Here is a 55,014-nt window from a genome sequence, read left to right on the forward strand (position 1 = left end):
TTTCCCGAAGTCGGCACCCCTGAAGAACGTGCCGGGTTCGAACGTGTCTCCGGAAAGGTCCGGCTGACGCGCTATGGCATGGACTGCTACGCCTATGCACTGCTGGCGGCGGGGCAGATCGATCTGGTGATCGAGGCAGGCCTCAACGCCTATGATGTGCAGGCCCCGATCGCAGTGATCCAGGCTGCAGGCGGTGTCGTAACTGATTGGGAGGGCGGCCCGGCCCATGAAGGCGGCCGGGTGCTTGCCGCCGCCAATGCCGAATTGCACGCGGCGGCGCTGGCCCTATTGAAAAACAGCTGATCAGGTCCCGTCCGGGGCTTGAGCGCGGCCATGGCAGTGCTGTATAGCACCGCCACGGCCCGAGTCCTTTACCCGTATTCTGTCGGGCCAGTTCACACTTCCAAAACCGAAACGGGTGACAAAGGAGTGTGAACCGATGCAGGAAATCCTGATTCAAAATGCGACCACCGTCATCACCATGGATGATGCGGGCCGCGTATTGCACGATGCAGATGTTCTGATCCGGGGCGGTCAGATTGCCGAGGTGGGACAGGGGCTGCGCACGACAGGGCAGATCGTATCTGGCCGGGGCTGCGTGGTGACGCCGGGCCTCGTCAATACGCACCACCATCTTTATCAGAACCTCACGCGCGCAGTGCCCGGGGCGCAGGACGCGCTGCTGTTTGGCTGGCTGCAACGGCTCTATCCGATCTGGGCGCGCTTTGGTCCGGAGGAGATGTTCGTCTCTGCCCAGCTGGGGCTGGTGGAACTGGCTCTCTCCGGCTGTACGCTCAGCTCTGATCATCTGTACCTTTATCCCAACGGCGCGCGGCTGGAGGATACCATCCATGCCGCCCGCGAGGTCGGTTTGCGGTTTCACCCCACACGCGGCGCCATGAGCATCGGGGAAAGCGACGGGGGATTGCCGCCGGATAGCCTGGTCGAGCAAGAGACGGCCATTCTTGAAGATATGATCCGCGTGGTTGATGGCTTTCACGACGCTTCTGAGGGCTCCATGTGCCGGGTGGGGCTTGCGCCCTGTTCGCCGTTTTCCGTCAGCCGCGACCTGATGCGGGATGCGGCGTTGCTGGCGCGTGACAAGGGCGTGATGCTGCATACCCATCTGGCCGAAAACGATGAGGATATCGCCTATTCCGAAGCGCAGTTCGGCTGCCGCCCCGGCCAATATGCCGAGGAGCTGGGCTGGACCGGCGATGACGTTTGGCATGCGCATTGCGTCAAGCTGGACGCGCAGGAAATCGATCTGTTTGCGCGCACCCGGACCGGCGTGGCGCATTGCCCCTGTTCCAATTGCCGCCTTGGCAGCGGTATCGCACCGGTACGGGCGATGCGCGATGCCGGGGTGCCGGTGGGGCTGGGCGTTGATGGCTCGGCCAGCAACGATATCGCCAACTTGATCGGCGAGGCGAGGCAGGCCATGCTGCTACAGCGGGTTGCGCAGGGCGCTGACGCCATGAGCGCCTATGAGGCGCTGGAAATCGCCACCCGTGGCGGCGCTGATATTCTGGGTCGTCCCGATTGCGGTCGGCTCAGCCCCGGCAAACGCGCCGACGTGGCAGTCTGGGATGTGACCGGTGTTGCCTCCAGCGGCAGCTGGGACCCGGCGGCCTTGCTGCTGGCCGGGCCGAAACAGGTCAAGCATCTGTTCGTGGAAGGGCGTCAGATCATCTCTGCAGGTGAGGTCACCAGCCTTGATCTGCCGCGGCTGATCGAACGCCATGGTCAGCTGGCCCGCGCCTTGGCCGAAAAGGCGTAACGGAGGGCTTCAGGCGGGGCGGGTCGTCAGACCTGCCGCCCGCCGATCCACACTTCGGACACGGCCCGGTCATCACCCATCATGATGGTGGCAAAGGCGGCCTCCCAGATGTCATCGGCGCGGGCGGCGCGCTGGGCGATGGCGGGGGTGGAGGCGAGATCGAGCACCACAAGATCGGCCTCCATGCCCGGGGCGACATTGCCAATCTTGTCTTCGAGCCGCAGCGCCGTGGCCGAGCCTTGCGTTGCCAGCCACAACAGCTGGGCTGCGTGCAGGGGCGTGCCGCGCAGCTGGCCGATCTCATAGGCTGCCGCCATGGTGCGCAGCATGGAAAAGCTGGATCCGCCGCCGGTGTCGGTGGCAAGGCCGATCCGCTGCCCTTCGGCCATCAGCCCGGCCATATCGAACAGCCCGGACCCAATGAAGGTGTTCGAGGTGGGGCAATGCACAAGCGCGGCGCCATGTTCGCGCAGCCGGTCACGTTCGCGCGGTTCCAGATGGATGGCATGCCCATAAAGGCCACGCGCGCCCAACAGGCCAAAGGCCTCGTAGGTGTCCAGATAATCGCGGGCATCCGGGAACAGATCCTTGACCCAGGCGATCTCATCCGTCTGTTCACTCAGATGGGTTTGCATCAGGCAGCTGGGGTTGGCGGCCCAGAGGGCGCCGATGGCCTCTAGTTGTTCAGGGGTAGAGGTGGGGGAGAACCGCGGCGTGATCGCATAATCCAGCCGGTCGACCCCGTGCCAGCGCGCGATCAGCGCGGCACTGTCGTCATAGGCAGACTGAACCGTATCCTGCAGCCCTTCTGGGGCGTTGCGGTCCATACAGGTTTTACCCGCCACAACCCGTTGCCCGCGCGCCTGCGCCGCCGTGAAGAAGGCATCGACGCTTTCGGGGTGAATGGTGCAATAGCTGCAGACCGTGGTGGTGCCATGGGCAGCGGTCAGGTCCAGATAGCGGGCTGAGATCTCATCGGCATAGGCACGATCACCAAAGCGCATCTCCTCGGGGAAGGTATAGCTGTTCAGCCAGTCGATCAGCCGCTTGCCCCAGCTGGCAATGATGGCGGTCTGTGGATAGTGCACATGCGCATCGACGAAGCCGGCAAGAGTCAGTTTCTCCCCGTGATCGTGCAACGCGGCTGCGGGAAACCTTTGGCGCAGATCGTCAAAGCTGCCGACGGCGGCAATCTTCCCATCCTGCACTGCCACTGCCTCGCTCAGCCTTGCCGCTTCCTGCGGTGCCTCGGTGGCAAAGGGGGAGCCTTGAAAGGACAGGACCTGTCCCCGCAGGATGTGGGCGTTGCTCATGATGTGCTGTCCTTTCGTGCGAATTCATCGCATGCAGGATACGCGCGGCGCGCGCGGCGGTAAATTGTGTCATTGTCATTGTTTTCCGGTAGCAGCTTCTTCTATTCATGGGACAAGCATCGGAAGGGGCAGCGTATGAGCACAGGCGACGAGACCATCGGGACCGACAAGGGCCAGGACGACGCCTATATGCTGGATCGCCGCCGCGTGGCGCAGATCCTTTATGCTGTGGATACCAACGACAAGGCCGAGCTGGCGAACCTGATGGAGCCGCTGCACGCGGCCGACATCGCCGACCTTCTGGAGCAGGTGAACGCCTATGATCGGGCCCGGCTGATCCGGCTTTATGACCGCGAATTCGACGGCGAAATCCTGTCAGAACTGGACGAGGCGATCCGCGAGGAAGTGATCGCGATCCTCAACCCGCAGGTTTTGGCTGAAGCGGTCCGGGATCTGGACAGCGACGATGTGGTCGACCTGCTGGAGGACCTTGAGGAGCCGCAGCAGGAAGCCATTCTCGACGCGCTGGAGGACTCCGACCGGGTCGCCATCGAACAATCGCTGAGCTACCCGGAAAACTCCGCCGGCCGCCTGATGCAGCGCGAAGTGGTGATGGCGCCGGAACACTGGACGGTGGGGCAGGCGATTGATTTCATGCGCGAAAGGTCGGACCTTCCAGCGCAGTTCTATCACGTGGTCATGGTCAGTCCGCGCCTGCATCCGGTGGGCAATGTCACCCTTGGCCGGATCATGTCGGCCCGACGCGAGGTGCCGCTCACCGATCTCAGGGAAGAAACCTTCCAGGTCATTCCCGCCGATCAGGACGAGGAAGACGTGGCCTATGCCTTTAACCAGTATCACCTGATTTCGGCCCCGGTGGTCGATGACGAGGGGCGTCTTGTGGGTGTCATCACCATCGATGATGCCATGGCGGTTCTGGATGAAGAGCACGAAGAAGATATCCTTCGCCTGGCCGGTGTCGGCGAAGGCAGCCTGTCGGACCGGGTGATTGACACTACCAAGCGGCGGTTCCCCTGGCTGGCGGTCAACCTGGTAACGGCCGTGCTGGCGTCGATGGTGATTTCAATGTTCGAAGATACCATCGCCCGGTTCGTGGCCCTGGCCGTGCTTATGCCCATCGTGGCCTCGATGGGCGGCAATGCCGGCACCCAATCGCTGACGGTGGCGGTGCGTGCGCTGGCCACACGCGACCTGACAGGATCAAACGTCTGGCGGGTGATCCGGCGTGAGGTTCTGGTGGGGCTGGTCAACGGGCTGATCTTTGCCGTTGTGATGGGCTGTGTCGGGCTGTTGTGGTTCGGCTCGCCGCAGCTTGGCGCGGTCATTGGCGTCGCGATGGTCATCAATCTGGTCGTGGCAGGCCTCGCCGGGACCGTGGTGCCGGTTATGCTGGAAAAAATGAATGTGGACCCGGCACTTGCCTCGGGGGCTTTTGTGACGACGGTGACCGATATCGTTGGATTCTTTGCCTTCCTCGGTCTGGCCGGGCTGGTTCTTCTCTAGGCATTCAATCCCGGCAAAGGAGGGAGCAATGGCGGATCTGGAAGCGATCAAGGCACAAGCGCGCAAGGCGGCCTTTGCCCGGCGCAAAGAGGCCTTCGACATGGGAAAACCCGGTGCCGCCGGGCATCTGTCCGAGGTGCTGGCCGGGTATCGCGGTGTTCCACTGTCCGGATACATGCCGATCCGAACCGAGATTGATCCGCTGCCTGCCATGGCCGAAGCGGAAGCCCATGGAGTCGTCGGCGTACCGGTGATCGAAGGTGCAGGTCTGCCCTTGCGGTTCAGCCGCTGGCAGCCCGATGCGCCGCTGCGCGAGGGACCGTTCGGGGCGATGGTGCCTGCGGTGGATGACTTCTTTGAACCCGAGATCCTGATTGTGCCGCTGGTGGCCTTTGATCTGTCCGGCGGGCGGCTTGGCTATGGTGGCGGCTTTTACGACCGAACCCTGGAGCTCTTGCGCAGCAAGCGGGCGACGCTGGCCATCGGCTTTGCCTTTGACGCGCAGGAGGCGGCTGATCTGCCGCTGGAGCCGACCGATCAGCCGCTTGACATGATCGTGACCGAAAGCCGTATCATCCAGTTTTCCCGATAGGGAAGGGGCTTAGGTCGCATGTGGCTCGCGGTATTTGAGGCGAAAAACGCCACATAGGGCGCGTCGGGGGCTTGTTCCCCGTCGCAGCGCCGCCTAGGACTGAGCCATGAGAATTCTGTTTCTAGGCGATGTGATGGGCCGCGCGGGGCGCCGTGCCATCACCGAAAACCTGCCGCGACTGCGCAAGGAGTGGCGGCTGGATTTTGTTGTGGTCAACGGCGAGAACGCGTCGAATGGCATGGGGCTCAGCGGCGATCACGCCAAGCTTCTGCTTGACGCCGGGGCTGATTGTCTGACCCTTGGTGATCATGCCTTTGATCAAAAGGACATGATGCAGTTCATCGAAAAGGAACCGCGCATCATCCGGCCGCTGAATTTTGCAAAAGGCGCACCGGGGCGGGGATATCGCCTGTTCGACGCGCCCGGCGGGCGCAAGGTGCTGGTAACGCAGGCGCTGGGTCAGGTGTTCATGAAACGGGCCTATGACGATCCCTTTGGCGCCGTCGAAGGCGTGCTGAAGTCGCATCCGCGCGGCGGGCTGGCGCAGGCGGTGATCGTCGACATGCATTGCGAGGCGACCTCGGAAAAGATGGCGATGGGTCATTTCTGCAATGGCCGGGCCTCGCTCGTAGTAGGCACCCACACTCATGTACCCACCGCTGATGCGCAACTCCTGTCCGAAGGCACCGGTTATCTGACCGATGCGGGCATGTGCGGCGACTACAATTCCGTCATCGGCATGGACAAGGCCGAACCGATGCGCCGGTTCCTGACTGGCATGCCCAAAAGCCGCTTCACCCCGGCGGAAGGGGAGGCGACCCTGTCGGGTGTCTTTATCGTAACAGACGACCGCACCGGCGCGGCCAAGGAAATCCACATGGTCCGGGACGGTGGTCTGCTGCAAGGCGCGGCGCCGGTCTGATCCACTGACCTGTCGCTCCGGCCACCAAATGTGCATTGAAATCATCGTGAGATGCCAAATGCTTGTGGCCGGGGTGCAGAAGTGCTTGCCCCGCAATTTAGGATCGGGGACACTCTGTGCCGGTCTGGCATAATGGGCGGGACCGCAGCATCGCAAACCAGGTGGGATATTTACCGCACATGCATGTCTTTCAAGTCGCTCAGAACGGCAGCGCTCTGATCACCCTGCTGATCGTCGCGCTGATGTTTCTGGCCTTTCTGAAGGAAACCTACCCGACCGAGGTGGTTGCCCTCGCGGGGGTGTCCCTGATGCTGATCACCGGCGTTCTGCCCTATGATGCGGCGCTGCCGGTGCTGTCCAACCCGGCGCCGTGGACGATTGCGGCGATGTTTATCATCATGGGGGCCTTGGTGCGCACCGGAGCGCTGGATGCCTTTACCGCGATTGCCCGCAAACAGGCCGAGGTCAGCCCCAGGCTGGCCGTCGCCATGTTGATGGCCTTCGTCGTGGGCGCCTCTGCTATCGTCTCCAACACGCCGGTTGTGGTGGTTATGATCCCGGTGTTCATCCAGATCTCCCGCACGCTGGATGTCTCGGCCTCCAAGATGCTGATCCCGCTCAGTTATGCGGCGATCCTGGGTGGCACGCTGACGCTGATCGGCACCTCGACCAACCTCTTGGTGGATGGTGTGGCCCGGGCACAGGGTTTGGCGGCTTTCAGCATTTTCGAAGTCACGCCGCTAGGGGTCATTCTTGTGATCTGGGGCATGGTCTACCTGCGCTTCATCGCGCCGCGACTGCTGCCGGACCGGGATAACCTGGCCAATCTTCTGAGCGACCGCTCGAAGATGAAATTCTTCACCGAGGCAGTCATTCCCCCCGAAAGCAACCTGATCGGCCGTGAGGTTTCCGGCGTTCAGCTGTTCAAACGCCCGGGCGTGCGCCTGATCGACGTCATCCGCGGCGATGTCTCGCTGCGGCGGAACCTCAAAGGCGTCGAACTTCAGGTCGGGGACCGGGTGGTGCTGCGCACCCAGATGACCGAACTTCTGAGCCTGCAAAGCAATAAAGAACTGAAGCGCGTCGATCAGGTGTCGGCGGTGGAGACCAAGACTGTCGAGGTTCTGATCACCCCTGGTTGCCGTCTGGTCGGGCGCTCGCTGGGTGCCATGCGCCTGCGTCGCCGCTATGGTGTCTATGTGCTGGCGGTGCACCGGCGCAATCAGAACATCGGTGTGCAGCTCGACGATCTGGTGGTACGGGTCGGCGATACCCTGCTGCTGGAAGGCGCCCCTGCGGATATTCAGCGTTTGGCGGCGGATACGGATATGGCCGATGTCTCTCAGCCGACGCAGCGGGCCTATCGCCGTAGCCACGCACCCCTTGCGATTGCGGCGCTTCTAGGAATCGTGCTGCTGGCCGCGCTGGGCGTTGCGCCGATCCTGATGCTGTCGGTTGTCGCGGTGGCGCTGGTGCTGGTCAGCCGCTGCATCGACGCGGATGAGGCGTTTTCCTTTGTCGACGGGCGGCTACTGGCGCTGATTTTCTCGATGCTGGCGATTGGCGCTGCGCTGGAAAGCTCGGGCGCGGTTGCGCTGATCGTCAATGCCATCGCACCGGGCCTGTCCGGCCTGCCACCCTTCCTTCTGGTCTGGGCGGTCTATCTGCTGACGTCGGTGCTGACCGAGCTGGTGTCGAACAACGCGGTGGCGGTGGTGGTGACCCCCATCGCCATCGGGCTTGCCCAGGCGATGGGGCTGGATCCGCGTCCGCTGGTGGTTGCGGTGATGGTGGCGGCCTCGGCATCCTTTGCGACGCCCATCGGCTATCAGACCAATATGCTGGTCTATGGTCCGGGTGGCTACAAGTTCACCGACTTCCTGCGTGTGGGCATTCCGCTGAACCTCAGCATCGGGCTTCTGGCCTCGGCGATCATCCCGCTGATCTGGCCGCTCTGACCCGCCTTACATCGGCCAGAAGAACAGGATGGCCGGGATCGAAACCGCGATCACCAGGATTTCCAGCGGCAGTCCCATGCGCCAGTAATCGCCGAACTGATAGCCACCGGGACCAAGCACCAGCGTGTTGTTCTTGTGGCCGATGGGAGTCAGAAACGCCGCAGAGGCCGCCACGGCGACCGCCATCAGGAACGGGTCCGGGGAGACGTTCAGCGCCGTTGCCATCTGGATACCCACCGGGGCCGCAACAATGGCCGTGGCCGTGTTGTTCAGCACATCTGACAGCGTCATTGTGACCACCATCAGTACGGTCAGGATCGCCCAGGCAGGCAGGCCCTCGGTCAGGCCGATCAGGCCGTTGGCGATCAGCTGGGTACCGCCGGAACTGTCCAGCGCGGCGCCGAGTGGGATCATCGAGCCCAGAAGAACGACCACAGGCCATTCGATGTGATCATAGATTTCCGCCACCGGCAGGATCTTTGTCAGCACATAGGCAATTGCCACCAACCCGAGCGCCACTGGCAGGTAGACAAGGCCCACCGAGGCCGCCGCTACAGCTGCAGCAAACAGGCTGATGGCCATCCATGTTTTATCATTGGCGGTGACGGATAGGCCCCGTTGGGCCAGTGGCAGGCAGCCAAGCCATTCGGTCACATCGGCGCTGCGGTCGCGCGGGCAGAGCAGCAACAGGATATCGCCCGGTTCGATGGTGGTCTGGCGGATATGGCTGGTCAGACGCCGCCCTTGCCGGGAAATGCCCAACAGGACCGTGCTTTGCCGCCAGGCAAGGCCGACGGCCTGGGCGCTGCGCCCGTTGACGCGCGCGGTTTCCGGCACCACCACCTCGACCAGCTCCAGCCCTTCGCCCGCGGCGGTCAGCTTTTCCTGCCGCGCGGCATCGGCAAAATCGAGCGACAGCGCTGTGCGGAACTCGTCCAGCGCTTCGGGCGTGGCCTCGATCACAAGCGTGTCGGCGGCCCGCAGGCTGTATGCGGCGGCACGACCATAAAGTCGTTTGCCGTCCCGGATCAGGCCTAGAATCGCCACGTCCGCCTTTTCCGCCTCGCTGTCCAGCTCTCCCAGGCGCATATCGATCAGGGGGGACTCTTCGGGCACTGTCAATTCGGCGATGTAATCGGCAATCTGCGCCTCTGACGCGCCGGCGGCGTTCTCGCGCTGCGGAATAAGGCGCCAGCCGATCAGGGCCACGAAGGCGAGACCGGCAACCGAGGCAACAAAGCCGACCGGGGCGAAATCGAACATGTGGAAGGGCTCACCAAGGGTGTCTTGGCGGATCGAGGCGATGATGATGTTGGGCGGGGTGCCGATCAGCGTGACCATACCGCCAAGGATCGTCGCAAAACTCAGCGGCATCAGGCTCAGCCCCGGCGCGCGGCCCGCCTTGCGCGCGGTCTGGATATCCACCGGCATCAACAGGGCGAGCGCAGCTACATTGTTCATGAAGGCCGACAGGACCGCGCCGATCCCGCCCATCAAGCTGATATGCAGGCCCAGGTCGCGGCTGCTGTCGACCAGCGTGCGGGTGATCAGGAACACCGCGCCAGACCGCACCAACCCGGCCGAGACGATCAGCACCAGTGCCACCACCAGCGTCGCAGGATGGCCGAAACCGGCAAAGGCATCCTTGGCCGGGACGACGCCGATCACCACCGCTACCATCAGCGCTGAAAAGGCCACCAGATCATAGCGGTAGCGCCCCCAGAGAAGCATCCCGAAGACTGCTGCGAAGATGGTGAAAAGAATGCCTTGGTCAAATGTCATTGCTGCCTGTCCCTGGTTAAATCCGGCATGAAGCCCTGCAAACGTCGGGACAGTCATTCCGGTAATGGGGGCAGTGTCGCGCAAAGCTGCAGCCGATGCCAGCACTGGCCTGAAACCCGGACGGATTTGTGTGCCTCAAGCTTTGAGGCGTGCTGCTGAGGTGGCTTTGGCACCAATCTCTTGCGGCCCGCGATGCAGGGCTGTATCAAACGCCCCGACAAGATCAATCGGTAGAAATGGAGGCTGGCGCATGGCAGGCCACTCAAAATGGGCGAATATTCAGCACCGCAAGGGTCGTCAGGACGCCGCGCGTTCAAAGCTTTTTTCCAAACTGGCCAAGGAAATCACCGTGGCCGCGAAGATGGGCGACCCGGATCCTGAAAAGAACCCGCGCCTGCGTCTTGCGGTGAAGGAAGCCAAGAGCCAATCGGTCCCCAAGGACGTGATCGAACGCGCGATCAAAAAGGCGATCGGCGGCGATGCGGAAAACTATGACGAGATCCGCTATGAAGGCTACGGGCCGAACGGCGTTGCGGTGATCGTCGAGGCGATGACCGACAACAAGAACCGCACCGCTTCGACGGTGCGCTCGACCTTTACCAAGAACGGCGGCAACCTTGGCGAGACCGGCTCGGTCGGCTTCATGTTCGACCGCAAAGGTGAGGTGACCTATCCGGCTTCGGTTGGCGATGCGGACACCGTGATGATGGCCGCCATCGAAGCGGGCGCCGAGGATGTCGAAAGCTCGGAAGATGGTCATATCATCTACTGCGCTGACACGGACCTCAACGATGTCTCTAACGCGCTCGAAGCGGAGCTGGGCGAGTCTGAATCGACCAAGCTGATCTGGAAGCCGACCACCACCACCGAGCTGGATTTGGAAGGCATGCAGAAGCTGATGAAGCTGGTCGATGCGCTTGAAGATGACGACGATGTGCAGCGCGTCACCACCAACTTCGAAGCCTCGGACGAGGTCATGGCGCAGCTCTAACGCGGCTACAGAACCTTCGCAGTACAAAACAAAGGCCCGCCAATCTGGCGGGCTTTTTGCGGTTGGGTTCCCGGGTGCCGAAAGGTCAGTCCAGCTTGCGGTAGCTGAGGAAGTTACCGCCGGGCAGATACATCAGGGTCATTTCGAAATCGGACATGCTGTCGATGGCATAGCAGTAGCTCTCGCCGGTCTCTTCCTCGCGCGCATAAAGGTAAGGGCCTGCGCCCTGAAAACTGTCACACCAGTCTGACACGGAAATATAGTCGCGTCCGGTGATTGCACCGTCATATGTGTTGTCGCGCTCAGACCCCAGAATGTTGAACTGGGAATTGGGATCATCGACCGAGTACCAACTGCCTTGCATCCGGTTCAGGATCGAATCCGCATTGGTCCAGGGACGAATGGTGATATCGCGCAGGACAACATCCGCGCTGCGGTCGTAAATGGCTTCCAGATCGCCCTGAACCTCGATGGGCGTCCCGGGGTCCAGTTTCTCCATGATGGCAAAGACGAACTGTGGCGTGCGCCCGTCATCGGAGACGTAGAACTTGGTGCCGTCGGCGTGAAAGCTGCAGGTGCGGGCGCCCTCATAGGTGCAGTCCTGCAGGTTGGCCATGTTGGAATAGGGTTCGCCATAGGTGCCGACCGGGGCGGGGCCTGTGGCTGGAGCAGGTGGCGGAGGGGCGGGCTTCGGTGTGGTCTCGCTCTTGCTGGTGGAATTGTCCACCAGCGTCAGGGTGAACTGTTTCGCGGTCTTGCCGGTGTCCAGTTTGCGGAAGCCGGTGCTCTCATATCCCCGTGCAGCGCACTCGGAATCTCCCGATATTGTGAAGGCCTGTGAGGTGGTGCAGAAGGTGAAATCACCGCTGGCAAAGGCCGAACCCGAAGAATTGGCACGGTAGTAGTAGTAGCGATTCTTCAGATCCCCGCCGAGCGGCGTCTTGCAATCGCCCGCATCGATGTTCCACCAGCCCTTGGATACCCAGGTGTCGCCATCGGCGTATCCGATCGCCACGCTTAGGCTGCGCCCGGCATCGTTGCAGATTTCAAGGCCTGCAAAGGCAGGAGCGGCAGAGAAGGTGAGGCATAAACCGGCAGTAACAAAGCGCATAACATATCCTGAATTTGAACGATTTCAGGCTAGGCACGGGGAATGCGTCGCGCAAGAAAAACCGGCCTGTAACGTGTCAGCACCGTAAAAGGCACCGCAATTGTGGCGTTTTGAGCTTTTCAGTCGGCCCCGGCGGTGATCACGCCCGCCGCGCGCAGTTCCGCGTGCTCCGGTATCCAAAGGTCGGAGTTGGCCACCTCAAAGACCCTCTGCACAAACCCTTCGCTGATGCCCTGCTGCAGGAAAAAGGACAGGTCCTTCTGCTGCTCTTTCTTCAGGTCCAGTTGCGGCAGCCCGCCTTCGAACATCAGTGCATAGCCGTGAAATCCGAGCTGTCCCTTGGGGGCGAGGAGGCGCTCCTGCCCAGCGGCAAAGATCACTGTGCAGGCAGAGGCACAGAGGTCGGCAGCCTGGGTATCAAGGCCACGGGTCCGGATGAGCTTGGCCACGCCGCGCGCCTCGTAGATCAGCCCGCCGGGGCCGGTCAGATGCAGGGAGCGGACCTCTGGCGCCGCGTCCAGCGTTGCTGCTATGCGCCGGGTCAGCCCGTGGGTGATCTCGCCTGTAAAGATCAGCGTGCGGCCATCATCGGACAGGGTCAGACTATAGAGCTGCTGGCGGGCTTGTTCCTGCTGCTTGGCATAGGGCAGGGTCTCCACCTGTCCGGCGGTCAGCAAGGCGCCCCACCACTGCGTCAGTGTCGCAAATCCTGCAAACAATAGAACCAGATAGCTGCCCCAGACCGGGGCCATCGACCCGGTGCTGCGGATGTGTCCATCGGTGCTGCGCAGCAAATCGCGGCTTTGCCACGCCAGCAACACCCCATCCGCCGCGATCAACCCCCAGGCCAGTGACACGGGCAGCCAGAAGAAATGATTGAGGGCCAGCCAGACCAGCAGAACCCCGGCCCGTGGCAGAACCACGTGCAGGCCAAGGCTGCGCCGCAGAGAGGCTGGCCCGGGTGTCACACCGGGCTTTCTGTCATTCGAAGACCTGGCAAATCTCCTCCAGAGGTTTTTTGAACTTGGCGACTGAGGGAACCATAGCATTTTCTGCCGGATGGCCTACAGCGATGATCATCGTAGGCTTTTCCGAGGCCGGGCGACCCAGGGCGCCATTGAGGAACTTCATCGGGTTCGGCGTGTGGGTCAGGCTGACCAGACCAGCGGTATGCAGCGCCGTCAGCAAAACGCCGGTGGCAATGTTCACGCTTTCGGGTACGTAGTAGTTCTTGTAACGGGTGCCGTCCGCAAACTCGCCCCAGCGCTGGGCGAAGACCACGATCAGCCAGGGCGCGATGGTCAGATGCGGTTTGTCTTCATTCGTGCCGATCGGCTCAAGCGCCTTGATCCATTCATCGCCAGCGCCGCCTGCATAGAACTTGCGTTCTTCTTCCTCAGCCTCGGCGCGGATCCGGGCCTTCAATTCCGGGTTCGAAACGGCCGCAAAGAACCAGGGCTGGTGGTTGGCGCCCGATGGCGCGGTGCCCGCAGCCCGGATGCAGTCCTCGATCACCTGTCGGGGCACCGGCTGATCTGTGAAATCGCGCACCGTGTGGCGCCGCTGCATATGGGCGAGAAACTCAGTCGCCTTTTCCTGCATCTGCGCATCCGTGTACGCGGCCCGGTCGGGCAATGGCAGCGGATCATAGCTGAGAGAGTCTTGTGAAAACATGAGGGGTCTTTCCGATTGATCTTAACGGTCTTGGGTCAAATGCCGTCGCGCTGATGTCTGCACAGACCGTGTGACCTCTGCAAGGGCAGGCGCCATCACCCGCGCCACCTGCCACGTGAGCGGAACCGGCAGGATTGTGTCGGGGATGAGTGGCACCAGACGGCCGCTCTGCAGCTCTTCCCTGATGATGGAAAGCGGGTTCATGCCCCAGCCGAGACCGGCAGCTGCGGCCTCGATGAAAGCCTGGGTAGAGGGCAGGTAATGCGCGGGCGGCGACAGACGGGGCGCCACGTTCCGCGCCAGCCACTGCTGTTGCAGCCTGTCCTTTGCGTTAAAGATCATGCAGGGCGCCTTGGCAGCGGCCTCTGGCGTGACGCCGTCTGGAAACCAGCGCGCCATGAAGTCCGGGCTGGCGGTTGCCGCATAGTCCAGCGTGCCGAGCGGGTAGGCATCGAACCCAGGCACGGGCCGGGTGCTGGCGGTGACCGCGGCTGAGACCTCGCCGCGCTTCAGCCAGTCGGCGCTGTGATCCTGATCGTCCACCAGGAGATCGAACAGCACGCCGTCAGTTCCGGCCATCGCGTCGATGAACCAGCTGGCAAGGCTGTCGGCATTGACCGCGATGCGCAGCCGCACCGGGGCCGGGCCGTTTTCCAGCGCCAGCTCCCGCGCCAGCTGCGCCTCAAGAAGGCCGATATCCTCGGCATGTTTGGCAATCCTCAGCCCCGCCGCCGTGCCGGTGCAGGGCGCGCCGCGCAGGACCAGTGCGATGCCGGTACGGTCCTCCAGCACCTTGATCCGCTGTGAAATGGCCGAGGGCGTCACCCCAAGGGCATGGGCCGCAGCCTCGAACGAGCCATGGTGTAAAACGGCCCGGAGCGCGGAAAGGTGATTGGGGTCGAGCTGCATTAGCCATACTTAATCTGGGTTATCATATTTAATTAGATTATCCGGACTGGGGCGCATAGTCAAAGCGCGAAGAGTTCCAGCAGAAAGACGTCCCACATGTCAGCCAGCCTTGTTTCCGGATTTGCCCTTGGCTTTAGCCTGATCCTTGCGATCGGGGCACAGAATGCATTTGTGCTGCGGCAAGGGCTGCGGCGGCAGCATGTATTCTGGATCTGCCTGACCTGTGCAGGCTCGGATGCGGTACTGATCTATGCCGGGGTTCTGGGGTTCGGATCGCTGACACAGGCGCTGCCGGGGATCGAGGCCATCATGCGCTTTGGCGGGGCCGCTTTCCTGATCTGGTATGGCGCGCGCAGTCTGCTGGCGGCCTGGCGCGGCGGCGCCGTGCTGGAGGCGGCGGGGCAGGGCAATCAGAGCGCGCCGCTGCTGCCGGTTCTGGCGACGGTGCTGGCGCTGACCTGGCTCAACCCGCATGTCTATCTCGATACGGTGGTTCTCTTGGGCACGATCTCGGCGCAGGATCCGGCGCCGCTGATCTTTGGCCTTGGGGCCGTTTTGGCAAGTTTCACGTTTTTCTTTTCCCTTGGATATGGCGCGGGTCTGCTGGCGCCTGTGTTTGCCAAGCCCCGGTCCTGGCAGGTGCTTGAGGCAGTTGTCGGGCTGACAATGTGGGCCATTGCAGCGAACCTCCTGTTGATCTGAGGGAGGGCAAGTGCTGGGCGATGCAGAGCGCTTCGCGGGCAAGGGTGGATGCCGAAAATAATTGCCATGTTCAGGGTTGTACCCTTTGCCGTTTGGGTGTTCTGTCTGGCGTCATGAGTGATGCGCAGCAGACAAAAGACCGGGACACCAATCCCGTGATGGGCATTTTCTGGATGCTGGTGACCGGGCTGAACTTTGTCGCGGTTACCGCATTGGTCAAATACCTGGGCGGTCGGATCCCCCCTGCCGAATCCGCTTTCCTCAGATACCTTTTGGGGCTGGTGTTCCTGATCCCGATGATTGGCGCGCTGCGTCAGGCCAAGCTGACGCCCAAGCTGTGGGGACTGTTTGCTGGACGCGGCGTTCTGCATACGCTTGGGGTGATGCTGTGGTTTTTTTCCATGACTCAGATCCCGCTGGCCGAGGTCACGGCGATGAATTACCTGGCGCCGGTCTATGTCACCATCGGGGCGGCTGTGTTTCTGGGGGAAAAACTGGCCCTGCGCCGGATCGCGGCGATCATCGCGGCTTTGATTGGTGCGCTGATCATCCTGCGGCCGGGGTTTCGGGAAATCTCCCCCGGGCATATCGCGATGCTGGCAGCGGCGGTGGTGTTCGGTGGTTCTTACCTCTTGGCCAAATTCACCGTGGACGGCACCAATCCGGTTGTGGTGGTAGCCATGCTGTCGCTTTGGGTGACGGCGGGGCTGGCGCCCTTTGCGGCGGCGGTCTGGGTGACCCCGACACTGGCCGAGCTTGGCATTCTCTTTGCGGTGGCCTGTTTCGCCACGGCGGGGCACTACACGATGACGCTTGCCTTCTCGGCGGCGCCGGTTGCGGTGACGCAGCCGGTGACCTTCCTGCAGCTGATCTGGGCGACGCTTCTGGGCGCGCTGGTGTTTGACGAGGCGATCGATATCTGGGTGGTCTCGGGCGGCGCGCTGATCCTTGGAGCAATCAGTTTCATCACCTGGCGCGAGGCGGTGCTGAAGCGTCGCGCCATCACACCGCCGGTGCCTGCGACCAAGGTCTGAAGGTCCTGCCTGTATGCAGTTGGGCCGGTCTTATGACAGGGCCAGATCCACGACACGGTGCGCCGCGCGCCGTGCGGCTTCGGGATCGACCGGGCCTTCGGACTGCGCGGTCTGCAGCCAGACACCGTCCATATAGCACTGCAGGGCCTGCCGCGCGGTCTCAATCTCTGCCTCGGGCAGAAGATGCCTCAGCTCGGCCAGGAAATGGCTGCGCACCCGGGTCCTGTTGATGCGGTGCAGCCGCGACAGACGCGGCGAGTAGGGCGCATTGGCCCAGAACTGCATCCACAGGCTGCATTGCGTCACGGTGAACAGATTGTCGGAAAAGTTCGCATCCATCACCGCGTATAGTCGTTCTTTCGGCGTGCGCGCGGTGGCGTAGCCTTCGACCATGGCGGTCCGCAGCTTGCGCAACAGATGCCGCATCGTGGCTTCCATCAGCCCTTCCTTGGAGCCGAAGTAATAGTTGATCGACGCCGCCGAGGCTCCGGCTTCAGCGGCGATTTCGGCCATGGTCACAACACCGTAACCGCGCTTGTGCACGGCAACGATGGTGGCTTCGATCAGCTCTTCGTTGCGGATATCTCGGATGCGTTTTCGTCCCATACCGCAGTTTTGCGTTACATGCGCGCCGGATACAAGCGATGTTATGTGGCTTCAATAACTTGTATGGCGGTACAAAAAACTGTTTGGCTTACCGGCAAGTCGTGGTAGGGCAGAACAGAACCGGGGTGCCGTGCAGATCGCGCGTGGCAGGACCCGCAGCAACAGCTGCCGTTTTCCGGATTGGCCGGAGCTCAGCACAAAATGAAACAGGAGAGGCGCATGACTGCACCCAATATTCTGATCCTGATGGTGGACCAGTTGAACGGGACGTTGTTTCCGGATGGTCCGGTGGACTGGCTGCATGCGCCCAACCTGAAGAAACTGGCGGCGCGCTCGACGCGTTTTGCCAATGCCTATACCGCTTCGCCGCTTTGTGCACCGGGGCGGGCCAGCTTTATGTCCGGGCAATTGCCCTCGCGCACTGGCGTTTATGACAACGCCGCCGAATTCCGCAGCGATATCCCGACCTACGCGCACCACCTGCGCCGTGCCGGCTATTATACCTGCCTTTCCGGTAAGATGCATTTTGTCGGCCCTGACCAGCTGCACGGGTTCGAGGAGCGCCTGACCACGGATATCTACCCGGCCGATTTCGGCTGGACTCCGGATTACCGCAAGCCGGGCGAGCGGATCGACTGGTGGTATCACAATATGGGCTCGGTGACTGGGGCAGGCGTCGCGGAAATCTCCAACCAGATGGAATACGACGACGAAGTCGCCTATCACGCCAAGGCCAAGCTTTACGATCTGGCGCGGGGCAAGGATGACCGGCCCTGGGCGATGACCGTGTCCTTTACCCATCCGCACGACCCCTATGTCGCGCGCAAGAAATACTGGGATCTTTACGAGGATTGCGAGCATCTGCTGCCCGAGGTCCCGGCGATGAAGTATGAGGACCACGACGCCCATTCCAAGCGCATCTTTGACGCCAACGACTGGCGCAGCTTCGACATCACCGAAGAAGACATCCGCCGCTCGCGCCGTGCCTATTTCGCCAATATCTCATATCTGGATGACAAGATCGGTGAGATCCTTGAGGTGCTGGAAACCACCCGTCAGGAGGCGATCATCCTGTTCGTTTCCGATCACGGCGACATGCTGGGAGAGCGTGGCCTGTGGTTCAAGATGAGCTTCTTTGAAGGCTCTTCGCGCGTGCCGCTGATGATCTCGGCCCCGGATCTGCCCTCTGGGCGTATTGATGCGCCGGTATCGACGCTGGATGTCACCCCGACGCTGGGTGTTCTGGCCGGGGTATCGATGGAGGAGATCGCTCCCTGGACCGACGGCGAGAACCTTGTGCCGCTGGCCAAGGGCGAAGAACGCAGCGCACCGGTGACCATCGAATACGCAGCCGAGGCGTCCTATGCGCCGCTGGTGTCGCTGCGCTATGGCAAGTGGAAGTACAACCGCTGCGCGCTCGACCCTGATCAGCTGTTTGATCTGGAGGCCGACCCGAAGGAACTGACCAATCTGGCGGATCACCCCGACCATGCGGGCACCCTGCAAACCCTGCGGGCAAAATCCGAAGCGCGCTGGAACCTGGAACAGTTCGACGCCGAGGTGCGCGCCAGCCAGGCGCGCCGCTGGATCGTCTACGAAGCGCTGCGCCAGGGCGGCTATTACCCCTGGGACTACCAGCCGCTGCAAAAGGCTTCGGAACGTTACATGCGCAACCACATGGATCTCAATGTGGTTGAGGAAAACGCCCGCTTCCCGCGCGGCGAATAACCCAATTTCAAGACTGGACAGGCCTATATCATGACCCATCCCGCAGCCCCGAAGGCCAGCCATTTCATCAATGGCGCCTACGTCGAAAACACCGCTGGGACCGCCATTCCGGTGATCTATGCGGCCACCGGCGAAGAGATCGCCACCGTGCATGCCGCGACGTCCGAGATCATCGAAGAGGCGCTCGCCTCGGCTCAGGCGGCGCAAAAGGCCTGGGCGAAGATGACGGGTACCGAGCGCGGCCGTATCCTGCGCCGCGCCGCCGACATCATGCGCGAACGCAATCACGAGCTTTCGGTGCTGGAAACCTATGACACCGGTAAGCCCTTGCAGGAAACGCTGGTGGCGGATGCGACCTCTGGCGCCGATGCGCTGGAGTATTTCGGCGGTCTAGCCGCCAGCCTCACTGGCGAGCATATCCCGCTGGGCGAGGACTGGGTCTATACCGTGCGCGAACCCCTGGGGCTGTGCGTCGGGATCGGCGCCTGGAATTATCCCACTCAGATCGCCTGCTGGAAGGCGGCGCCGGCGCTGGCCTGTGGCAATGCCATGGTGTTCAAACCCTCCGAGACGACGACGCTCTGCGCCCTGAAGGTTGCCGAGATCCTGCACGAGGCGGGCCTGCCTGCAGGTGTGTTCAACGTGGTTCAGGGCATGGGCGAAGTTGGCGGCGCCTTGGTTGCCGACCCGCGCGTCGACAAGGTGTCGCTGACCGGATCGGTACCGACTGGCAAAAAGGTCTACGCTGCCGCCGCAGCCGACATGAAGCACGTCACCATGGAGCTGGGCGGCAAGTCGCCTCTGGTCATTTTTGACGATGCCGATATTGAAAACGCGGTTGGCGGTGCGATCAACGGCAACTTCTATTCTTCCGGGCAGGTTTGCTCGAACGGCACCCGGGTCTTTGTGCAAAAGGGTATCAAGGAGAAGTTCCTCGCGCGGTTGGCCGAGCGGACCAAAGGCGCGGTTCTGGGAGATCCGCAGGACGAGGCGGTCAACTTTGGCCCCATGGTGTCAGAACGGCAGATGGAGATCGTTCTGGGTTATATCGAAAAGGGTAAGGCCGAGGGCGCGCGCCTGATCTGCGGCGGCGAACGTGTGGACCGACCCGGCTATTTCATTGCGCCGACCGTCTTTGCTGACGTGACGGACGATATGGTGATCGCGCGCGAGGAGATCTTTGGTCCGGTGATGTCGGTTCTGGATTTCGAAACCGAGGAAGAGGTGATCGAACGCGCCAATGCCACGGAATTCGGCCTCTCCGCAGGTGTCTTTACTCGTGACTTCACTCGGGCTCACCGGGTGATCGGGGCGCTGGAGGCGGGCAGCTGCTTTATCAACTCCTACAACGACGCGCCGGTCGAGGCGCCCTTTGGCGGGGTCAAGGCCAGCGGTGTGGGGCGCGAGAACTCCAAGGAAGCCATCAAACACTTCAGCCAGGTCAAATCCGTCTATGTGCGCATGGGCGATGTCGAAGCGGCCTTCTGATTGCCCTTCCGGTCAACGCCCACCCACCCGCCCCGTCGCCCGGAAGGGCAACCGGGGCAGGGGGCAGGCCAGGTTTGGACGGGTCGTTGACCGGTGACGGAGAAATGCGATGAACGCTGATTATGTGATTGTGGGCGCCGGATCTGCTGGTTGTGCGCTGGCCTACCGGCTGAGCGAGGCCGGGCACCGGGTACTGGTGATCGAGCACGGGGGCACCGATATGGGGCCCTTTATCCAGATGCCCGCGGCGCTGTCCTATCCGATGAACATGTCGCTTTATGACTGGGGTTATAAATCCGAACCGGAGCAGCATCTGGGCGGGCGCGAATTGGTCTGCCCGCGTGGCAAGGTGATCGGAGGCTCTTCCTCGATCAACGGGATGGTCTATGTGCGCGGCCATGCCGGCGACTACAACCACTGGGCCGAAAGCGGCGCCCGGGGTTGGTCCTATGCGGATGTGCTGCCCTATTTCAAACGGATGGAAACCTGGCACGATGGGGGCCACGGCGGCGATCCTGACTGGCGCGGCACCGATGGTCCGCTGCACATCAGCCGCGGCCCGCGCGACAATCCGCTGCACGATGCCTTTGTCGAGGCCGGGCGGCAGGCCGGTTATCCGGTGACAGGCGACTATAACGGCCAGCAGCAGGAAGGCTTTGGCCCGATGGAGATGACTGTCTGGAAGGGACGGCGGTGGTCAGCGGCCAATGCCTATCTGCGTCCGGCCCTGAAGCGCGACACCTGCGATGTCATCCGCGCCCTGGCGCGCCGTATCGTGATCGAAGAGGGGCGTGCCACCGGGGTCGAGGTGGAGCGTGGCGGCAAGGTCGAGGTGATCCGGGCAAACCGGGAAGTGATCGTCTCGGCGTCCTCGCTGAACTCGCCGAAACTGCTGATGCTGTCCGGCATCGGACCGGCGGCCCATCTGGCCGAACACGGGATTGACGTGGTGGCGGATCGTCCGGGCGTGGGGCAGAACCTTCAGGACCACCTTGAGGTCTACATGCAGATGGCCTGCAGCCAGCCGATTACCCTTTACAAATACTGGAACCTTCTGGGCAAAGGGCTGGTCGGGGCGCAGTGGCTGTTCACCAAAACGGGTCTGGGCGCCTCCAACCAATTCGAAAGCGCGGCCTTCATCCGCTCGGACAAGGGGGTGGAGTATCCGGATATCCAGTACCATTTCCTGCCGATGGCGGTGCGCTATGATGGACAGGCGGCCGCCGAAGGACACGGGTTCCAGGCCCATGTCGGCCCCATGCGCTCACCCTCGCGCGGGAATGTCAGCCTGCGGTCCTCCGATCCCAAGGCTGCGCCGAAGATCCTGTTCAACTACATGAGCACCGAGCAGGATTGGGAGGATTTTCGCAAATGCATCCGCCTGACGCGGGAGATCTTTTCGCAGGATGCCTTCAAACCTTTCGTCAAGCATGAGATCCAGCCCGGCAATGAACTGCAGAGTGACGATGAGATCGACAGTTTCATCCGCGAGCATGCCGAAAGCGCCTATCACCCCTGTGGCACTTGCAAGATGGGAGCAGAGGATGATCCGATGGCGGTTGTGGATCCCGAATGCCGCGTCATCGGCGTCGATGGCCTGCGGGTGGCGGACAGCTCGATCTTCCCGCGCATTACCAATGGCAACCTCAATGGCCCGTCGATCATGACCGGCGAAAAGGCCGCAGATCACATTCTGGGACGTCGCCTGCCGTCTTCAAATGCCGAACCCTGGTTCCATCCGGGCTGGCAAGCCGCACAGAGGTAAGCCCCTCAATTACTGTTTGATAAGGCCGCCCCCTGCACCATGCAGCGGGGCGGTTTTCTGTTGGATCTGATGCGCCCCTGTTTCAAGCGCAGCAGAAATGTTGCTTGCGGGCCTTTGATTTGATCCCGGTCAAAGTGAGGCTTCAAACCAGCATCTAATGTCCTGTCAAACAATACAGATAAAGGAGCGAACAGATGTCCAACACGCCGCATGAACTGGCCCAGGAATTCCCCGACAAGGCGGAGTTGATCAGCCAGTTGAAACAATCCGATGCTCATTTCGCCAAGCTTGCGGATGAGTATCACGAGGTGAACCGCGCCGTACACCGTGCCGAAACCAATGTGGAGCCGGTCGAGGAGCTGGCCGAGGTTGAGATGCGCAAGAAACGTGCCGCACTCAAGGACGAAATCTGGAGCCTTCTGTCCGAAAAGGCCTGAAGCGCAGAGCGTTGGTAAAAAGTTCCGGGGTCCGCAATGCGGGCCCCATTTTGTGTCAGCTGACCTCGTAGGGCAGTACGCCACGCGCATCGGCATTGATGCTAAGACGGCGCTCCAGCGGTGGAACAGACCGTTGATGGCAGTCCTTGCGTTCGCAGATGCGGCAGGAAATGCCGATCGGCTCATAGGCCGAGGCGTTGTTCACATCCAGCGTATCGGCATAGATCAGCGCATCGGCATGGCGCACCTCGCAGCCCAGGGAGATGGCATAGCGCCGTACCGGAGAGCCGAAGGAGCCCCCCGGTTTGGATACGTCATGGGCCAGCGACAGGTAGCGCACCCCATCCGGGGTTTCGGCCAGTTGGCGCAGGAACCGGCCCGGCGTTTCAAAAGCCCGGTGCACGTTCCACAGCGGGCAGGCACCGCCAAAGCGGGCAAATTGCAGCCTTGTCGCAGAATGGCGTTTGGTGATGGTGCCGGCCTGATCCACTCGGACAAAGAAAAAGGGAATCCCCTTTGCGCCTGGCCGTTGCAGGGTCGATAGCCGGTGCGCGACCTGTTCGATCGAGGCGCCAAAATGGGTGGCCAGCCGCTCCAGATCGTGGCGGGTCTCCTGCGCAGCGGCGAGGAACCGGCCATAGGGCATCAGGGCAGCGCCCGCGAAATAATTGGCGAGGCCGATCTTGGCGATGGCGCGGGCTTCGCTGGTCTGGAAGCGGGCAAAATCCAGCGTCGCCTCCAGCAGGCTGTCCTGGCTGAGCAGCGCCACCTGCAGCAGCAGCTGAAATACCTGAGTAGAGGGGGCGCTGCGGTTTGAGAGCCTTAAGGTGCGGCTCTCGGCGTCGTAGCTGCGCAGCCCGGTCATATCCGTCATCTGAACCGTGATCCCGGCGTTTTCCAGCGCAGACAGAGCCGCAGCGCGCACGTCTGCCGCGCCGGCAAAGCGTTCTGCGGCCCGGTCCACCGCGTCGATGTAGTTGTCGCAATAATGGAAGAAATCGCGCACTTCCTCCCAGGGGCTGGCCTGTATACGGGCATCCTCGCGCCCCAGCGCTTCATCAAGAGAGGCAAGCCGTTCGTGGGTCTGCCGGTAGGCCCGGTGCAGCGTCAGGAAGGCACGCGCCAGCGCCGGTGCGTTCGATGCGGTCAGGCGCAGATCGGCCAAAGGCGGCGGGTCATCGGCAAAGACCGGGTCCGCCATCGCCTCGCGCATGTCGCTGACCAGGCGCTCGCTGTCACCGGTGCTCAGCTCGGTGACATCCATGCCGAATTCCTGCGCCAGAGCCAGCACCACGGTGGTCGACACCGGACGGTTGTTGTTCTCCATCTGGTTGAGATAGGGCAGGGAGACACCCAGCTTGGCGGCAAAATCCTTTTGCGTCAGCTCAAGCCGGGTCCGCATTTCGCGCAGCTTGGCTCCGGCATAAAGCTTTTGGGTGGCCATCGGGTCTACCTTTGCAAATCATATCCACGTTCAGTGTATAATTGCAAACCCAATGGGGCAAGGCGCTAGAGCTGCAGAGATTTTTCCCGCTGGATCACAAGGATGATGGCAAGAAGTCCCAGCACGGCTGTGACAAACATGATGGCCAGAAGCGGCACGGCTGTGGCGCCGGGTACCAGAACCCAGCCCGCCATCGCGCTCAGGCCTGCACCGCCGCCAATCATGATGGCGCCGCTAAGGCCCGAGGCAGACCCGGCCAGGTGCGGGCGCACGGAAATCGCGCCCGCAGTGGCATTCGGGATCGCCATACCATTGCCGAGGCCGACGCAAGTCATGAAGCCGAAGAAGGTATAAAGACTGTCCAGCCCGGCCAGAGCGATCCCCAGAGAGATAGCAACGCCGACCCCGTTGATGACACAGCCCCAAAGCACCATACGGTTGACGCCGAAGGCCATGGAAAAGCGCCCGGAAACAAAGTTCCCTAGGAAGTACCCGACTGCGGGCGCGGCAAAACAGATGCCGAGCGTCGCCGGGTCAAGGCCATAGACCTGTGTGCCGACAAAGGGCGCGCCGCCGAGGTAGGCAAAGAAGGCGCCGGAGGCCAGTCCAGAGGCCAGCGAATAACCCCAGAAGCGGGGCGAGCGGAACAGTTCGGGGTATTCCTTGAACTGCGCAAGCAGGGTTTTGCCGCTTTTCTGCGCGGTTTCCCCGAAATCGAAATAGGTCAGCGCGTAGGTGCCCAGTGCCAGCACCACCAGCAGCCAGAAGTTGGCCTGCCAGCCAAATATCTGGTCCAGAATCCCGCCGATCGCGGGGCTGATCATCGGGACCACAGCCATGCCCATAGTGACATAGCCGATCATGCTGGCAGCCTTGTCGGTGTCGTAGATGTCGCGCACCGCGGCACGGCTCAGCACCATGGTGGCGGCAATCGCAGCCTGTGCCATTCGGAAGAACAGAAAAATTTCCGCATTCGGGGCAAAGATGCAGCCGAGTGTGGCCAGCAGGAACAGGATAATACTGGCAAGAATCACAGGCCTGCGGCCCATCTTGTCCGAAATCGGGCCAACCAGAATCTGCACGACCGCGTTCACCGCCAGATAAAGCGCGACGGAGAGCTGCATCAGCCGGTAGTCGACCTCAAAATATACTGCCATGCCCGGCAGGGAAGGCAGAAAGACATTCATTGCGAGGGCAGAGATGCCGGCCAGAAGGATGAGCGTACCGATATGGGGCGCCGTTCGGGGCGCCCGGGGAGAGGTGTTCATGCGCGGATTAGTTGTCATGCTAAGGGGTTAGTGCAGCAGCGACAAATTGTCTATTGGTGATATTACACACCCCCTGTGCGCGGGCGGGGCCATCAATGTGCTCCCGCGCCGAATGGCGATGCCGTCAGATCAGAATGTCGTCGCTAATATCGGCCAGCGTAATGCCCTTGACCAACAGGGTGTCGGCGCCAAAGTCGAACAAAACGCCTTTTTCCGTGTCACTTGCCGCGGCAAGGAGGGTGGCCTGATCGCCGTGGCCAGTGATCTCAAGGCTATCCAAATCATCGGCAAAATCTCTGATCGTGTCGTTGCCGAAGCTGTTGTTGAACACGAACTTGTCATCCCCGCGACCGCCGAGCAGCCTGTCATTGCCGGACTGACCGTTCAGGATGTCGTTGCCGCCGTTGCCTTTCAGCGTATCATTGCCATTGCCGCCGAACAGCCGGTCCCGGTGTCCGCCTCCGCTCAGGAAATCCATGCTGTTGCCGCCGCGAAGAACGTCCCGTCCGGCGTTGCCTTCCAGATCATCGCGCCCACCCTGGCCAAACAGGCGATCCCGGCTGGCGCCGCCTTCGAGCTGGTCGTTGCCTCTTTGGCCAAAGATCGTGTCCTTGCCGCCGCCGCCCAGAAGGGTGTTGTTGCCGCCATTGCCAGTAATGCGGTCATCGCCAAGCCCGCCGGTGGCGTTCTCGATCTCGCTGCCAAAGGTGATCACCACGTCGCTTTCGGCATCAAAGCTGGAGAAGCTGCCCGCGCGCAAGTCAAAGACAACGCCATCCGCCCGGCCATTCGCATCAAGGGTGTCCTCTCCGCCGCTGTCCCAGATCGCATCAACGGTATTGGTGCGCGATCCGGTGTAGCGGGTGTCGCCGGTGTTGTAGTCGGCTGAGCCCCAGATGTCCTGCAGCGCCAGGACGTCGAACAGCATCATCGCATCGCTGTCCTGGCCGTTGATCGGGTTGGTAGTGTAGGACATGATGGAATAAAGGTTGCTGTCGTATTCCTCCGGCAGGTTGGTGTCCGGGTCGAATGTGTGCCGCAGGCCCATCGCGTGGCCCAGTTCGTGTAGCAGCAGATTCATTGCATCGGCCGAGGACAGATCGCGGCTCTCGTCAAAGACTACGAAGCCGTCCCATTCGGTAATGGTGGTGTCATAATAGCTGACACCGTAACCGCCATAGCCCGAGGTGTTGCCGGACAGGGTGACTGCGCCGACGTTGATATCCGGATCGTCCTCACCGCTGACCTCGGTAAATTCGACGTTCAGAAAACTCTCGATATGCGCCAGCGCGGTCTCGAAATTGGCCTTCTCGGCGGTCGTGAAATCCCGCCAGCCGCTGTAGGTGGTGTCTGTGGGGAGGTCACCCGGCTGCTGCGTACCGGCATATTGATAGGTGATCTCGAGCCGCGGAGCGCCAGTCGAGTTCAATGGATCGCTGTCGTAAAAGCGGGCGAATTGCAGGGCCTTGATGATTTCCGCTTGGCTCAGCATCTGATCATTCTCCTCACTGGTTACCGGGATCGACGGTTTACCGGGATCGACGGTTACTGATCAGAAGCTTACTGCCGGGTCGGGGTTGAGGAAAGAGGCGCTAGCGCGCGGTGCGCCAAGACCGGCGGTTTGCAGCCGGAAAATGCCGAGGATTTTGCTAAATATGCAAATTTGCTTATGGCGTATGCAAACGATTTGCAAATTTGCGACAAAGGGCTTTGGCCCAGACTGCCCCCGGGCTATGGTCGCCCGGAAATCTATAGGGGACCTGTGCCATGAAAGATATCCTTTCCGAGCTGGAAGAGCGCCGCGACACCGCGCGGCTGGGCGGTGGGCAAAAGCGGATCGATGCGCAGCATGGACGCGGCAAGCTGACAGCGCGCGAACGGATTGATCTGTTGCTGGACGAAGGCAGCTTTGAAGAATTCGACATGTTCGTCGCGCATCGCTGCACCGATTTTGGTATGGAAAAACAAAAGCCTGCTGGCGACGGTGTCGTCACCGGCTGGGGCACCATCAACGGCCGCATGGTTTATGTGTTCAGCCAGGACTTTACCGTCTTTGGCGGCTCGCTCAGCGAAACCCACGCGCAGAAAATCTGCAAGATCATGGACATGGCCGTGCAAAACGGCGCGCCGGTGATCGGCATCAACGACTCGGGCGGGGCCCGCATTCAGGAAGGCGTTGCCTCGCTCGCCGGTTATGCCGAGGTATTCCAGCGCAATATCATGGCTTCGGGCGTGGTGCCGCAGATCTCGGTTATCATGGGCCCCTGCGCGGGCGGCGCGGTCTATTCGCCTGCCATGACCGACTTCATCTTCATGGTCAAAGACAGCTCCTACATGTTCGTGACCGGCCCCGACGTGGTGAAAACCGTTACCAATGAGGTCGTCACCGCCGAGGAGCTGGGCGGTGCCTCGACCCACACCAAGAAATCCTCGGTTGCCGATGGCGCCTTTGAAAACGATGTCGAAGCACTGGCCGAAGTGCGCCGCCTGGTCGATTTCCTGCCGCTCAACAACCGCGAAAAGCCGCCGGTGCGCCCCTTCTTTGATGAGCCGGGTCGCATCGAGGAGAGTCTCGATACCCTGATCCCGGAAAACCCGAACACGCCTTACGACATGAAGGAGCTCATCACCAAGGTCGCGGACGAAGGTGATTTCTACGAGATCCAGGAAGATTTCGCCAAGAACATCATCACAGGGTTTATTCGCCTCGAAGGGCAGACCGTGGGTGTTGTCGCCAACCAGCCTATGGTTCTGGCCGGTTGCCTCGACATCGACTCCAGCCGCAAGGCAGCGCGTTTTGTGCGCTTCTGCGATTGTTTCGAAATCCCGATCCTGACGCTGGTCGACGTGCCGGGCTTCCTGCCGGGCACCACGCAGGAATATGGCGGTGTCATCAAACACGGTGCCAAGCTGCTGTTTGCCTATGGCGAAGCCACGGTTCCAAAAGTGACCGTCATCACCCGCAAGGCCTATGGCGGTGCCTATGACGTGATGGCCTCCAAGCACCTGCGCGGCGATTTCAACTACGCATGGCCGACAGCTGAAATTGCGGTGATGGGCGCCAAGGGCGCGACCGAAATCATTCACCGCGCCGATCTGGGCGATGCCGACAAGATCGCGGCCCACACCAAGGATTACGAAGACCGCTTCGCCAACCCCTTTGTCGCGGCCGAGCGCGGCTTCATCGACGAGGTGATCATGCCGCAATCCACCCGCAAGCGGGTCAGCCGGGCCTTCGCGAGCCTTCGTAACAAGAAGCTCGAGAATCCGTGGAAGAAACACGACAACATCCCGTTGTGATCTGCTGATGGCGCGTTCGTGGCATATCCTGCGCGAGGAGGGGGCTCTGACACTCTGTCGGCAGCGCCCGCCTCGGTTCGATGTGGCGGTGGCCGCGGATCTGCCCAAGGCGGATCCGTTGCGGCTGGCGCATCAGATCCGGCAGGATATGTGGCGGGCGTTGCAGGACGTGCGGGGGTTCTCTCCGGTGGTTCGGGTGGCGCAGACCGCCGAGGGCGTCAGGGTGACGGCTGGCGGTCGCGTCTTGGGGTTGGTGTCTCCGGTGCTGGCCGAGCGGATTGAAGCTGTGCTGGAAAAACCGGCAAACCGCGGGCGCTGGCTGCGCCATGCGGCGCGCGGGCAGGGGGCGGATCTGTGACTTTCCTGATGTGCGCCCTTTTCGGTGGCCCTTCCCGAGCCGTGGGAGAGGCAATAACCCACAACTCTGCATATGCGTGTGCGAGATTTGTGCGGCGCCAAAGAATGCCGCTTGGGCAAATCATTTTGCACAAATTTGTAACAACGTTTGACACAGAGGGCGAATCGGCTCCATGATCCGCCTCATCGGCATAAGGACAGCGCGCGCCGCGTGCGCAGCGCCTGCAGCCCCGGCAGGAGGAGCCCATCGTTTTTGGGGTCGGGGCTGCGGATATTTTGTGGCCGTCGTTTCTGGTTTCCTGAATATGATCGCAGCGTCTGCCGCTTCGGCAGGTGAGGCCGGAGTGGCGCCCATTTCCGTACCTTCTGGTCAGCCGGTCACCCTGTCTGAAGTGCTGCTGGATCGTGATCCTGGTGCACTGTGGCTGCGCTTGCGTTTCGTGGCGCCGCAGATTTCCCGCAATGGCGGCACAGCCACCCATGATCAGGCGATGGCCGATATGGATCACCTGTGCCAGGAACTGGCGCTCTCCTATATGCAGGAACACGCGCTGCAGCCGGAACGTATCGTCATCTCATTTGCCGATCGCGCTGTGCCCTTTGGTGTGCAGGATCCCGCCGCCACCCAGTATTTCGAAGCCTATCGTCCGAGTGGCGACACCTGCATCTGGGAGGGTTTCTGATGTATCTACAAGATCTTGCGACCCTCGACTGTAGTGCACCTTTGCCTGCGGCTTTGCGATCACAAAGCTACCGCTCCGCGTGTTTTCGATGTGAAAAGACCTGTCATTCGGCTATGATGCAGCTGGGCGGCGCAAATGCCGTCCGCATATTGAGGTCGAACCCTGCAGAGGTACTTCCCTCGGCGGGTTTCAGGACAATAATCAGGAGACAGAAATGTCCAAGAGCATCAAGCTTTTCACGCTGGCTGGTTTGCTGGCGACCGTCGCTGCATGCGGCTCAAAAGAAGAAGAATTTGTCGTGGTGGAGCCCGAGCCCATCTCGGTCGAACCGACCTACACCGGCAAATACAAGTAACATCGTCAGGGGTCCGGCCCTGTGGCCGGCCCCAGTCGCCGCGCGGGGTGCCGGACTGGAGGCATCACCATGCTGAAACACCGCGGGTTTCCCGGCCGTCTTCCGGGTACCGATTTCCAGTTCACCATTCGTCGTCCAAACCCCAAAGGGGTCACGCCGATCACTCAGCGTGAGCGGTTCCGCGACCGGCGTCCGCCGGACCGCAGGGCCGACGCGGCCTTTATGCGGGCGCTGTGGGAGAATTTTGGCGACCAGCCTTTCGAACGGGGCAACCTTGATGCCGGGCGGCTGAGCTGGCTGTTCGGGCGCGAAGTCGTGGCCGCCGAAGATCCCTTTGATCCCGAAGATTACGAGGCGCTGCTCGTTATCGACGTGGATGTCGCGCGTTTGTCCTTCCCTGAAGCCTTTGACGGGACCGCAGACTGATGGCTCTGGCGGGCTACCATATCACGGCGCTGCGCAACTGCGCTGCAGCCCCGGTGACTGGTGGTCCGTCCGCCCGCCTGTTTGGCGGCCAATGCCGGGATTCTGTGCGCTGCGTCGGCGTGAATTCGCACATGGGGCGCGCCTTTCAGCGGGAAGCTGCGCAGTCAGTGGCGTTGCAGAACACCGGGCTTTCCACCCCTGCCAATAGCTGCATTCTGGATGTGACAGTACGGAATGCTCGCGCTGTCACGCATCTGTTCCAGTCCCTTGACTTGGATGGGCAGGACCGCGCCCCCATCCGCGGCCTGCCTCTTTTTTTGCGGCGCAACATTTGCCTGTTCCTTGAGTGCATCCAGTGCGCGGAACCCCGCCACAGGCTGCGGGAAAGCGGGCGGTCCATCGCTCATTCCGGCACCCAGAGGCCCCGCGCGTTGCGGCTCGTTGGGCGTCCTGCAATCTTTTCTGGCCAGATAAATTCGGTCAGAAAAGGAAAACGGCAATGCAGGCAACACGGATACTCTCGCTCCTGGCCCTGTGCGGCGGATTGGCGGCCTGTGGGCAGTCAACCGGCGAGCAGGTCGTCTATGGCGCCAGCGCAGGCGCGCTCGGCTCGCTTTTGCTCGACGGCAACCCGGTCACCGGCGCCGCTGTCGGCACAGCTGCAAATCTCATCTACTGCAAGGAAAACCCTGGCAAATGCTGATCGCATTGCCGCGGCCCTTGCCCTGACATTCCGGCCCCTTGAGGCCGGTTCAACCACCGCGCAGATGCCGCGCCCGGGTGCGTCCCGGGGGCGGCGTTCTGCATTCCGGCTCAAGAGAGAACAAGGGACTGCCAATGTTTGATAAGATCCTGATCGCCAACCGGGGCGAGATCGCCTGCCGCGTCATCAAGACCGCGCGTAAAATGGGCATCAAGACCGTTGCCATCTATTCTGATGCGGACAAGCAGGCGCTGCATGTTCAGATGGCGGATGAGGCCGTGCACATCGGCCCGCCGCCCGCGAACCAGTCCTATATCGTGATCGACAAGGTCATGGAGGCCATCCGCCAGAGCGGCGCCCAAGCGGTGCATCCGGGTTATGGCTTCCTGTCTGAAAACTCCAAATTCGCCGAGGCGCTGGCCGCCGAGGGCGTGGCCTTTGTCGGCCCTCCGGTGGGCGCCATCGAAAGCATGGGTGACAAGATCACCTCCAAGAAGATTGCTCAGGAGGCAAACGTCAGCACGGTTCCCGGCTACATGGGCCTCATCGAGGACGCCGATGAGGCGGTGAAGATCTCGAACGAGATCGGCTACCCGGTGATGATCAAGGCCTCTGCCGGCGGCGGCGGCAAAGGCATGCGGATCGCCTGGAACGACGAAGAGGCCCGCGAAGGCTTCCAGTCCTCCAAGAACGAGGCGGCGAACTCTTTTGGCGATGACCGGATCTTTATCGAGAAATTCGTCACACAGCCGCGCCACATCGAAATTCAGGTACTTTGCGACACCCACGGCAACGGCATCTACCTCGGCGAGCGCGAATGCTCGATCCAGCGCCGCAACCAGAAAGTCGTCGAAGAAGCGCCGTCGCCTTTCCTTGATGAAGCCACCCGCAAGGCGATGGGTGAGCAGGCCGTCGCCCTGGCCAAGGCCGTGGGTTATGCCTCTGCCGGTACGGTGGAATTCATCGTTGATGGCGACAAGAACTTCTACTTCCTGGAAATGAACACCCGCCTGCAGGTGGAACACCCTGTGACCGAGCTGATCACCGGTGTCGATCTGGTCGAGCAGATGATCCGTGTCGCCGGTGGTGAGCCGCTGAGCATTACTCAGGATGATGTGAAACTGACCGGCTGGGCGATTGAAAACCGCCTTTACGCCGAAGATCCCTATCGCAACTTCCTGCCCTCCATCGGTCGTCTGACCCGTTATCGTCCCCCGGCAGAGCAAGCCTCTGGCCCGCTGCTGGAAAACGGCAAATGGCAGGGCGAAGCGCCCGAAGGCCCCGTCGCAGTGCGCAATGACACCGGCGTCTACGAGGGCGGCGAGATCTCGATGTATTACGATCCGATGATCGCCAAGCTTTGCACCTGGGCTCCGACCCGTGAGGCAGCGATTGCCGCCATGCGTGATGCGCTGGACGGGTTCGAGGTTGAGGGCATCGGTCACAACCTGCCGTTCTTGTCGGCTGTGATGGATCATCCGAAATTCGTTAGCGGTGATATGACCACCGCCTTTATCGCCGAAGAGTACCCGGACGGGTTTGAAGGCGTCGAACTGCCCGAGGCAGAGCTGCGCCGCATCGCAGCTGCCACCGCAGCCATGCACCGCGTCGCCGAAATCCGCCGCACTCGTGTGTCGGGCCGTATGGACAACCACGAACGCAAGGTGGGAACCGATTGGGTTGTGACCCTTCAGGGCCAGTCCTTCGATGTGACAATCGAGGCAGATCCCTCCGGCTCCACCGTGCGCTTTGCCGACGGGGAAACGGTCCGGGTGGCTTCGGACTGGACGCCGGGTGATCAGCTGGCGCGGGTTTCGACGGATGACAGCGGGCTGGTTCTGAAGGTTGGCAAGATCTCTGGCGGCTTCCGCATCCGCAGCCGCGGCGCCGATCTGAAGGTGCACGTGCGCACGCCGCGTCAGGCGGAACTCGCGCGCCTGATGCCCGAGAAGCTGCCGCCGGACACCTCCAAGATGCTGCTCTGCCCGATGCCTGGCCTGATCGTGAAGGTCGATGTCGAGGTTGGTCAGGAAGTGCAGGAAGGCCAGCCGCTTTGCACCGTTGAAGCGATGAAAATGGAAAACATCCTGCGCGCCGAACGCAAGGGGATTGTGTCCAAGGTCAACGCAAGCGCCGGTGACAGCCTCGCCGTGGACGATGTCATCATGGAGTTCGAATAAGGTGCAGCAGGGGGCAGCCATACTTGCCGGAGGGTTTGCGGGGCGATCTGCCGCGCGAGTCCGCCTGCGAGGCCGGACGGGGCATCGCCTTGGCTCCGGGGCTGCCCGTTATTGCGGTGGGTCTGACAACCCATGCACGAATTCTTCAGAATTTACTGGCAGATTAATCCGGACGGGGCGATGGGCCCGCGACCGCTCCTGCATGGTGGGGGTGGTTTCGTGCCGCGTCCAGCCCGCACGCGAGAGGTATCAAGGGTTTCCGGAGGCGCCACATGATCCGCATTGCTGTCAGTCTGCTGTCGGGCCTTTTGGTGCTGGCGGCCTGTGCGCTGGACAAGGAAGAGGAAGTGCGGGCGCAGATCGCGCCTTGGGTCAAGCTGGGCGAGACCTATTTCTTCGAATCCTCCAGCAGTTGCACTGCGGCGGTCTTCTACATCGAAAGCCCGCGCATCAGCTCGTTGGTGTCCCGGGCACGGTCGATGGCGACGGGCATGAATATGCTCTCGGCAGGCAAACCGGTCTATTTCGATGTTCGGGGCAAAACACCCAACGCGCTGACCGAGGAAATCATGTCTCGCGATCTGCCGCAGGGGATCAGCGTGCTGAACTCCGGTTTGGCTGGGGCACACTGCATGACCGAACTGGTCAAAGGCGTCTACTATCAGGCCATCATGAACCCGACTTCGCAGCTGATTTTCGTGCCGGATGGCGATGCGATGATCGTGCTCGACCGGCAGGCCGGGGCGCTGATCTACGTGCGCGGCAGCGGCTGACGCCTCAGCTGCCGCGGCGTTCTTCGACCTCGCGCAGGCGCGATGGGAATTTGTCGATGGTCCGGGTCAGCTCCCGCACTGTCCAGGGATGCGGTTTTCGCAGTTTCACACCGCCGTCTTTGCCCACCAACACCAGCATAAAGCCGCGCGGGCGCAGTTTCTTGCGCAGGTCGGACCGCGCGCTTGGATCGGTGTCGGTCAGAACAATCACGTCCCGGTCCAGCAAATCCGCCGCACGTTTTGCCAGCCGTTCCATCTGGTCGTGGAATCGCGGATCCTCGGGGCTGTCGGCAAAGACCACAACGGGCCGTTTGTGCCACAGGAAATCGCTCAGATCGCCTTTGTACTCTGGTTCGATCCACCCTGTGGTATCGGCGGTGGTTGCTTCCTCGGCGCTGGCACCGGCTGCAATGGTGGCGCAGGGAAGAAAAGCTGTCAGAACAAGGGCTAGGATTGGTTTCATGATCTCTCCTGTTGCTGTCAATATATGCCGCGCCGGTGCGAATGCGATGGCCGAATGTGTCCGAGCCGAAAAAAATTCAGAGGACATTAACCGCTTTGAGAGGGTGAAGAGGGCATGATCCGTCCGTCTCCCTCTGATGGTCCGCAAAAACGGACCCCGTCCAAAGGACTGGAAAAGCGATGCAAGTAATTGTTCATGTCGGTGCTCATCGGTGCGCCACCACCTCGTTTCAGGATTATCTGCGGTTCAATGCCGCCACGCTGGCCGAACAGCGGCTGGAGGTCTGGGGCCCGGATCTGACCCGGGACGGGCTGTTTCACGGCATTCAACCAACCCCGTCCGTGGGCAGCGCTGCGGCGGCGTCTAAACGGGCGCGTGGGCGGCTTCGGATGCGTCTGGACCAGAGCCGCGATGCGGGTACCGAGCAGTTGCTGATCAGCGACGAGAACATGATCGGCAGCGTGCGGGAAAACCTGCGACTTGCCGGGCTCTACTGCGGGATCGGAGAGCGTCTGGCGCGCTTCAACGAAGCCTTTGATGGCAGGGTGTCGGTGCTGGCGGTGAACCTGCGCAGCCTCGAAGCTTACTGGACCTCAGCGCTGACCTATGCGGTGGCGCGCGGGCATCGGGTGCCAGCGACAGGGCAGTTGAACCGGCTGCTGGAAAGCACCCGCAGCTGGCGGGATGTGCTGACCGACATGGCCTGTAGCATGCCGGATACTGAAATCCGGGTGTTGCCTTTTGAAACCTTTGGGGGCCGCCCCGAGTTGCAGCTGGAGCTGCTGACCGGGTGCAAGGCGCCGCGCGAAAACGCCCGCATGCGCCATGCAGCGTCCCCGCGACTGGAAGAGCTGCGCGGCATGATCCCAACCTCGGCCGCCCGGAGCCTGCCCGAAGGAGAGGGTCGCTGGCGCCCCCTGGACGAGGTGCAAAGCGCGGTGCTGCGCGAGCGTTACGCTGATGATCTCATGTGGCTGGCCTCGGGCGCCGATGGCCTGGCCCGTATAATGTATGACCCGGAAAAACAGGTGGCGGGACAAAACCCGCTCCGTACCGACTTGACGAGAGGAAGACCCCATGACGAAGACAGACGATTGGCGGGCTCTGGCTGAAAAAGAGCTGCGTGGCCGCCCGCTTGAGGACCTGACCTGGCAGACGCTCGAAGGGATCGACGTCAAGCCGCTTTACACCGAGGAAGACACCAAGGCGCTGCCCCATATGGGCACGCTTCCAGGGTTCGGCCCGTTCACGCGCGGCGTGAAGGCGACCATGTACGCAGGCCGCCCCTGGACCATCCGGCAATACGCCGGATTCTCTACCGCCGAAGAAAGTAACGCATTCTACCGCCGCAACCTGGCCGCCGGTCAGCAGGGCGTTTCGGTTGCCTTCGACCTGGCCACCCACCGCGGTTATGACAGCGACCACCCCCGCGTGGTGGGCGATGTCGGCAAGGCCGGCGTTGCCATCGACAGTGTCGAGGACATGAAAATCCTCTTTGACGGTATCCCGCTCGACAAGGTCTCGGTGTCAATGACCATGAACGGCGCGGTGATCCCGATCCTGGCGAACTTCATCGTCGCAGGCGAAGAGCAGGGGCACGACAAGAGCCTGCTGGCGGGCACCATTCAGAACGACATTCTGAAAGAGTTCATGGTGCGCAACACCTATATCTATCCGCCCGAACCCTCGATGCGGATCATTTCGGACATCATCGAATACACATCGAACGAGATGCCGAAATTCAACTCCATCTCGATCTCGGGCTACCACATGCAGGAAGCCGGCGCGAACCTGGTGCAGGAACTGGCCTATACGCTGGCTGATGGGCGTGAATACGTGCGCGCGGCGATTGAGGCCGGGATGGACGTGGACAAGTTCGCAGGCCGTCTGTCCTTCTTCTTTGCCATCGGCATGAACTTCTTCATGGAGATCTCTAAACTGCGGGCCGCGCGTACCCTGTGGCACCGGGTGATGACCGACTTTGGCGCGAAGAACGATCGTTCCAAGATGCTGCGCACCCACTGCCAGACCTCGGGCGTCAGCTTGCAAGAGCAGGATCCCTATAACAACGTGATCCGCACCGCCTATGAAGCGATGTCTGCGGTTCTGGGCGGCACCCAGTCGCTGCATACCAACGCGCTGGACGAAGCGATTGCCCTGCCGACGGATTTCTCGGCTCGTATCGCGCGGAATACCCAACTGGTGCTGCAGGAAGAAACCGGCGTCACCAATGTGGTCGACCCGCTGGCCGGTTCCTACTACGTGGAAAGCCTGACGAATGAGCTGATCGACAAGGCCTGGGCCCTGATGGAAGAGGTCGAGGAGATGGGCGGCATGACCAAGGCGGTCGCCTCTGGCATGCCCAAGCTGCGCATCGAAGAAAGCGCTGCCCGTCGCCAGGCGATGATCGACCGTGGCGAAGAGGTGATCGTCGGCGTCAACAAGTACCGCAAGGAAAAAGAAGACCCGATCGACATTCTGGACGTGGATAACGTCAAGGTCCGCGAAAGCCAGATCGCCCGGCTCGACCAGATCCGCGCCAGCCGCGACGACGCGGCCTGCACGGCTGCCTTGGATGAAGTCACCCGCGTGGCCAAGGAAGGTGGCAACCTTCTGGCCGCCGCAGTCGAAGCTGCCCGCGCCCGGGCTTCGGTCGGAGAGATCAGCATGGCGATGGAAAAGGAATTCGGCCGTCACAGCGCCGAGGTGAAAACCCTGGCCGGTGTGTATGGCGCCGCGTACGAAGGCGACGAAGGTTTTGCCGCGATCCAGAAATCGATCGATGAATTCGCTGCAGATGAAGGACGCCGTCCGCGTCTTCTGGTGGTGAAAATGGGGCAGGACGGTCACGACCGCGGCGCCAAGGTGATCGCGACCGCCTTTGCTGATATCGGTTTTGACGTCGACGTAGGCCCGCTGTTCCAGACCCCGGATGAGGCCGCACAGGATGCTATCGACAACGATGTGCATGTGGTCGGGATCTCCAGCCAGGCCGCAGGTCACAAGACGCTGGCGCCGCAGCTGGTTCAGGCGCTGAAAGAGCAAGGCGCAGAGGATATCATCGTGATCTGCGGCGGTGTTATTCCGCAGCAGGACTATCAGTTCCTCTATGACAATGGCGTCAAGGCGATCTTCGGCCCCGGTACCAATATCCCCGAGGCGGCGCAGGATATCCTGAAACTGATCCGCGAGGCGCGCAGCTGATCCTTGCGGTCAGCGCGTTGGCCTGAAAAAGAGACACCCGGTGCCCCGTGGCGCCGGGTTTTCTGTTTCAGTCGCCTTCCCCTCGTCAGGATCAGCGGTGCGTCCGGTTCTCCCATACTGAATAACCGCCCACGCCAAAATCCGCATCTGGCGCCTCATCCAGCATATGCAACATCTCGATGGAATGGCCGTCCGGATCCTTGAAATAGACAGAGACAGCAGGCATCCAGCCCAGAACCACAGGCTCATCCGCCGGTGCGCCATTAAATCCAAGCGGTGTGATACCCTGGGTGGGCAGGCGCTCAAAGGACTGAAGTACTGCCTCTTTTGTGGCGCGAAAGGCAAAATGCAGCTGCATGCTCAGCGGCGCGCTGCCCGCGCCCCAAAGCCCCAGCATCCCGGTTTCTTTTGGTCCGGCCCAGAGAAACGCGACATTGCGCTCCGGCAGCCGCCGGGCCAGCGGCAACCCCAACTGGCCGCAATAAAACGCCAGCGACTGGTCCAGATCCCGCACCGGCAGGTGGGTTTCATAGATGCCAAGGATATGTTGAGCGGCCCATTGTTCTGGCGGCAGTTGGTCGTGCATGATCTTCTCCGGTTCCGGCGGGGCGTGACCCCGCGGGTCTGTGCTGTGTGTCGTGATGCGCGCGTTTCTACGCGGCGCGAGGCCGAGCAGGGCGCCTGATGATTCCAAGCCTAATTTCTCAAGTTGACTTTAGATCAAGCTGAATCGGCCCCCCAGTCAGACCCGCGATGTTGCTATGCGCCCTTCGGCTCAGGTGGCGGGTTTCCTTCCGCTGTGAATTTGCTAGGGTCCGCGCGAAAGACAACGACACAAATCAGTCGCAACAGGGGCTTAGCCATGGAACTGGATCACATTGCCGTCGCCGGTGAAACGCTTGCGGAGGCCACGGCCCATGTCGAAGCCGCGCTTGGCGTGCCGCTTCAGACAGGCGGGCAGCACCCGGTATTCGGCACGCACAACCGGCTTTTGGGGCTGGCGGACGGGCTTTATCTGGAGGCCATCGCCATTGATCCCGAGGCAACGCCGGAACGCAGCCCGCGCTGGTTCGATCTGGACAGTTTCACCGGGGCGCCGCGCCTGACCAACTGGATCTGCCGGGCTACCGGCCTGCCGGAATTGCTGGAGCGGATGCCGGATGGGGCCGGGATCCCGGTGCCGCTGACCCGAGGCGATCTGGTCTGGGATATGGCAGTGCCCGCCGATGGCAAGCTGCCTTTTGACAATCTGTTTCCGGCGCTCATCGAATGGCACAGCGCCCATCCCGCGCCCCGGCTGGAGCAGCAGGGCTGCGCGTTGCGGCGCCTTGTGATCGCGCATCCCGATGCGGCCGATCTTGAAGCGCTTTTGCCGCTCAACGACGGTCGGTTGGTGTTTGAAACCGGACCTGCTGCCATGGAGGCAGAATTCGACACGCCGCACGGTATTCGTCTGCTGCGTTAAAAAATCATCTGTTTCCGGTGCCTGTGGTCCTGACAGGTCGCGCAAACCGCATTAGGCTTTTCTTATGTCTCTTTGGAGCCGCATATCTGATGCGCTGGGCGCGCTGGCCAAGGGTGAAAGCCTGGCGGATGTTTTTGACCGCCTGCGGGCGCCACCTGAACGTACCGTGGGTTTTGCCATCGCGGTGATCGCGCTGGGGGCCAAGATGGCCAAGGCGGACGGGCAGGTCACCCGGGATGAGGTGACTGCCTTTCGCGAGGTGTTCCAGATCGCCCGCGATGACGAGGCAGGCGCGGCGCGGGTCTTCAACATGGCGCGCACCGATGTGGCGGGCTATCAGGACTATGCGGCGCGTATCCAGCGCATGTTTGCCAATGATCCGGCGACCCTTTGCGATCTGATGGAAGGGCTGTTTCACATCGCGCTGGCAGATGGGTTCTATCATCCCGGCGAGAATGAGTTTCTGGAAGAGGTTAGCCGTATCTTCGGTCAGACTCCGCAACAGTTCACCGCCCTGCGCGCGCGGTTTGTGACCGATGCGCCAAAGGATCCCTATACGGTGCTGGGGGTGTCGGCGGATATGCCGATTGATGAAATCCGCAAGCATTGGCGCAAACTGGTGCGGGAAACCCATCCCGATGCGATGCTGGCTCGGGGAGTCCCCGAAGAGGCGGTGCGTCTGGCGGAAAAGCGGATGATCGACATCAACCGTGCCTGGGACGAGATCAACGGATGCGGGGCACATGCGGCTGGTCACCTATAATATCGAGTGGTTTTCACACCTCTTCGACAAGAATGACCAGCTTATTCTGGACAATAAACCCTCGGGGCGGCACGGGGTGGATCGCTACACCCAAGGGGTATCGCTGGCGCATGTTTTCCAGACGCTTGATGCCGACGCGGTGATGGTGATCGAGGCGCCCAATACCGGGCGGCGGCAGCGGACCGTGCGCGCTCTTGGCGCTTTTGCCGCCGAGGCGGGGCTGCGCGCCAATGAGGTGATCAGCGGCTTTGCCACCGATACCCATCAGGAAATCGCCCTGATGTATGACCCTGCGGTGCTGAGCGCCGAACACGATGCCCGGAGCAGCAAGGAAGCGCCGCGTTTCGATACCCGTTTCGAGCTGGACCTCGACACCGATTCCATCCCGGAACATGTGCGGTTTTCAAAGCCGCCGCTGGAGCTGAACGTCACGACAGCCGGGGGGAAGACCCTGCGGATGATCGGCGCGCACCTGAAATCCAAGGCGCCCTATGGGGTGAAGGGACATGACGCCATCATCCAGCGCGCCATTGAGAACCGGCGCACGCAGTTGGCACAGGCGATCTGGCTGCACCGGCGCATTGCCGATCATATCGCGGCAGGGGATGATCTGATCCTGATGGGCGATCTGAACGATGGTCCGGGTCTGGATGAATACGAGCGCCTATTCGGGCAATCCTCGGTTGAGATTATCATGGGGCAGGATCTGACCGACCCCCATGCCGAAAGCCTGAAAAAGCCCCGGCCAGGCATCGTGCCCAGCACCGCGCGGTTTTATGATGAGGAAAAGAAACGGTTCTTCCGGGCGTGCCTTGACTATGTGATGATTTCACAAAGCCTGACGGCCTATAATCCTCGCTGGCGGATCTGGCACCCGTTCGAGGACGCTGATTGCTATGCCGATGAGGTCCTGCGGGAGGCGCTGCTCATGGCCTCGGATCATTTCCCTGTCAGCCTCGATATCGATCTGACTTAAAATCATCGCATAGGAAGCTTATATTGGACCCATGAAACGGTTTTTACATGTAAGTGCCGCCTGCCTGCTGTGCCTGTCCGCCCCTGTGGCGGCGCAGGAGAGCGAGGAGAATGGTAAGGGTTTGATGGAAAAGGGCGCTGAGCTGTTCTGGGAAGGGCTGCGCAAGGAAATGGCCCCCGCGCTGGAAGATCTGGAAGGGTTGGCCGCAGAAATCGGCCCCTCCATGCGGGAATTTCTGTCCGAGATGGGACCGGCGCTGGCAGCCATTGCGGCCGAGGTCGAGGACTGGAGCAGCTACGAGCTGCCGGAAATCCTGCCCAATGGCGATATCATCATCCGGAAAAAGCCAGAGGCGCCCTCTCCTGAAGAGAAGGACGAAGTCCCGGAGAACGGCGTTACCGATCTCTAAGGGGCGCAAGCCGTAGGGTGACGCGCCCCTTTGTCATCCGTTGACCCAATCGGTCTACGCAGCCGACCGGGTTAGCCAACAATTTTGACGGTCAGCTCTGCCTCCAGCGTGTCGCAGAGCGATTTCAGGCGGGCCTCGGCGACCTCACCATAAAGGGCTTCGGAGGCTTTCGGCAGTTCCAGCGTAAGGTGCTTCTTGCGCGGTTGCCATTTCAGCTTGCCGATGTCGCCGTTTTCGCTGACCATCAGCATGGCACCAAACCGCATCGCCTTGCCCAGGATTTCCGCCTCTTTCTGCCCTTTTTCATCCAGAAGATCGTAAAGATACTCAAAGGCGGTGCCTTGTCGTTTGTTGCGGTAGCGATGCAGCAGCGCCAGCCCCAGGAAGACACGTTCGGAATGTTTCAGCCCGCCGAGGTTGGCGCGGGTGGCATTGTCGAAACAGACCTCGGCGCGGTAATCCGGGTGGGCGCGCCAGCTGACATCATGCAGCAGGCTGGCAGCCTTGATCAGGCGTTTCTTGGTGTGCGGCCCATTGCTGAACAGCGGGATGACAAAATCATAGAGCGTCTTGCCGAAGCCGGGAATGCGGGCGTCCTTGGCCTCGGCAAAACGGCTGGCTTCGACCAGCGGATCGCGTTCGCGCAGGCGCTGAGGCATCTGTTCGTAGAGCAGCCCTTCGCGGATGCCATAGCTTGATACGGCGATATCCTTGGGCTTGAAGGTCTTGACCAGTCGGGACAGCACGTCGATCGCATAGGGCACCAAGGACATCCGCGCGTTGGAGATGCCGGTTTCGGCGCGCAACTCTTCGATGTCGCGTTTCTCGATATATTTCAGGGTGGCGCGCACGTCCTTGGCGCTCATCCGGTATTCGTGCAGAACCTTCAGCGGATACCCGCGCCGGGCCATGTCGATGCGGGCGATGGCGCGCCAGCTGCCGCCTACCAGGAACAGACGGTCGGTCTGCTTGCCCATTTCCTCGCGCAGTTCCGCCATGACCTCGGCGATATGAGCCTTGCGCCCCCGGCGCCCGCCCTTGATGTCCCGCAGTTTCAGCGGACCAAGGGAGGAGGTGACGCGTTTGCCGACCTCGCCGTCGTGGATTTCCGCCAACTCCATAGAGGAGCCGCCGATATCGCAGACCAGACCATAAGAGCCGGGCCAGCCCAACAACACGCCCTGTGCGGACAGGCGCGCTTCTTCCTGACCGTCGATCACCCAGATCTTTAGCCCGGTTTCGCGAAGCACATCGGCGCAGAACTCCGGGCCATCCTCGGCATCGCGCACGGCAGCTGTGGCGACCACCGACAGGGGGGGCAACCCCATCCCATCGGCAAGGTGTTGGAACCGGCGCAGCGCGGCCAGCGCGCGTTTGCGTCCCTCGGGGTTCAGGCGCCCGGTTTCCGAGAGGCCAGCCCCCAGGGCGCACATGATCTTCTCGTTGTAGAAATAGGCCGGGCTGCGGGCGGCGCCGTCAAAGACGACCAGACGCACGGAGTTTGATCCAACATCCACCACCCCGACCCGGGACAGCGCCCTTGAATCGGGATCATCGAACAGCGGGCGGCCAAAGGGGCCCCAGTCGGCGGTGGCGTCGGGGGTGGCAGGATCCTCGGTCACGGGTGTCGGCGCTCCGTCTTGGGTCTCGAATCTAGGATGGTTTAGGGTGGGGCCGGGGTCAACCGCCGGTCCCAGCAACCCGGGTTTCGCCCGCGACACTGCGGTCTTCGGACATCAGCCGCACCGCCAGGGGGCGCGACAGGTTGCGTTTTTCCGCCAGAGACAGCCGGTCCAGTTGTTCGACGATCCGGGCTGCCGCAGCAAACGAACGATCCATATGGGCCACAAGATAGGGGATCACGTCGGGTTTCGGGGTGATCTGGCGGTCATTGAACAGCTTCGCTAGCACCACAGCCAACAAGGCATCGTCCGGCGGCTGCAGCTCGGCATGTGTGGCGGCCTGAACACGGCTTTGCAGGTCCGGCAGGCTCAGCCCCCAGAGGTTGGGCGCCGCGCGCCCCGTCATCATCAGGGCAAACCCGTTCGCCAGCACCAAGTTATGCAGGTGAAACAGGGCCTCCTGGGCGGATTTGTCAGAGGCGATCTGCGGCACGTCCTCCAGGACCACGGGCGCGGTTGCCAGCTCGGGAACCATCGCCTCGGTCAGATCTGCCGCCGACACGATCCGGGCGCCGGACTGGCTGGCCCAGACATGGGCCAGATGCGTCTTTCCCGATCCGGCAGGGCCGGTCAGAACCAGTTTGCCGCTGGGCCATGAAAACCCCGGATCCAGCAGCGCCACAGCCATGGCATTTGATGGGGCGACAAAAAAGTCGTCCCGGCCCAAAGCCGTTTTGGCGGGCAGGTCAAAGCTGAGTTGTTGCGCCATATTACTTTTTCGAATCCCGGTGACTCAGTCCCTGGTACAGACGGCTGTGCAGATACTGTCCCGTGAGGAAACGTGCAACTACGCCCAAGGCTGCCGCAACAGGCACGGCAACCAGCATGCCAACAAAGCCAAAAAGCGCGCCAAAGACCGACAGGGCCAGCAGCAGCCAGACCGGATGCAGGCCAACGGATCCGCCGACCAGTTTCGGAGTAAGGTAATTGCCCTCGATCACCTGACCCAGTGCAAAAATCCCGGCTACCAGTCCGATCGACCACCATTCACCCCAGAACTGGAACAGGGCAAGTCCGATAGCCAGAGCGCCGCCCACCAGCGCCCCCAGATAGGGAATGAAGGTGACGAGCCCGGCGATGAACCCCACCGCCAGTCCGAAATTCAGACCAACCAGCATCAGGGCGACAGCGTAGTAAACGCCCAAGATCAGGCAGACCGTGCCCATGCCGCGGATGAAGGAGGCAAGCACATCGTCGATTTCACCGGCCAGTTTGCGGATCACTGGCGCATGGTCGAGCGGCAGCAGCGCGTCTATCCGTTCGATCATCCGGTCCCAGTCCAGCAGCAGATAGACCGAGACAACCGGAACGATCACGAAAAGCACCAGCAGGTTGACGACCGAGACGGCTGAGCCGACGAGGGATTCAAATAGCTCGATCCCCTTGCCCTGCAGGGTGCCTGCGATGGAGGCGATGGTTTGCTGCGCGCGGCTACCTTCGGTGAAGATCGACGGGAAGTGTTCCTGCGCGAAGTTGCGCAGATCGCGAAAGGCTTCGGGCAGAACCCGGATCAGATCGCTCAGCTGGTAGATCAGCGTCGGCACCACCACCAGCAGCAGCAGCATGAAGACCAGCATGGCGCCGATAGTAATCACCGCAGTCGCGGCGGTACGGCTGAGGCCCGCGGCCTCTAGTCGGTCGGCAATGGGATCAATCAGATAGGCAATCGCCGCGCCCAGCACAAAGGGTAGCAGCACGTCTCCCAAAGCCCAGAGGACGATTGCGAAAACCACGGCGGCAACGCCCCAGTATTGAAACTGCTTCTTCGCCGGAAGTGCCATATGCCAAGCGCCTCTCTGAGATCTGTTCTCCAATTACCCCAGTCATTGCCCATGCGGTTGCCTCATGCAACAGCCAAGCGGCAAGTGCCGCCAAATGAGTACCGGGTGGGGCAGGGGCGTTTCTGCACGGTCTGCGTCAGTGGATGCGCACGCCCTGACGGGTCAGTTCACCTTGTACGGCGGCAATGTCCACCGCGTGCGGGCTGCAGGCGGATTTGACGGATAGTGCCGCGGCAACGCCCGCGCCCTGACCGGCCACCGCGCAACAGGCCATATTGCGGGTGGCAGCATGGGCGACCTTGTCGCCGCCGATGGCGCGGCCGGTCACCAGCAGGTTTTCCACCCCTTTGGGCAGCATGGCGCGATAGGGAATCTGCATATAGCGCCCGGTGGTGGGCAGGATCAGGATGCCATAGCCGTCGATGAACTCGGGATAGATGCCGATGGTATCCTCGAACCGGCCCTGGTTGCGGGCCTCATCCTCGGTCATGTTGTGATGGGCGTCGATCTTGCGGGTGTCACGGATGCCGATGGTCATGCCGAAATTGCGCAGCCGCGCGCCTTCGCAGCCAGGCGTATAGGCCTTCAGCGCATTGATCGCGTGCATGGCCTGCTTGCGTCCTTCGATCTCGAACCGGGTCATGCTGTCCGGGTCGGTGCCGTCGCAGCCTGCCAGATGCACCAGATTCATATAGGTCATCTCACCACTGTCATGAACAGCCCCCCAGGTGCCCCCGATGGTATTGAGATGCGCCGGGATCAACCCTTCGCGCAGGGCCTGCGCAAAAGGCTTGGCGAGGAAGGGGGAGAACATCTCGTCTTCCTTGCCGGAGGTTTCCACCTCCCATTCCCCGGTGGACCAGTCCCGGTAGGTTTGCGGGTCGGCCTTGACGCCTTCCATGAACTTTTGCTTGTCGACGCCAGCGATGTGGAACATCACGCTGGCGGCCTGCATTTCCTCGACCGGTGTCTTGATTGTGGGGGCGCCCATCATCTGCGCGATATCGGCGTCTCCTGTCGCATCGATCACCCGCTGAGCCAGGATCGCCTCGCGCCCTGCCTTTGATTCGACGATCACGCCGGTGATCCGGTTGCCTTCGCGGATCGGGGCCACGAACATGCGGTGCAGCATCGGGTGAATGCCTGCTTCCTCGACCAGCCGATCTGCGACCAGTTTGAAGCCTTCAGCGTCCAGCTCGTATGACAGGGACTGGCTTTCCGGTACGGCAGCATCCATCGCCTTGGCGCGTTCTTCGAACTCCCAGCCGATGCCGCCGGCCTCGACCGTTTGTTCGTGGCGGTACCAGGCAAAACCTTCGACGCCGACAGCGGTGATATTGCCACCAAAGCAGCCGAACCGGTCCAGCAGGGTCACATCGACCCCGCAGCGCGCTGCTGCCAGCGCCGCCGCCAGTCCGCCGGGACCAGAGCCTACGACAAGCACATCGGTGCGATGCACGACGGGGATTTCCCGGGCGGGTTCGGTAATGGTGTCGCGCATCTGGGCCTCCGCAATAAATTTGAACCAGCATTTACAAAATTGACCCGTGCTTCAAGCGCTTTCCGGGCGATTATCCGGTTTGTCCGCTGTCGCCACTCCAAAGCCCGATTGCCTGAGGCGCGGCGATGGCTTAGACCGCTTGAAAACCCCTTTGAACGAATGAGAGCGACATGCGCCTGTCCCGTTACTTCCTGCCTGTTCTGAAAGAGACGCCTTCAGAGGCCCAGATCGTCAGCCACCGCTACATGCTGCGGGCCGGCATGATCAAACAGTCCGCCGCCGGGATCTATTCCTGGCTGCCGCTGGGCTTCAAGGTGCTGAAGAAGATTGAAGGTATCGTCCACGAAGAACAGATGCGCGCGGGCCATATCCCGGTGCTGATGCCCACCATGCAATCGGCGGACCTGTGGCGCGAAAGCGGCCGCTACGATGCCTATGGCGAGGAAATGCTGCGCATCACCGACCGCCATGATCGCGATCTTCTGTTCACCCCCACCGCCGAAGAGCTGATCACCGATATCTTCCGCAGCCATGTCAGCAGCTACAAGGACCTGCCGCTGACCATGTACCAGATCCAGTGGAAATTCCGCGACGAGATCCGCCCGCGTTTCGGCGTGATGCGGGGCCGCGAATTCTACATGAAGGACGGCTACAACTTCGACCTGACCAAGGAAGACGCGCTGCATGCCTACAACCGTCACCTGGTCAGCTACCTGCGTACCTATGAGCGCATGGGCCTGCAGGCGATCCCGATGCGCGCGGACTCTGGCCCCATTGGCGGCGATGATACGCATGAGTTCCTGGTGCTGGCCGACACAGGCGAGAGCGAAGTGTTCTACGACAGCGCGGTGACCGATATCCGCCTTGGCCAGCGCAATATCGACTATGATGATCACGACCAGTGCCGCGCCGTGATGGAGGAATTCACCGCGCTTTATGCCCGCACAGATGAAACCCACGACGCGGCGCAGTTCGACCAGATCCCGGCCGAACGCCAGCGCAGTGCTCGTGGTATCGAGGTCGGTCAGATCTTCTACTTCGGCACCAAATATTCCGAACCGATGGGGGCCACGGTGCAAGGCCCCGATGGCAAATCCATCCCCGTACACATGGGCAGCCATGGCATCGGTGTTTCCCGTCTGGTTGGCGCGATCATCGAAGCAAGCCATGACGACAATGGTATCATCTGGCCCGAAGGCGTGACCCCGTTCCACTGCGGTATCGTCAACCTGAAGCAAGGCGACGAAGAAGCCGACGCGGCCTGTGACAAGATCTATGCCGCGCTGACTGCGGTTGGTCTTGACCCGCTGTATGACGACCGCAAGGAGCGCGCGGGCGGCAAATTCGCCACCATGGATCTGATCGGTCTGCCCTGGCGTATTACGGTCGGTCCGCGCGGGCTGAAGAACGGCGTGGTGGAACTCACCTCGCGCCGGACTGGCGAAAGCGTGGAACTGCCCCCGGAAGACGCCGTGAAAAAGATCGCCGAGATCTACGCCGAGCACGCCTCGGGCCGCGGCTTCTGAGCGGCGGCGCGCAGAGGGTTGAGGTACTAGGCTGAAACCTCCAAACGCGAGACTGAAATGGAAAAGGGGGGCAGTGATGCCCCCCTTTTTGTATCTATCGCCATTCCTACAGGACGTTGCGCAGCAAACCGAAAAGCTTGCTGCGCACGCATGCTTAGAGGAAGTCGAAGTTTGCTGCGCTCAGCTCATCAAAGGTCACACCCTTGATTACCAGCGCATCGCCTTCTCCGAAGTCGAGGATGGTGCGGTTGCCGTGGTCGGTGGCCAGACCGCTCAGATCGTCAAAGCTTTCGACGCCTTCGATGTGCAGCGCGATCGTGTCTTCGTTCGCATCGAAGCCAATGATGCGGTCACGGTCGTAGCCGGTTTGGAACACAAAGAGGTCCGCATCGTGGCCGCCATTCATGCGGTCACGGCCAGCGCCACCGTCCAGCACGTCGCTGCCCTTGTTGCCTTTCAGGATGTCGCGACCAGCGCCACCGTCCAGAGTGTCGCTACCGCTACCGCCTTTCAGGATGTCGTTACCTTTGCCGCCGGTCAGCATGTCGTTGCCGCTGTTGCCGATCAGGACATCGTTGCCCTCGCCGCCGTCCAGCTCGTCCCAGCCGCCACGGCCGATCAGAACGTCACGGCCACCGGCGCCGTTGACCAGATCATCCACGGAGGAACCACGGAAGAAGTCAAAACCATTGGAGCCTTCTGTCACAGCGTATTCATTGATGTGGATGTCGGCGATTTGTGCACCCTCGCGGGTGAAGTCTGCTGCAACCGCGTCGATGTGTTCGCCAAGCGCGTTGGTGCCGCCCAGGATGTTGCCTTCGCCTTCGGGCAGGAAACCTTCATGCGCGCCGACCACGCCACCTTCGGTGGTGCCGGTGTTCGCCACCATCTGGCCCAGGAGCGGCACTTCTTCGGCGATCTCGGAGTTCACTTCGGTGCCCGCATCCAGCACGTCGCTGCCTGCAAAGGAGATGTTTTGCTCGCCCATGAAGTGGCCGTTTTCGTCGAACAGTTGCAGCGAGTCTGCGGTGCCGACAAAGGCGTCGTTCGAGGGGATGACCATTGCGGCCAGCGACAGGTGACCGTTGGAGGAACCATCAACGGAGAATTCTGCGGTTGCGGTTTCGCCCGGTGCCAGAATCGGCGGGGTGCCTGCACCCAGCACTGCGCCAGTTACGGCATCCGCGTCTGCGGCCACAACCGCTTCGTTTGCCGGAGCGAAGTTACCGTCTTCGGCCAGGGCTTCCAGAGCAGCCGATGCAGCTTCGCCGGTGTTGTAGAGGTCAAAGCTGCCGTCGTGGGCGGCGAACCAGAAAGGGGTCGTGTAGGTGCCGCCGTGGGCAGAGGTGTTGGTTGCGACGATGCGAAGATCGGTCATTGAGTTATCCTCAGTTTGAATTGAAGTTTGCGCACTTTCTGGGGGAATTGATGAGATGCCAAGGGGGGGCTCCCTCACAGTCTCTGACGTCGCTGTGATCCTGGGGGTGAAGTCACGGAATGGTTACTTTTCGTCTGGTTAAGGCGCTGAAAATAAACTAAAAAGTAACATTTTTGGCGAGATTTTGTCGCCGATATATTCGGGCATATTTGAATGTATGCAATCGGATGAATCGCTAATGACCTGCAATCATAAGTAGAATTACGTAGGTGGGGAGCGAGCGTCTTTTGGTGGCTTCCCGAGTGAGAGCAGGGGACCCGCCGCCGCGCGGAACCGTCGCGAGATGGCCAGCCATGAAACCAAAACCGCCTTGGCAATGCAGCCTTGCCTTGACCCTGCACGCCGGACAGCACAGGTTGTCCGCAAATCTCCCGGGCAGGACCACACATGGCCACGACACCTCCGCCGTTTTCACGTTTTGAATGGATGATCGCCTGGCGCTACCTGCGTGCGCGCAGGGCCGAGGGCGGCGTCAGCGTGATGACCTGGATCAGCCTGATCGGGATCACTCTGGCGGTATTTGCGCTGATCGCCACGTTGGCGGTGCGCTCGGGTTTCCGGTCTGAGTTTGTCGGCACCATCCTGGGCGCCAACGCGCATGTGACGCTCTATTCTCATGGGCAGGTCACGGCAGAGGGCAATATCGACCGGACCTTGGAAGACTACGCCGAGATGGCCGCAGCAGCGTCGCAGGTGCCCGGTGTGATCCGCGCTGCGCCGCTGATCAAGGGGCAGGTGATGGCCAACCTGCGCCAGCGCAATGCTGGGGTCGAGGTCTTTGGTATCGCTGCTGCGGATCTGGAGGCCATTCCCGGCGTCGCTCAAAGCGAGGAAAGCCTTGGCGATCTGGATCGGTTCGGGGATGGCGTGGCGATCGGGTCCGGCGTGGCGCGCGAGTTGGGGGTCAGTGTTGGGGATCGGATCAAGCTGATCTCTCCCAATGGGGTCAAAACCCCCTTTGGTACCAGCCCGCGCATCAACGCCTATGAGGTGGTCTATATCTTCACGGCAGGACGCTATGACATCGACCGCACCCGGCTTTATATGCCGTTTGACGCGGCGCAGGCGTTCTTCAACCGGGAAGGCGTTGCTGACGAGATCGAGGTAATGGTGGCTGACCCGGAAAAGGTCGATCTATTGGTGCTGCCGCTGCTGCGCGCGGCGGGACAGGGGATCGGGGCCTGGACCTGGCGCGATGCCTCGGGTGGGTTCCTGCGCGCGCTGGAGGTGGAGGACAACGTGATGTTCATCATCCTTTCCATTCTGGTGTTGATCGCCACGATGAACATCGTTTCGGGGCTGATCATGCTGGTCAAGAATAAGGGCCGCGATATCGGTATCCTGCGCACCATCGGCCTGAGCGAAGGATCGGTGATGCGGGTGTTCTTCATCTGTGGTGCCTTTACCGGTGTGATTGGTACACTTTGCGGTGTGGTCTTGGGCTGCCTCTTCGCGATCTATATTGATCCGATCTTCTCCTTCGTGAACTACGCTATGGGCGGCGGGGTCTGGGATCCGTCGATCCGGGGCATCTATGCGCTTCCGGCAGAGCTGAACCTGCCAGATGTGCTCTCGGCCGTTGCCCTGTCCCTTGGCCTGTCTTTCGTGGTGACGATCTTTCCGGCCCGGCGGGCGGCCCGGCTGAACCCGGTGGAGGCCCTGCGCTATGAATGATCAGGTATCGCAGGCAGGCGCACTGGCGCTGGAGCTGAAAGGCATCAGCAAGTCCTATAACCGGGGCAGCGCGGCGCAGGTGGATGTGCTGCGGGGCGTCGATCTGGCCCTGAAACCGGGCGAGGTCGTGGCCCTTGTCGCGCCGTCTGGCGCAGGCAAGTCGACGCTTCTGCATATCGCCGGTCTGCTGGATACCCCGGACGAGGGCAGCCTGTGTATCGGTGGGCAGGATGTCACCGGGCTGGGCGAGCGGGCGCGCACCGGTCTGCGGCGTAGCGATGTAGGCTTTATCTACCAGTTCCACCACCTGTTGCCCGAATTCACCGCCGCAGAAAACATCGTCCTGCCGCAACTGGCCAATGGCGCCAGTCAGAAGGCGGCTCGGGCGCGTGCGGCAGAGTTGCTGGATCTTGTCGGCCTTTCGGCCCGCGCCGGGCACCGTCCGGCGGCGATGTCCGGGGGCGAGCAGCAGCGGGTTGCCTTTTGCCGGGCTCTGGCCAACCAGCCGCGTGTGCTGCTGGCGGACGAGCCGACCGGAAATCTGGACCCGGGGACTTCGGATCAGGTTTTTGGCGTCTTGATGGATCTGGTGCGCAGTTCTGGCCTGTCGGCGCTGATCGCGACCCATAACCTTGACCTTGCCGCGCGGATGGACCGGGTTTTGCATCTGGAGGACGGGGCGGTGGCGGCCGCGCCGCAATAGGCCCGCGCGCACGCGGCCCCTGTTTCTGGGTGCATCTCTGCCGCCGCCGGTTTACGCTGCAAAACCTGCCGGTTACAGTGCCCCTGACTGAGACGGTTGCGGCCAGAACGACAGGAACGATGCCATGAAGACCAAAACGATCCTTTGCATGCTGCCGCTTGTGGCCGGGCTTGCCGTGGCCTGCACCGAAATCGTCAACAGCATGCCCACCGCGCAGGAAGGACAGATCCTGTTCAATCAGAACTGCGCGCTGTGCCATGGCGAAAATGGTAATCTCGCCCAGCGTGAGACCACGCTTGATGCGCCCGACCTGCGCAAGATCAACGCGCGCCATGACGGTGCGTTCCCGCGCGCTGCAGTGCTGTCGCAGATCGATGGCTACGGACGCGGCAAGGTCAGCGCCGAATACATGCCGGAATTCGGCGCCCTGCTGGAAGGCGAGCTGATTCCGGTTGAGGTCGAAGGCACCCTGACGCCGACACCGCGCCCGCTGGCCGCGCTGATGACCTATCTCGAAAGCATCCAGGCCGAAGGCTGAGCCGCAGTATATGCCTCAGCTACAGATGCCGCGCAGATCGGCGCCTTTCCAGGGCAGGTAGACGTCGCTCTGGCGGCTTTGCGGCAGGTCCGAAACCGGCATCACATCCTTCAGCATGGCATGCAGACGCTGGGTGCGGGCGCCCTGTGGCGCCAGCGCGCGGCAGCAGACGTATTCTTCGACAATGGCGCCTTGTTGTTCATAGCCATAGCTCAGAAAATCGGGGCTCTGGTCCAGTTCGAACAGGTAGGGGTCGGGGTTGCCGCGATGCTCGGCTGCGGCCCGCAGTGGGGTATATCCGGTGCGGGCCCGGTTCTGCCATTGCCAGACATGGGTCACCTCATGGGCCAGCAGCATCGCCTCCACCAGATACAGGCGCTCGGGGTAGGCGGGCAGGTAATTCTCGGTGTACCAGTCGCGGATATAATAGATCCGGTTGAACAGCGTCACCGCTGCGGGGGAGGATGTGACGATCTCGTCCTTCACTGGCGGCAGGATACGTTCGCGGCAGGCCACGCGCGGGCGCGGTTTGCGGCGGAAGGTGGTCGCGGCCACCGGCGCACCATCCATGATGCGTACCTTTTCCGGCTTCAGGTCGCTGCCGTGAATGTTCGACAGAAAGGCACGCTCCTGCTGCGTCAACTCGCGCCCGCAGGAGGCGAGGATCAGGGTAATCAGGAATAGACGCAGGATCATGAGGTCACGCTAGCGTAGCAAGGAAGGGCGGTATAGCCGTTTTGCGCCTCACCTCAGGCGGCAAAGAAGCTGGCGGTGGCGGTGGCGACCAGTTTGCCGCTGTCCTCTTCGCTCATCTCGGCGCGGGCAAAGACCAGCGCCTTGCCCGCCCGCACCACCTGCGCCCGGCAGAGGATCGCGCTGCCCACCCCGGGGCGCAGGAATTGCGTGTGCAGATCGGTGGTTGCCAGCGGGCGCACACCGCCCTGATGGGCAAAGGCCGCCAGCACCATCGAAGTATCGGCCAGCGCCGCCAACGCCTGCCCCGAGACGATGCCGCCCATGCGGGCAAGGTTCGGTGTCAGCGGCATGCGCAGGGTGGTCTGTTCCGGGCTGGCGTCGGTCACGGTCAGATCCAGCGCCTGCACCCAATCGGCAAAGCCTTCGGCCAGAACGGATTGCAGATCCGCGGGGTTCATGGTGGCGGTCATTTCTGTCTCCCTGTTTTGGCCGGAGGTTAGCCGCTGCCCCGCGCGAAAGCCACGGTGATTTCAGGCTGTCTGTGGAGGAGAGAAGTCAGGATGCACCGCCTGCAAGGTGATCCCTTGGGCCGTGGCACTTAGCGGCACGGCCCGCGCCTGGCCTTACATCCGGGGTTCACGCCGGATCCCGAAGGGACAAACAGTCCGGGGGACTGTTTGAGGCGAGAACGGGCGGAACCCATCGCTGAAACACCTGCCCCAAGATACACCGCCTGCAGGGTATCCCCTTGGGGCGTGAGGCGTTAGCCGCACGGCCCGCGCCTGACCTTCCCCCCGGGAGTTCGTCCCGGACCGCGTAGCGGCAAACAGTGCGGGGCACTGTTTGGGGTAAGAACGGGCGGAGCCCATCGCTGAAATGCCTTCCCCAAGATGCAACGCCTGCAAGGTGGTCCTTTGGGACGTGAGGCGTTAGCCGCACGGCCCGCGCCTGACCTTCCCCCCGGGAAGGCGCTTCACGCCTCCCCAAGGTCAGGCACGGGCCTTGTATTGGTCAATCGCGAGCGTTCGTCGAATACGTCGTTAAGCGATCAATGAACGCCCGCACATCTGCTTTTATTTGGGGGGATCTGATGGTTTGAGGCCGGATCACAAGACTTCGTTCCCGTACTTTCAGAACACCATCGTTCAGTTTGCCCCACAAGAGGCCAGATAGTTGGCGCAATAGGTCCGCACCAACAACGTCTTTGTCGGGCTCGTTTATCACCCACCGAAAAGACCCGACCACGATGTCGGTGACGGAGTTTAAGTGGGACATCCCGTCTTGGGTAACCCCCATCGCTACCACGTGTGAGAGTGAAATTCGCCCGCCACCCTCTTTTGGTACACCGTGTTGCGAAATATCCTTTATGTATTCGTTCTGCTTATAGTCAGTAGTATGGTCGAAGTAGGCAGTGCCAGCGACTTCACCATTTTCGCGAAGAAATTTTTCAAATGTAGTTACTAGTGTGTTTAGGCCAAACTTTAGTTTGTTTTCATGGGTCTGACCCTTCGCGACGGCATGTGGAATTACATAGCAGGAGGTTTTGCATCCACATTCTATGGCAAGGGCAATAATTTCTTTTTTTATTTCTCGGTGGTTGTCGCGAGTAACATCTTTGGGAATTCTCCCCGAAGTGAATTTTAGGCTGTCCCCGTTTACGTACCCATATTTTGTGCGTAGCGCAGAGACACCATCCGCCAATTTCTTCAAGTTTTCTGCAGGGAAGAATACTGCTGCGTATACCAGAAATTCACGGCTTCCATCTTGATCGGCCTCGTCCGCGATCATTATGTACATAAAAAAGCTATTCCTATCTCGTTGGTTTTCTCAAACATCCAACTCCTCCACGAACTTCGCGTTCTCCTGAATATACTGGAACCGCAACTCGGGTTTCTTGCCCATCAGACGCTCCACCAGATCGCCGGTCTCTCCCGGTTCGTCCTCGTCAATCGTGACCCGGATCAGCTTGCGGGTCTTGGGGTCCATCGTGGTCTCTTTCAGGTCCTTGGCATCCATTTCACCCAGACCCTTGAAGCGGGAAACATCGATCTTGCCCTTGCCGCCCAGACCCTTTTCCAGCCAGGCATCGCGCTCTGCCTCGTCGAGGCAATAAACCCGTTTCGCGCCTTGCGTTAGGCGGAACAGGGGCGGGCAGGCGAGGTAGAGGTGACCGCCATCGATCAGCGGGCGCATCTGGGTGAAGAAGAAGGTCATCAGCAGCGAGGCGATATGCGCGCCGTCGACATCCGCATCGGTCATGATGATGATCTTGTCATAGCGCAGATCATCGAGGTTGAACTTGGTGCCAAGGCCAACCCCCAGCGCCTCGCAGAGGTCGCTGATCTCCTGGTTCGATCCCAGCTTGTTAGAAGCCGCGCCCAGAACGTTCA

At 61.5% G+C, this 55,014-nt stretch carries 53 protein-coding genes (2 of these 53 running past the window's edge); 31 read left to right on the forward strand and 22 right to left on the reverse strand.

Annotated elements, in window-relative coordinates:
* Both hisN and AC5SSZ_RS03905 read left to right on the forward strand, forming a co-directional pair.
* A protein-coding gene (gene hisN, locus AC5SSZ_RS03900; RefSeq protein WP_274828344.1) for a histidinol-phosphatase crosses the window boundary here: on the forward strand, window positions 1-303 show its 3' end. The gene continues 489 nt to the left of window position 1, outside the view; the window shows 303 of its 792 coding nt (coding positions 490-792); its start codon lies beyond the left edge, outside the window; the stop codon is at window positions 301-303.
* 136 nt (window positions 304-439) lie between these two features.
* A complete protein-coding gene (locus AC5SSZ_RS03905; protein ID WP_495437064.1) occupies window positions 440-1,780 on the forward strand; it encodes an 8-oxoguanine deaminase in 1,341 nt (446 codons plus the stop codon).
* Window positions 1,781-1,806: 26 nt separating this feature from the next.
* Here AC5SSZ_RS03905 and guaD read toward each other — a convergent pair whose 3' ends face one another.
* Window positions 1,807-3,093: a guanine deaminase gene (gene guaD / locus AC5SSZ_RS03910; protein ID WP_495437066.1), complete on the reverse strand. Its 1,287-nt coding sequence runs from the start codon at window positions 3,091-3,093 to the stop codon at window positions 1,807-1,809.
* Between the two features lie 135 nt (window positions 3,094-3,228).
* On the opposite strand from guaD, the gene mgtE reads away from it, so the two are divergent.
* From mgtE to AC5SSZ_RS03930, 4 genes are all read left to right on the forward strand, one after another.
* Window positions 3,229-4,617, forward strand: a complete 1,389-nt coding sequence (gene mgtE, locus AC5SSZ_RS03915) for a magnesium transporter (protein WP_065270774.1) — start codon at window positions 3,229-3,231, stop codon at window positions 4,615-4,617.
* A gap of 28 nt (window positions 4,618-4,645) precedes the next feature.
* Window positions 4,646-5,209: a 5-formyltetrahydrofolate cyclo-ligase gene (locus AC5SSZ_RS03920; protein ID WP_495437068.1), complete on the forward strand. Its 564-nt coding sequence runs from the start codon at window positions 4,646-4,648 to the stop codon at window positions 5,207-5,209.
* 106 nt (window positions 5,210-5,315) lie between these two features.
* A complete protein-coding gene (locus AC5SSZ_RS03925) occupies window positions 5,316-6,131 on the forward strand; it encodes a TIGR00282 family metallophosphoesterase (protein WP_495437070.1) in 816 nt (271 codons plus the stop codon).
* Window positions 6,132-6,310: 179 nt separating this feature from the next.
* The gene (locus AC5SSZ_RS03930; protein WP_495437072.1) at window positions 6,311-8,089 is read left to right on the forward strand and encodes an SLC13 family permease; all 1,779 of its coding nucleotides are present in this window, start codon (window positions 6,311-6,313) and stop codon (window positions 8,087-8,089) included.
* A 6-nt stretch (window positions 8,090-8,095) separates the two neighbouring features.
* Here the strand turns inward: AC5SSZ_RS03930 and AC5SSZ_RS03935 are convergent, their stop codons facing one another.
* On the reverse strand, window positions 8,096-9,871 hold the full coding sequence (locus AC5SSZ_RS03935) for an SLC13 family permease (protein ID WP_495437074.1): 1,776 nt from the start codon (window positions 9,869-9,871) through the stop codon (window positions 8,096-8,098).
* Between the two features lie 250 nt (window positions 9,872-10,121).
* On the opposite strand from AC5SSZ_RS03935, the gene AC5SSZ_RS03940 reads away from it, so the two are divergent.
* On the forward strand, window positions 10,122-10,862 hold the full coding sequence (locus tag AC5SSZ_RS03940; protein ID WP_065270771.1) for a YebC/PmpR family DNA-binding transcriptional regulator: 741 nt from the start codon (window positions 10,122-10,124) through the stop codon (window positions 10,860-10,862).
* 85 nt (window positions 10,863-10,947) lie between these two features.
* On the opposite strand, the gene AC5SSZ_RS03945 is transcribed toward AC5SSZ_RS03940, so the two are convergent.
* The 4 genes from AC5SSZ_RS03945 to AC5SSZ_RS03960 form a co-directional block, all read right to left on the reverse strand.
* A complete protein-coding gene (locus AC5SSZ_RS03945; protein WP_495437076.1) occupies window positions 10,948-11,973 on the reverse strand; it encodes a DUF1036 domain-containing protein in 1,026 nt (341 codons plus the stop codon).
* A 119-nt stretch (window positions 11,974-12,092) separates the two neighbouring features.
* The gene (locus AC5SSZ_RS03950) at window positions 12,093-12,941 is read right to left on the reverse strand and encodes a COG3904 family protein (RefSeq protein ID WP_495437078.1); all 849 of its coding nucleotides are present in this window, start codon (window positions 12,939-12,941) and stop codon (window positions 12,093-12,095) included.
* A gap of 13 nt (window positions 12,942-12,954) precedes the next feature.
* A complete protein-coding gene (locus AC5SSZ_RS03955) occupies window positions 12,955-13,647 on the reverse strand; it encodes a nitroreductase family protein (protein ID WP_274832497.1) in 693 nt (230 codons plus the stop codon).
* A 21-nt stretch (window positions 13,648-13,668) separates the two neighbouring features.
* Window positions 13,669-14,556 (reverse strand): LysR family transcriptional regulator ArgP, encoded by an 888-nt coding sequence (locus tag AC5SSZ_RS03960; protein ID WP_495437081.1) that lies wholly within the window; start codon window positions 14,554-14,556, stop codon window positions 13,669-13,671.
* Window positions 14,557-14,652: 96 nt separating this feature from the next.
* Between AC5SSZ_RS03960 and AC5SSZ_RS03965 the strand changes: the two genes are divergently transcribed.
* Both AC5SSZ_RS03965 and AC5SSZ_RS03970 read left to right on the forward strand, forming a co-directional pair.
* The gene (locus AC5SSZ_RS03965) at window positions 14,653-15,258 is read left to right on the forward strand and encodes a LysE/ArgO family amino acid transporter (RefSeq protein WP_274828355.1); all 606 of its coding nucleotides are present in this window, start codon (window positions 14,653-14,655) and stop codon (window positions 15,256-15,258) included.
* A gap of 113 nt (window positions 15,259-15,371) precedes the next feature.
* Window positions 15,372-16,292 carry a DMT family transporter gene (locus AC5SSZ_RS03970; RefSeq protein ID WP_274828356.1) on the forward strand — a complete coding sequence of 307 codons (921 nt, stop codon included), beginning with the start codon at window positions 15,372-15,374 and terminating at the stop codon, window positions 16,290-16,292.
* A 30-nt stretch (window positions 16,293-16,322) separates the two neighbouring features.
* On the opposite strand, the gene betI is transcribed toward AC5SSZ_RS03970, so the two are convergent.
* Window positions 16,323-16,898 carry a choline-binding transcriptional repressor BetI gene (gene betI / locus AC5SSZ_RS03975; RefSeq protein ID WP_065270764.1) on the reverse strand — a complete coding sequence of 192 codons (576 nt, stop codon included), beginning with the start codon at window positions 16,896-16,898 and terminating at the stop codon, window positions 16,323-16,325.
* 219 nt (window positions 16,899-17,117) lie between these two features.
* Between betI and betC the strand changes: the two genes are divergently transcribed.
* The 4 genes from betC to AC5SSZ_RS03995 all read left to right on the forward strand — a co-directional run bounded on the left by betC (window position 17,118) and on the right by AC5SSZ_RS03995 (window position 22,316).
* On the forward strand, window positions 17,118-18,626 hold the full coding sequence (gene betC / locus AC5SSZ_RS03980; RefSeq protein WP_495437084.1) for a choline-sulfatase: 1,509 nt from the start codon (window positions 17,118-17,120) through the stop codon (window positions 18,624-18,626).
* A gap of 30 nt (window positions 18,627-18,656) precedes the next feature.
* Window positions 18,657-20,114, forward strand: a complete 1,458-nt coding sequence (gene betB, locus AC5SSZ_RS03985) for a betaine-aldehyde dehydrogenase (RefSeq protein WP_495437086.1) — start codon at window positions 18,657-18,659, stop codon at window positions 20,112-20,114.
* Between the two features lie 109 nt (window positions 20,115-20,223).
* Window positions 20,224-21,879 (forward strand): choline dehydrogenase, encoded by a 1,656-nt coding sequence (gene betA, locus AC5SSZ_RS03990; RefSeq protein ID WP_065270762.1) that lies wholly within the window; start codon window positions 20,224-20,226, stop codon window positions 21,877-21,879.
* Window positions 21,880-22,073: 194 nt separating this feature from the next.
* Window positions 22,074-22,316, forward strand: a complete 243-nt coding sequence (locus AC5SSZ_RS03995) for an HP1242/YdcH family protein (RefSeq protein ID WP_274828360.1) — start codon at window positions 22,074-22,076, stop codon at window positions 22,314-22,316.
* Between the two features lie 55 nt (window positions 22,317-22,371).
* Here AC5SSZ_RS03995 and AC5SSZ_RS04000 read toward each other — a convergent pair whose 3' ends face one another.
* The 3 genes from AC5SSZ_RS04000 to AC5SSZ_RS04010 all read right to left on the reverse strand — a co-directional run bounded on the left by AC5SSZ_RS04000 (window position 22,372) and on the right by AC5SSZ_RS04010 (window position 26,520).
* The gene (locus AC5SSZ_RS04000) at window positions 22,372-23,760 is read right to left on the reverse strand and encodes a helix-turn-helix domain-containing protein (RefSeq protein WP_065270760.1); all 1,389 of its coding nucleotides are present in this window, start codon (window positions 23,758-23,760) and stop codon (window positions 22,372-22,374) included.
* Window positions 23,761-23,825: 65 nt separating this feature from the next.
* The gene (locus tag AC5SSZ_RS04005; protein WP_495437089.1) at window positions 23,826-25,028 is read right to left on the reverse strand and encodes a multidrug effflux MFS transporter; all 1,203 of its coding nucleotides are present in this window, start codon (window positions 25,026-25,028) and stop codon (window positions 23,826-23,828) included.
* A gap of 124 nt (window positions 25,029-25,152) precedes the next feature.
* Entirely contained in the window at window positions 25,153-26,520 is a 1,368-nt protein-coding gene (locus tag AC5SSZ_RS04010; protein ID WP_495437091.1) for a M10 family metallopeptidase C-terminal domain-containing protein, read from the reverse strand.
* Window positions 26,521-26,795: 275 nt separating this feature from the next.
* On the opposite strand from AC5SSZ_RS04010, the gene AC5SSZ_RS04015 reads away from it, so the two are divergent.
* The 5 genes from AC5SSZ_RS04015 (at window position 26,796) to AC5SSZ_RS04035 (ending at window position 30,149) form a co-directional block, all read left to right on the forward strand.
* The gene (locus tag AC5SSZ_RS04015; protein ID WP_274828364.1) at window positions 26,796-28,328 is read left to right on the forward strand and encodes an acyl-CoA carboxylase subunit beta; all 1,533 of its coding nucleotides are present in this window, start codon (window positions 26,796-26,798) and stop codon (window positions 28,326-28,328) included.
* A gap of 7 nt (window positions 28,329-28,335) precedes the next feature.
* Window positions 28,336-28,686, forward strand: coding sequence for a hypothetical protein (locus tag AC5SSZ_RS04020; RefSeq protein WP_274832506.1), 351 nt, complete (start codon window positions 28,336-28,338; stop codon window positions 28,684-28,686).
* 277 nt (window positions 28,687-28,963) lie between these two features.
* A complete protein-coding gene (locus AC5SSZ_RS04025; protein ID WP_342456572.1) occupies window positions 28,964-29,368 on the forward strand; it encodes a DUF6497 family protein in 405 nt (134 codons plus the stop codon).
* A 214-nt stretch (window positions 29,369-29,582) separates the two neighbouring features.
* Window positions 29,583-29,723, forward strand: a complete 141-nt coding sequence (locus tag AC5SSZ_RS04030; RefSeq protein ID WP_165832697.1) for a hypothetical protein — start codon at window positions 29,583-29,585, stop codon at window positions 29,721-29,723.
* A 69-nt stretch (window positions 29,724-29,792) separates the two neighbouring features.
* Window positions 29,793-30,149, forward strand: a complete 357-nt coding sequence (locus AC5SSZ_RS04035) for a hypothetical protein (protein WP_274828367.1) — start codon at window positions 29,793-29,795, stop codon at window positions 30,147-30,149.
* Between the two features lie 164 nt (window positions 30,150-30,313).
* On the opposite strand, the gene AC5SSZ_RS04040 is transcribed toward AC5SSZ_RS04035, so the two are convergent.
* Window positions 30,314-30,556 (reverse strand): hypothetical protein, encoded by a 243-nt coding sequence (locus AC5SSZ_RS04040; protein WP_274828368.1) that lies wholly within the window; start codon window positions 30,554-30,556, stop codon window positions 30,314-30,316.
* Window positions 30,557-30,648: 92 nt separating this feature from the next.
* Between AC5SSZ_RS04040 and AC5SSZ_RS04045 the strand changes: the two genes are divergently transcribed.
* The 3 genes from AC5SSZ_RS04045 to AC5SSZ_RS04055 all read left to right on the forward strand — a co-directional run bounded on the left by AC5SSZ_RS04045 (window position 30,649) and on the right by AC5SSZ_RS04055 (window position 33,805).
* Window positions 30,649-30,852, forward strand: coding sequence for a hypothetical protein (locus AC5SSZ_RS04045; RefSeq protein WP_065270752.1), 204 nt, complete (start codon window positions 30,649-30,651; stop codon window positions 30,850-30,852).
* 134 nt (window positions 30,853-30,986) lie between these two features.
* The gene (locus AC5SSZ_RS04050) at window positions 30,987-33,032 is read left to right on the forward strand and encodes an acetyl-CoA carboxylase biotin carboxylase subunit (protein ID WP_274828369.1); all 2,046 of its coding nucleotides are present in this window, start codon (window positions 30,987-30,989) and stop codon (window positions 33,030-33,032) included.
* Between the two features lie 272 nt (window positions 33,033-33,304).
* Window positions 33,305-33,805: a hypothetical protein gene (locus tag AC5SSZ_RS04055; RefSeq protein ID WP_065270750.1), complete on the forward strand. Its 501-nt coding sequence runs from the start codon at window positions 33,305-33,307 to the stop codon at window positions 33,803-33,805.
* A 4-nt stretch (window positions 33,806-33,809) separates the two neighbouring features.
* Here the strand turns inward: AC5SSZ_RS04055 and AC5SSZ_RS04060 are convergent, their stop codons facing one another.
* Complete coding sequence (locus AC5SSZ_RS04060) at window positions 33,810-34,268, reverse strand: DUF4174 domain-containing protein (protein WP_495437099.1); 459 nt, start codon at window positions 34,266-34,268, stop codon at window positions 33,810-33,812.
* A gap of 179 nt (window positions 34,269-34,447) precedes the next feature.
* Between AC5SSZ_RS04060 and AC5SSZ_RS04065 the strand changes: the two genes are divergently transcribed.
* Window positions 34,448-35,380 carry a hypothetical protein gene (locus AC5SSZ_RS04065; RefSeq protein ID WP_065270748.1) on the forward strand — a complete coding sequence of 311 codons (933 nt, stop codon included), beginning with the start codon at window positions 34,448-34,450 and terminating at the stop codon, window positions 35,378-35,380.
* Window positions 35,346-37,472 carry a methylmalonyl-CoA mutase gene (gene scpA, locus AC5SSZ_RS04070; RefSeq protein ID WP_495437101.1) on the forward strand — a complete coding sequence of 709 codons (2,127 nt, stop codon included), beginning with the start codon at window positions 35,346-35,348 and terminating at the stop codon, window positions 37,470-37,472. Before AC5SSZ_RS04065 ends, scpA begins: the two co-directional genes overlap by 35 nt.
* Before the next feature lie 91 nt (window positions 37,473-37,563).
* Here scpA and AC5SSZ_RS04075 read toward each other — a convergent pair whose 3' ends face one another.
* The gene (locus AC5SSZ_RS04075; RefSeq protein WP_495437103.1) at window positions 37,564-38,058 is read right to left on the reverse strand and encodes a VOC family protein; all 495 of its coding nucleotides are present in this window, start codon (window positions 38,056-38,058) and stop codon (window positions 37,564-37,566) included.
* A 276-nt stretch (window positions 38,059-38,334) separates the two neighbouring features.
* Here AC5SSZ_RS04075 and AC5SSZ_RS04080 point away from each other — a divergent pair, with 276 nt between their 5' ends.
* From AC5SSZ_RS04080 to AC5SSZ_RS04095, 4 genes are all read left to right on the forward strand, one after another.
* The gene (locus tag AC5SSZ_RS04080) at window positions 38,335-38,937 is read left to right on the forward strand and encodes a VOC family protein (protein ID WP_347509919.1); all 603 of its coding nucleotides are present in this window, start codon (window positions 38,335-38,337) and stop codon (window positions 38,935-38,937) included.
* A gap of 64 nt (window positions 38,938-39,001) precedes the next feature.
* Window positions 39,002-39,700 carry a molecular chaperone DjiA gene (locus tag AC5SSZ_RS04085; RefSeq protein ID WP_274828372.1) on the forward strand — a complete coding sequence of 233 codons (699 nt, stop codon included), beginning with the start codon at window positions 39,002-39,004 and terminating at the stop codon, window positions 39,698-39,700.
* Complete coding sequence (locus AC5SSZ_RS04090) at window positions 39,681-40,676, forward strand: endonuclease/exonuclease/phosphatase family protein (protein WP_274838647.1); 996 nt, start codon at window positions 39,681-39,683, stop codon at window positions 40,674-40,676. The genes AC5SSZ_RS04085 and AC5SSZ_RS04090 overlap by 20 nt, the downstream gene beginning before the upstream one ends.
* Before the next feature lie 31 nt (window positions 40,677-40,707).
* Window positions 40,708-41,085: a hypothetical protein gene (locus AC5SSZ_RS04095; RefSeq protein WP_274835714.1), complete on the forward strand. Its 378-nt coding sequence runs from the start codon at window positions 40,708-40,710 to the stop codon at window positions 41,083-41,085.
* Window positions 41,086-41,156: 71 nt separating this feature from the next.
* Here AC5SSZ_RS04095 and AC5SSZ_RS04100 read toward each other — a convergent pair whose 3' ends face one another.
* The 4 genes from AC5SSZ_RS04100 to AC5SSZ_RS04115 all read right to left on the reverse strand — a co-directional run bounded on the left by AC5SSZ_RS04100 (window position 41,157) and on the right by AC5SSZ_RS04115 (window position 46,049).
* The gene (locus tag AC5SSZ_RS04100; protein ID WP_274840522.1) at window positions 41,157-42,707 is read right to left on the reverse strand and encodes a Ppx/GppA family phosphatase; all 1,551 of its coding nucleotides are present in this window, start codon (window positions 42,705-42,707) and stop codon (window positions 41,157-41,159) included.
* A gap of 58 nt (window positions 42,708-42,765) precedes the next feature.
* Window positions 42,766-43,476, reverse strand: coding sequence for an HdaA/DnaA family protein (locus tag AC5SSZ_RS04105; RefSeq protein ID WP_274828376.1), 711 nt, complete (start codon window positions 43,474-43,476; stop codon window positions 42,766-42,768).
* A gap of 1 nt (window position 43,477) precedes the next feature.
* Complete coding sequence (locus tag AC5SSZ_RS04110) at window positions 43,478-44,548, reverse strand: AI-2E family transporter (protein WP_065270739.1); 1,071 nt, start codon at window positions 44,546-44,548, stop codon at window positions 43,478-43,480.
* Window positions 44,549-44,684: 136 nt separating this feature from the next.
* Complete coding sequence (locus AC5SSZ_RS04115; RefSeq protein WP_495437109.1) at window positions 44,685-46,049, reverse strand: FAD-dependent oxidoreductase; 1,365 nt, start codon at window positions 46,047-46,049, stop codon at window positions 44,685-44,687.
* Between the two features lie 170 nt (window positions 46,050-46,219).
* Between AC5SSZ_RS04115 and proS the strand changes: the two genes are divergently transcribed.
* Entirely contained in the window at window positions 46,220-47,575 is a 1,356-nt protein-coding gene (gene proS, locus AC5SSZ_RS04120; protein WP_495437111.1) for a proline--tRNA ligase, read from the forward strand.
* Between the two features lie 154 nt (window positions 47,576-47,729).
* Here proS and AC5SSZ_RS04125 read toward each other — a convergent pair whose 3' ends face one another.
* Window positions 47,730-48,953 (reverse strand): spondin domain-containing protein, encoded by a 1,224-nt coding sequence (locus tag AC5SSZ_RS04125; protein WP_495437114.1) that lies wholly within the window; start codon window positions 48,951-48,953, stop codon window positions 47,730-47,732.
* A 447-nt stretch (window positions 48,954-49,400) separates the two neighbouring features.
* Between AC5SSZ_RS04125 and AC5SSZ_RS04130 the strand changes: the two genes are divergently transcribed.
* From AC5SSZ_RS04130 to AC5SSZ_RS04140, 3 genes are all read left to right on the forward strand, one after another.
* Window positions 49,401-50,687 (forward strand): lipoprotein-releasing ABC transporter permease subunit, encoded by a 1,287-nt coding sequence (locus tag AC5SSZ_RS04130; protein ID WP_495437115.1) that lies wholly within the window; start codon window positions 49,401-49,403, stop codon window positions 50,685-50,687.
* On the forward strand, window positions 50,680-51,390 hold the full coding sequence (locus AC5SSZ_RS04135; RefSeq protein ID WP_065270735.1) for an ABC transporter ATP-binding protein: 711 nt from the start codon (window positions 50,680-50,682) through the stop codon (window positions 51,388-51,390). The genes AC5SSZ_RS04130 and AC5SSZ_RS04135 overlap by 8 nt, the downstream gene beginning before the upstream one ends.
* 124 nt (window positions 51,391-51,514) lie before the next feature.
* Window positions 51,515-51,928 carry a c-type cytochrome gene (locus AC5SSZ_RS04140; RefSeq protein ID WP_274828382.1) on the forward strand — a complete coding sequence of 138 codons (414 nt, stop codon included), beginning with the start codon at window positions 51,515-51,517 and terminating at the stop codon, window positions 51,926-51,928.
* Window positions 51,929-51,943: 15 nt separating this feature from the next.
* Here the strand turns inward: AC5SSZ_RS04140 and AC5SSZ_RS04145 are convergent, their stop codons facing one another.
* From AC5SSZ_RS04145 to parE, 4 genes are all read right to left on the reverse strand, one after another.
* Window positions 51,944-52,624, reverse strand: coding sequence for a hypothetical protein (locus AC5SSZ_RS04145; RefSeq protein ID WP_495437118.1), 681 nt, complete (start codon window positions 52,622-52,624; stop codon window positions 51,944-51,946).
* Window positions 52,625-52,677: 53 nt separating this feature from the next.
* On the reverse strand, window positions 52,678-53,094 hold the full coding sequence (locus tag AC5SSZ_RS04150; RefSeq protein ID WP_495437121.1) for a PaaI family thioesterase: 417 nt from the start codon (window positions 53,092-53,094) through the stop codon (window positions 52,678-52,680).
* A gap of 541 nt (window positions 53,095-53,635) precedes the next feature.
* A complete protein-coding gene (locus AC5SSZ_RS04155; protein ID WP_495437123.1) occupies window positions 53,636-54,421 on the reverse strand; it encodes a hypothetical protein in 786 nt (261 codons plus the stop codon).
* Between the two features lie 30 nt (window positions 54,422-54,451).
* Window positions 54,452-55,014 carry the end of a DNA topoisomerase IV subunit B gene (gene parE, locus AC5SSZ_RS04160; protein WP_495437125.1) on the reverse strand. 1,396 nt of this gene lie beyond the right edge of the window, so 563 of the gene's 1,959 nt are visible here — the last part of the coding sequence; its start codon lies beyond the right edge, outside the window — the gene reads right to left on this strand; the stop codon is at window positions 54,452-54,454.

The sequence above is a fragment of the Phaeobacter sp. CC-HEC084 genome (assembly GCF_059429255.1).

What these genes read in the sequence shown, in the direction of transcription:
- AC5SSZ_RS03905 (WP_495437064.1), top strand. Translation starts at nt 440, where the DNA reads ATGCAGGAAATCCTGATTCAAAATGCGACCACCGTCATCACCATGGAT.
- guaD (WP_495437066.1), bottom strand. Translation starts at nt 3,093, where the DNA reads ATGAGCAACGCCCACATCCTGCGGGGACAGGTCCTGTCCTTTCAAGGC.
- mgtE (WP_065270774.1), top strand. Translation starts at nt 3,229, where the DNA reads ATGAGCACAGGCGACGAGACCATCGGGACCGACAAGGGCCAGGACGAC.
- AC5SSZ_RS03920 (WP_495437068.1), top strand. Translation starts at nt 4,646, where the DNA reads ATGGCGGATCTGGAAGCGATCAAGGCACAAGCGCGCAAGGCGGCCTTT.
- AC5SSZ_RS03925 (WP_495437070.1), top strand. Translation starts at nt 5,316, where the DNA reads ATGAGAATTCTGTTTCTAGGCGATGTGATGGGCCGCGCGGGGCGCCGT.
- AC5SSZ_RS03930 (WP_495437072.1), top strand. Translation starts at nt 6,311, where the DNA reads ATGCATGTCTTTCAAGTCGCTCAGAACGGCAGCGCTCTGATCACCCTG.
- AC5SSZ_RS03935 (WP_495437074.1), bottom strand. Translation starts at nt 9,871, where the DNA reads ATGACATTTGACCAAGGCATTCTTTTCACCATCTTCGCAGCAGTCTTC.
- AC5SSZ_RS03940 (WP_065270771.1), top strand. Translation starts at nt 10,122, where the DNA reads ATGGCAGGCCACTCAAAATGGGCGAATATTCAGCACCGCAAGGGTCGT.
- AC5SSZ_RS03945 (WP_495437076.1), bottom strand. Translation starts at nt 11,973, where the DNA reads ATGCGCTTTGTTACTGCCGGTTTATGCCTCACCTTCTCTGCCGCTCCT.
- AC5SSZ_RS03955 (WP_274832497.1), bottom strand. Translation starts at nt 13,647, where the DNA reads ATGTTTTCACAAGACTCTCTCAGCTATGATCCGCTGCCATTGCCCGAC.
- AC5SSZ_RS03960 (WP_495437081.1), bottom strand. Translation starts at nt 14,556, where the DNA reads ATGCAGCTCGACCCCAATCACCTTTCCGCGCTCCGGGCCGTTTTACAC.
- AC5SSZ_RS03965 (WP_274828355.1), top strand. Translation starts at nt 14,653, where the DNA reads ATGTCAGCCAGCCTTGTTTCCGGATTTGCCCTTGGCTTTAGCCTGATC.
- AC5SSZ_RS03970 (WP_274828356.1), top strand. Translation starts at nt 15,372, where the DNA reads ATGAGTGATGCGCAGCAGACAAAAGACCGGGACACCAATCCCGTGATG.
- betI (WP_065270764.1), bottom strand. Translation starts at nt 16,898, where the DNA reads ATGGGACGAAAACGCATCCGAGATATCCGCAACGAAGAGCTGATCGAA.
- betC (WP_495437084.1), top strand. Translation starts at nt 17,118, where the DNA reads ATGACTGCACCCAATATTCTGATCCTGATGGTGGACCAGTTGAACGGG.
- betB (WP_495437086.1), top strand. Translation starts at nt 18,657, where the DNA reads ATGACCCATCCCGCAGCCCCGAAGGCCAGCCATTTCATCAATGGCGCC.
- betA (WP_065270762.1), top strand. Translation starts at nt 20,224, where the DNA reads ATGAACGCTGATTATGTGATTGTGGGCGCCGGATCTGCTGGTTGTGCG.
- AC5SSZ_RS03995 (WP_274828360.1), top strand. Translation starts at nt 22,074, where the DNA reads ATGTCCAACACGCCGCATGAACTGGCCCAGGAATTCCCCGACAAGGCG.
- AC5SSZ_RS04000 (WP_065270760.1), bottom strand. Translation starts at nt 23,760, where the DNA reads ATGGCCACCCAAAAGCTTTATGCCGGAGCCAAGCTGCGCGAAATGCGG.
- AC5SSZ_RS04005 (WP_495437089.1), bottom strand. Translation starts at nt 25,028, where the DNA reads ATGAACACCTCTCCCCGGGCGCCCCGAACGGCGCCCCATATCGGTACG.
- AC5SSZ_RS04010 (WP_495437091.1), bottom strand. Translation starts at nt 26,520, where the DNA reads ATGCTGAGCCAAGCGGAAATCATCAAGGCCCTGCAATTCGCCCGCTTT.
- AC5SSZ_RS04015 (WP_274828364.1), top strand. Translation starts at nt 26,796, where the DNA reads ATGAAAGATATCCTTTCCGAGCTGGAAGAGCGCCGCGACACCGCGCGG.
- AC5SSZ_RS04020 (WP_274832506.1), top strand. Translation starts at nt 28,336, where the DNA reads ATGGCGCGTTCGTGGCATATCCTGCGCGAGGAGGGGGCTCTGACACTC.
- AC5SSZ_RS04030 (WP_165832697.1), top strand. Translation starts at nt 29,583, where the DNA reads ATGTCCAAGAGCATCAAGCTTTTCACGCTGGCTGGTTTGCTGGCGACC.
- AC5SSZ_RS04035 (WP_274828367.1), top strand. Translation starts at nt 29,793, where the DNA reads ATGCTGAAACACCGCGGGTTTCCCGGCCGTCTTCCGGGTACCGATTTC.
- AC5SSZ_RS04040 (WP_274828368.1), bottom strand. Translation starts at nt 30,556, where the DNA reads ATGAGCGATGGACCGCCCGCTTTCCCGCAGCCTGTGGCGGGGTTCCGC.
- AC5SSZ_RS04045 (WP_065270752.1), top strand. Translation starts at nt 30,649, where the DNA reads ATGCAGGCAACACGGATACTCTCGCTCCTGGCCCTGTGCGGCGGATTG.
- AC5SSZ_RS04050 (WP_274828369.1), top strand. Translation starts at nt 30,987, where the DNA reads ATGTTTGATAAGATCCTGATCGCCAACCGGGGCGAGATCGCCTGCCGC.
- AC5SSZ_RS04055 (WP_065270750.1), top strand. Translation starts at nt 33,305, where the DNA reads ATGATCCGCATTGCTGTCAGTCTGCTGTCGGGCCTTTTGGTGCTGGCG.
- AC5SSZ_RS04060 (WP_495437099.1), bottom strand. Translation starts at nt 34,268, where the DNA reads ATGAAACCAATCCTAGCCCTTGTTCTGACAGCTTTTCTTCCCTGCGCC.
- AC5SSZ_RS04065 (WP_065270748.1), top strand. Translation starts at nt 34,448, where the DNA reads ATGCAAGTAATTGTTCATGTCGGTGCTCATCGGTGCGCCACCACCTCG.
- scpA (WP_495437101.1), top strand. Translation starts at nt 35,346, where the DNA reads ATGACGAAGACAGACGATTGGCGGGCTCTGGCTGAAAAAGAGCTGCGT.
- AC5SSZ_RS04075 (WP_495437103.1), bottom strand. Translation starts at nt 38,058, where the DNA reads ATGCACGACCAACTGCCGCCAGAACAATGGGCCGCTCAACATATCCTT.
- AC5SSZ_RS04080 (WP_347509919.1), top strand. Translation starts at nt 38,335, where the DNA reads ATGGAACTGGATCACATTGCCGTCGCCGGTGAAACGCTTGCGGAGGCC.
- AC5SSZ_RS04085 (WP_274828372.1), top strand. Translation starts at nt 39,002, where the DNA reads ATGTCTCTTTGGAGCCGCATATCTGATGCGCTGGGCGCGCTGGCCAAG.
- AC5SSZ_RS04090 (WP_274838647.1), top strand. Translation starts at nt 39,681, where the DNA reads ATGCGGCTGGTCACCTATAATATCGAGTGGTTTTCACACCTCTTCGAC.
- AC5SSZ_RS04095 (WP_274835714.1), top strand. Translation starts at nt 40,708, where the DNA reads ATGAAACGGTTTTTACATGTAAGTGCCGCCTGCCTGCTGTGCCTGTCC.
- AC5SSZ_RS04105 (WP_274828376.1), bottom strand. Translation starts at nt 43,476, where the DNA reads ATGGCGCAACAACTCAGCTTTGACCTGCCCGCCAAAACGGCTTTGGGC.
- AC5SSZ_RS04110 (WP_065270739.1), bottom strand. Translation starts at nt 44,548, where the DNA reads ATGGCACTTCCGGCGAAGAAGCAGTTTCAATACTGGGGCGTTGCCGCC.
- AC5SSZ_RS04115 (WP_495437109.1), bottom strand. Translation starts at nt 46,049, where the DNA reads ATGCGCGACACCATTACCGAACCCGCCCGGGAAATCCCCGTCGTGCAT.
- proS (WP_495437111.1), top strand. Translation starts at nt 46,220, where the DNA reads ATGCGCCTGTCCCGTTACTTCCTGCCTGTTCTGAAAGAGACGCCTTCA.
- AC5SSZ_RS04125 (WP_495437114.1), bottom strand. Translation starts at nt 48,953, where the DNA reads ATGACCGATCTTCGCATCGTCGCAACCAACACCTCTGCCCACGGCGGC.
- AC5SSZ_RS04130 (WP_495437115.1), top strand. Translation starts at nt 49,401, where the DNA reads ATGGCCACGACACCTCCGCCGTTTTCACGTTTTGAATGGATGATCGCC.
- AC5SSZ_RS04135 (WP_065270735.1), top strand. Translation starts at nt 50,680, where the DNA reads ATGAATGATCAGGTATCGCAGGCAGGCGCACTGGCGCTGGAGCTGAAA.
- AC5SSZ_RS04140 (WP_274828382.1), top strand. Translation starts at nt 51,515, where the DNA reads ATGAAGACCAAAACGATCCTTTGCATGCTGCCGCTTGTGGCCGGGCTT.
- AC5SSZ_RS04145 (WP_495437118.1), bottom strand. Translation starts at nt 52,624, where the DNA reads ATGATCCTGCGTCTATTCCTGATTACCCTGATCCTCGCCTCCTGCGGG.
- AC5SSZ_RS04150 (WP_495437121.1), bottom strand. Translation starts at nt 53,094, where the DNA reads ATGACCGCCACCATGAACCCCGCGGATCTGCAATCCGTTCTGGCCGAA.
- AC5SSZ_RS04155 (WP_495437123.1), bottom strand. Translation starts at nt 54,421, where the DNA reads ATGTACATAATGATCGCGGACGAGGCCGATCAAGATGGAAGCCGTGAA.